This window comes from Robertkochia flava (assembly GCF_020166515.1).
Lineage (GTDB): Bacteria > Bacteroidota > Bacteroidia > Flavobacteriales > Flavobacteriaceae > Robertkochia > Robertkochia flava.
Window position 1 is genome coordinate 57,672 of record NZ_JAINZT010000007.1, and the last position, 57,671, is coordinate 115,342.

At 47.1% G+C, this 57,671-nt stretch carries 51 protein-coding genes (2 of these 51 cut by a window edge); 12 read left to right on the plus strand and 39 right to left on the minus strand.

The window, feature by feature from the left end:
• Nucleotides 1–687, plus strand: partial view of a glycoside hydrolase family 15 protein gene (locus K7R11_RS11455; protein WP_224490877.1) — the 3' portion only. The gene continues 1,119 nt to the left of window position 1, outside the view; only the last 687 of its 1,806 coding nucleotides appear in the window; the start codon falls outside the window, past its left edge; the stop codon is at nucleotides 685–687.
• A 76-nt stretch (nucleotides 688–763) separates the two neighbouring features.
• Here K7R11_RS11455 and K7R11_RS11460 read toward each other — a convergent pair whose 3' ends face one another.
• Both K7R11_RS11460 and K7R11_RS11465 read right to left on the minus strand, forming a co-directional pair.
• A complete protein-coding gene (locus tag K7R11_RS11460) occupies nucleotides 764–1,381 on the minus strand; it encodes a hypothetical protein (protein ID WP_224490878.1) in 618 nt (205 codons plus the stop codon).
• Between the two features lie 157 nt (nucleotides 1,382–1,538).
• Nucleotides 1,539–3,437, minus strand: a complete 1,899-nt coding sequence (locus K7R11_RS11465) for a helix-turn-helix domain-containing protein (RefSeq protein WP_224490879.1) — start codon at nucleotides 3,435–3,437, stop codon at nucleotides 1,539–1,541.
• A gap of 247 nt (nucleotides 3,438–3,684) precedes the next feature.
• On the opposite strand from K7R11_RS11465, the gene K7R11_RS11470 reads away from it, so the two are divergent.
• Genes K7R11_RS11470 through K7R11_RS11485 form a run of 4 tightly spaced genes read left to right on the plus strand, consistent with a single transcriptional unit; the run spans nucleotide 3,685 to nucleotide 11,783 of the window.
• Complete coding sequence (locus tag K7R11_RS11470; RefSeq protein ID WP_224490880.1) at nucleotides 3,685–6,087, plus strand: TonB-dependent receptor; 2,403 nt, start codon at nucleotides 3,685–3,687, stop codon at nucleotides 6,085–6,087.
• Nucleotides 6,088–6,094: 7 nt separating this feature from the next.
• Nucleotides 6,095–10,159, plus strand: a complete 4,065-nt coding sequence (locus K7R11_RS11475; RefSeq protein WP_224490881.1) for a fibronectin type III domain-containing protein — start codon at nucleotides 6,095–6,097, stop codon at nucleotides 10,157–10,159.
• 33 nt (nucleotides 10,160–10,192) lie between these two features.
• Entirely contained in the window at nucleotides 10,193–11,464 is a 1,272-nt protein-coding gene (locus K7R11_RS11480; RefSeq protein ID WP_224490882.1) for a hypothetical protein, read from the plus strand.
• Nucleotides 11,457–11,783: a hypothetical protein gene (locus tag K7R11_RS11485; protein ID WP_224490883.1), complete on the plus strand. Its 327-nt coding sequence runs from the start codon at nucleotides 11,457–11,459 to the stop codon at nucleotides 11,781–11,783. The genes K7R11_RS11480 and K7R11_RS11485 overlap by 8 nt, the downstream gene beginning before the upstream one ends.
• A 48-nt stretch (nucleotides 11,784–11,831) precedes the next feature.
• On the opposite strand, the gene K7R11_RS11490 is transcribed toward K7R11_RS11485, so the two are convergent.
• Nucleotides 11,832–12,014, minus strand: coding sequence for a hypothetical protein (locus K7R11_RS11490; RefSeq protein WP_224490884.1), 183 nt, complete (start codon nucleotides 12,012–12,014; stop codon nucleotides 11,832–11,834).
• A gap of 47 nt (nucleotides 12,015–12,061) precedes the next feature.
• Nucleotides 12,062–14,047, minus strand: a complete 1,986-nt coding sequence (locus tag K7R11_RS11495) for an amino acid permease (protein ID WP_224490885.1) — start codon at nucleotides 14,045–14,047, stop codon at nucleotides 12,062–12,064.
• Between the two features lie 542 nt (nucleotides 14,048–14,589).
• On the opposite strand from K7R11_RS11495, the gene K7R11_RS11500 reads away from it, so the two are divergent.
• Nucleotides 14,590–16,707: a DUF5916 domain-containing protein gene (locus K7R11_RS11500; protein ID WP_224490886.1), complete on the plus strand. Its 2,118-nt coding sequence runs from the start codon at nucleotides 14,590–14,592 to the stop codon at nucleotides 16,705–16,707.
• Here K7R11_RS11500 and K7R11_RS11505 read toward each other — a convergent pair whose 3' ends face one another.
• The 16 genes from K7R11_RS11505 to K7R11_RS11580 all read right to left on the minus strand — a co-directional run bounded on the left by K7R11_RS11505 (nucleotide 16,708) and on the right by K7R11_RS11580 (nucleotide 35,399).
• Nucleotides 16,708–18,108, minus strand: a complete 1,401-nt coding sequence (locus K7R11_RS11505; RefSeq protein ID WP_224490887.1) for an alpha-amylase family glycosyl hydrolase — start codon at nucleotides 18,106–18,108, stop codon at nucleotides 16,708–16,710.
• 24 nt (nucleotides 18,109–18,132) lie between these two features.
• Complete coding sequence (locus tag K7R11_RS11510; protein ID WP_224490888.1) at nucleotides 18,133–18,609, minus strand: DinB family protein; 477 nt, start codon at nucleotides 18,607–18,609, stop codon at nucleotides 18,133–18,135.
• A gap of 78 nt (nucleotides 18,610–18,687) precedes the next feature.
• Nucleotides 18,688–19,548 (minus strand): hypothetical protein, encoded by an 861-nt coding sequence (locus K7R11_RS11515; protein ID WP_224490889.1) that lies wholly within the window; start codon nucleotides 19,546–19,548, stop codon nucleotides 18,688–18,690.
• Nucleotides 19,549–19,603: 55 nt separating this feature from the next.
• Nucleotides 19,604–22,336 carry a formate dehydrogenase subunit alpha gene (gene fdhF, locus K7R11_RS11520; RefSeq protein WP_224490890.1) on the minus strand — a complete coding sequence of 911 codons (2,733 nt, stop codon included), beginning with the start codon at nucleotides 22,334–22,336 and terminating at the stop codon, nucleotides 19,604–19,606.
• 51 nt (nucleotides 22,337–22,387) lie between these two features.
• Nucleotides 22,388–24,040 (minus strand): NADH-ubiquinone oxidoreductase-F iron-sulfur binding region domain-containing protein, encoded by a 1,653-nt coding sequence (locus tag K7R11_RS11525; protein WP_224490891.1) that lies wholly within the window; start codon nucleotides 24,038–24,040, stop codon nucleotides 22,388–22,390.
• A 1-nt stretch (nucleotide 24,041) separates the two neighbouring features.
• Nucleotides 24,042–24,869, minus strand: coding sequence for a formate dehydrogenase accessory sulfurtransferase FdhD (fdhD, locus tag K7R11_RS11530; RefSeq protein WP_224490892.1), 828 nt, complete (start codon nucleotides 24,867–24,869; stop codon nucleotides 24,042–24,044).
• 148 nt (nucleotides 24,870–25,017) lie between these two features.
• Nucleotides 25,018–26,658, minus strand: coding sequence for an arylsulfatase (locus K7R11_RS11535; protein WP_224490893.1), 1,641 nt, complete (start codon nucleotides 26,656–26,658; stop codon nucleotides 25,018–25,020).
• A 31-nt stretch (nucleotides 26,659–26,689) separates the two neighbouring features.
• Nucleotides 26,690–27,178: a nuclear transport factor 2 family protein gene (locus K7R11_RS11540; protein ID WP_224490894.1), complete on the minus strand. Its 489-nt coding sequence runs from the start codon at nucleotides 27,176–27,178 to the stop codon at nucleotides 26,690–26,692.
• Between the two features lie 53 nt (nucleotides 27,179–27,231).
• The gene (locus tag K7R11_RS11545; protein ID WP_224490895.1) at nucleotides 27,232–27,864 is read right to left on the minus strand and encodes a hypothetical protein; all 633 of its coding nucleotides are present in this window, start codon (nucleotides 27,862–27,864) and stop codon (nucleotides 27,232–27,234) included.
• 174 nt (nucleotides 27,865–28,038) lie between these two features.
• Nucleotides 28,039–28,857: a hypothetical protein gene (locus tag K7R11_RS11550; protein WP_224490896.1), complete on the minus strand. Its 819-nt coding sequence runs from the start codon at nucleotides 28,855–28,857 to the stop codon at nucleotides 28,039–28,041.
• A gap of 74 nt (nucleotides 28,858–28,931) precedes the next feature.
• Nucleotides 28,932–29,654 (minus strand): class I SAM-dependent methyltransferase, encoded by a 723-nt coding sequence (locus K7R11_RS11555; protein ID WP_224490897.1) that lies wholly within the window; start codon nucleotides 29,652–29,654, stop codon nucleotides 28,932–28,934.
• A 94-nt stretch (nucleotides 29,655–29,748) separates the two neighbouring features.
• Complete coding sequence (locus tag K7R11_RS11560) at nucleotides 29,749–31,698, minus strand: S41 family peptidase (RefSeq protein ID WP_224490898.1); 1,950 nt, start codon at nucleotides 31,696–31,698, stop codon at nucleotides 29,749–29,751.
• A 50-nt stretch (nucleotides 31,699–31,748) separates the two neighbouring features.
• Nucleotides 31,749–32,978 carry a gluzincin family metallopeptidase gene (locus K7R11_RS11565; protein ID WP_224490899.1) on the minus strand — a complete coding sequence of 410 codons (1,230 nt, stop codon included), beginning with the start codon at nucleotides 32,976–32,978 and terminating at the stop codon, nucleotides 31,749–31,751.
• Between the two features lie 231 nt (nucleotides 32,979–33,209).
• A complete protein-coding gene (locus K7R11_RS11570; RefSeq protein WP_224490900.1) occupies nucleotides 33,210–33,773 on the minus strand; it encodes an OsmC family protein in 564 nt (187 codons plus the stop codon).
• A gap of 145 nt (nucleotides 33,774–33,918) precedes the next feature.
• Complete coding sequence (locus K7R11_RS11575) at nucleotides 33,919–34,788, minus strand: helix-turn-helix domain-containing protein (protein WP_224490901.1); 870 nt, start codon at nucleotides 34,786–34,788, stop codon at nucleotides 33,919–33,921.
• A gap of 122 nt (nucleotides 34,789–34,910) precedes the next feature.
• Nucleotides 34,911–35,399, minus strand: coding sequence for a hypothetical protein (locus K7R11_RS11580; RefSeq protein WP_224490902.1), 489 nt, complete (start codon nucleotides 35,397–35,399; stop codon nucleotides 34,911–34,913).
• 182 nt (nucleotides 35,400–35,581) lie between these two features.
• Between K7R11_RS11580 and K7R11_RS11585 the strand changes: the two genes are divergently transcribed.
• A complete protein-coding gene (locus tag K7R11_RS11585; protein ID WP_224490903.1) occupies nucleotides 35,582–35,818 on the plus strand; it encodes a hypothetical protein in 237 nt (78 codons plus the stop codon).
• A gap of 145 nt (nucleotides 35,819–35,963) precedes the next feature.
• On the opposite strand, the gene K7R11_RS11590 is transcribed toward K7R11_RS11585, so the two are convergent.
• From K7R11_RS11590 to K7R11_RS11615, 6 genes are all read right to left on the minus strand, one after another.
• A complete protein-coding gene (locus tag K7R11_RS11590; RefSeq protein ID WP_224490904.1) occupies nucleotides 35,964–37,430 on the minus strand; it encodes a M28 family peptidase in 1,467 nt (488 codons plus the stop codon).
• A 101-nt stretch (nucleotides 37,431–37,531) separates the two neighbouring features.
• Nucleotides 37,532–38,239 carry a DUF6090 family protein gene (locus K7R11_RS11595; protein WP_224490905.1) on the minus strand — a complete coding sequence of 236 codons (708 nt, stop codon included), beginning with the start codon at nucleotides 38,237–38,239 and terminating at the stop codon, nucleotides 37,532–37,534.
• Between the two features lie 83 nt (nucleotides 38,240–38,322).
• Nucleotides 38,323–39,045: a DUF6090 family protein gene (locus K7R11_RS11600; protein ID WP_224490906.1), complete on the minus strand. Its 723-nt coding sequence runs from the start codon at nucleotides 39,043–39,045 to the stop codon at nucleotides 38,323–38,325.
• Between the two features lie 64 nt (nucleotides 39,046–39,109).
• Nucleotides 39,110–39,877 (minus strand): DUF6090 family protein, encoded by a 768-nt coding sequence (locus K7R11_RS11605; protein ID WP_224490907.1) that lies wholly within the window; start codon nucleotides 39,875–39,877, stop codon nucleotides 39,110–39,112.
• Between the two features lie 195 nt (nucleotides 39,878–40,072).
• Entirely contained in the window at nucleotides 40,073–40,294 is a 222-nt protein-coding gene (locus K7R11_RS11610) for a PLDc N-terminal domain-containing protein (RefSeq protein WP_224490908.1), read from the minus strand.
• Nucleotides 40,295–40,416: 122 nt separating this feature from the next.
• Nucleotides 40,417–41,571, minus strand: coding sequence for a histidine decarboxylase (locus K7R11_RS11615; RefSeq protein WP_224490909.1), 1,155 nt, complete (start codon nucleotides 41,569–41,571; stop codon nucleotides 40,417–40,419).
• 169 nt (nucleotides 41,572–41,740) lie between these two features.
• Between K7R11_RS11615 and K7R11_RS11620 the strand changes: the two genes are divergently transcribed.
• Nucleotides 41,741–42,193, plus strand: a complete 453-nt coding sequence (locus K7R11_RS11620; RefSeq protein WP_224490910.1) for an Lrp/AsnC family transcriptional regulator — start codon at nucleotides 41,741–41,743, stop codon at nucleotides 42,191–42,193.
• Between the two features lie 112 nt (nucleotides 42,194–42,305).
• Here the strand turns inward: K7R11_RS11620 and K7R11_RS11625 are convergent, their stop codons facing one another.
• Entirely contained in the window at nucleotides 42,306–43,145 is an 840-nt protein-coding gene (locus K7R11_RS11625; protein ID WP_224490911.1) for a hypothetical protein, read from the minus strand.
• A gap of 141 nt (nucleotides 43,146–43,286) precedes the next feature.
• On the opposite strand from K7R11_RS11625, the gene K7R11_RS11630 reads away from it, so the two are divergent.
• The 3 genes from K7R11_RS11630 to K7R11_RS11640 all read left to right on the plus strand — a co-directional run bounded on the left by K7R11_RS11630 (nucleotide 43,287) and on the right by K7R11_RS11640 (nucleotide 45,454).
• Nucleotides 43,287–44,375 (plus strand): sensor histidine kinase, encoded by a 1,089-nt coding sequence (locus K7R11_RS11630; protein WP_224490912.1) that lies wholly within the window; start codon nucleotides 43,287–43,289, stop codon nucleotides 44,373–44,375.
• Entirely contained in the window at nucleotides 44,375–45,139 is a 765-nt protein-coding gene (locus tag K7R11_RS11635) for a LytR/AlgR family response regulator transcription factor (RefSeq protein WP_224490913.1), read from the plus strand. The genes K7R11_RS11630 and K7R11_RS11635 overlap by 1 nt, the downstream gene beginning before the upstream one ends.
• A 69-nt stretch (nucleotides 45,140–45,208) precedes the next feature.
• A complete protein-coding gene (locus tag K7R11_RS11640) occupies nucleotides 45,209–45,454 on the plus strand; it encodes an Lrp/AsnC family transcriptional regulator (protein WP_317196480.1) in 246 nt (81 codons plus the stop codon).
• Here K7R11_RS11640 and K7R11_RS11645 read toward each other — a convergent pair.
• Nucleotides 45,386–47,293, minus strand: a complete 1,908-nt coding sequence (locus K7R11_RS11645) for a sigma-54-dependent Fis family transcriptional regulator (RefSeq protein WP_224490914.1) — start codon at nucleotides 47,291–47,293, stop codon at nucleotides 45,386–45,388. The two genes, K7R11_RS11640 and K7R11_RS11645, sit on opposite strands and share 69 nt — an antisense overlap.
• A gap of 178 nt (nucleotides 47,294–47,471) precedes the next feature.
• Here K7R11_RS11645 and K7R11_RS11650 point away from each other — a divergent pair, with 178 nt between their 5' ends.
• A complete protein-coding gene (locus tag K7R11_RS11650) occupies nucleotides 47,472–48,032 on the plus strand; it encodes an OsmC family protein (RefSeq protein ID WP_224490915.1) in 561 nt (186 codons plus the stop codon).
• 57 nt (nucleotides 48,033–48,089) lie between these two features.
• Here the strand turns inward: K7R11_RS11650 and K7R11_RS11655 are convergent, their stop codons facing one another.
• From K7R11_RS11655 to K7R11_RS11705, 11 genes are all read right to left on the minus strand, one after another.
• Nucleotides 48,090–49,493, minus strand: coding sequence for a S41 family peptidase (locus tag K7R11_RS11655; RefSeq protein WP_224490916.1), 1,404 nt, complete (start codon nucleotides 49,491–49,493; stop codon nucleotides 48,090–48,092).
• A gap of 62 nt (nucleotides 49,494–49,555) precedes the next feature.
• Nucleotides 49,556–50,698, minus strand: a complete 1,143-nt coding sequence (locus K7R11_RS11660; protein WP_224490917.1) for a helix-turn-helix domain-containing protein — start codon at nucleotides 50,696–50,698, stop codon at nucleotides 49,556–49,558.
• Nucleotides 50,699–50,780: 82 nt separating this feature from the next.
• Nucleotides 50,781–51,482 carry an aspartate/glutamate racemase family protein gene (locus K7R11_RS11665; protein WP_224490918.1) on the minus strand — a complete coding sequence of 234 codons (702 nt, stop codon included), beginning with the start codon at nucleotides 51,480–51,482 and terminating at the stop codon, nucleotides 50,781–50,783.
• A 61-nt stretch (nucleotides 51,483–51,543) separates the two neighbouring features.
• Nucleotides 51,544–52,377 (minus strand): endonuclease/exonuclease/phosphatase family protein, encoded by an 834-nt coding sequence (locus K7R11_RS11670; RefSeq protein ID WP_224490919.1) that lies wholly within the window; start codon nucleotides 52,375–52,377, stop codon nucleotides 51,544–51,546.
• The gene (locus tag K7R11_RS11675) at nucleotides 52,374–54,143 is read right to left on the minus strand and encodes an amidohydrolase (protein WP_224490920.1); all 1,770 of its coding nucleotides are present in this window, start codon (nucleotides 54,141–54,143) and stop codon (nucleotides 52,374–52,376) included. The genes K7R11_RS11670 and K7R11_RS11675 overlap by 4 nt, the downstream gene beginning before the upstream one ends.
• 147 nt (nucleotides 54,144–54,290) lie before the next feature.
• Complete coding sequence (locus tag K7R11_RS11680) at nucleotides 54,291–54,440, minus strand: PspC domain-containing protein (RefSeq protein WP_224490921.1); 150 nt, start codon at nucleotides 54,438–54,440, stop codon at nucleotides 54,291–54,293.
• Nucleotides 54,441–54,667: 227 nt separating this feature from the next.
• Entirely contained in the window at nucleotides 54,668–55,033 is a 366-nt protein-coding gene (locus K7R11_RS11685) for a DUF2200 domain-containing protein (RefSeq protein ID WP_224490922.1), read from the minus strand.
• 73 nt (nucleotides 55,034–55,106) lie between these two features.
• Nucleotides 55,107–56,246 carry a hypothetical protein gene (locus tag K7R11_RS11690; RefSeq protein ID WP_224490923.1) on the minus strand — a complete coding sequence of 380 codons (1,140 nt, stop codon included), beginning with the start codon at nucleotides 56,244–56,246 and terminating at the stop codon, nucleotides 55,107–55,109.
• Between the two features lie 58 nt (nucleotides 56,247–56,304).
• Nucleotides 56,305–56,826 (minus strand): lipocalin-like domain-containing protein, encoded by a 522-nt coding sequence (locus K7R11_RS11695; protein WP_224490924.1) that lies wholly within the window; start codon nucleotides 56,824–56,826, stop codon nucleotides 56,305–56,307.
• Nucleotides 56,827–56,855: 29 nt separating this feature from the next.
• Complete coding sequence (locus K7R11_RS11700) at nucleotides 56,856–57,386, minus strand: RidA family protein (protein WP_224490925.1); 531 nt, start codon at nucleotides 57,384–57,386, stop codon at nucleotides 56,856–56,858.
• A gap of 84 nt (nucleotides 57,387–57,470) precedes the next feature.
• Nucleotides 57,471–57,671: the end of a DUF6090 family protein gene (locus K7R11_RS11705; protein WP_224490926.1), read on the minus strand. It continues 507 nt past the right edge of the window; only the last 201 of its 708 coding nucleotides appear in the window; its start codon lies beyond the right edge, outside the window; the stop codon is at nucleotides 57,471–57,473.

Sequence of the window (57,671 nt, forward strand, 5' to 3'; positions counted from 1 at the left end):
ACCAAGGGTATCGTCTGGGTGGTGAACAGGCACTGGAAGGAACCGGATAAGGGAATCTGGGAATTTCGTACTGAAGAAAGGCATTTTACGTTTTCAAAGGTGCTTTGCTGGGTGGCGGTAGACAAGGCTCTTAAGGTAGCTGATCTGTTAGGGAAATACAGGAGAAGAGGTCGGTGGCTTCAACTGGCAGAGACCATTAAGGAGGATATCCTTAAAAATGCGTGGAATGAGGAAGCCGGAGCTTTTACGCAAAGCTATGGATCTGAAGACCTCGATGCCTCGGTATTGCTTATGGAACCCTATGGATTTATCGATGCGATGGACCCTAAATACGTAGACACCGTTCACGCCATAGAAAGAGAACTGAGTTTTGACGGATTGCTGTACAGGTACAAGAATAAGGACGATTTCGGTTTGCCCTCTTCTTCTTTTACCATATGTACTTTCTGGTTTATCAATGCCCTGAATAAGATCGGGGAGACTGACAGGGCGGTAGCGTATTTTGAGAAGTTACTCTCTTACAGCAACCACCTGGGGCTTTTTAGTGAGGATATCGATTTTAAGACCAAACGCCTTCTCGGTAATTTTCCGCAAGCGTATTCTCACCTGGCTCTTATTGAAACTGCGGTAAATCTCAACAATTCCATCTCCCACCAGGATACGGTCATGGGAAAAATGCACCGTTAATACATACTGATCACAGAAAACCGGGCCCCCATAGAGGGGTACCCGGTTTTCAAGATCTAACCAACCACGATCTGTTTTATATTCCGGAAATTATTCCGTTCAGTGAAAAGCGCGTCATGGAAGCCCCTGCCTGAAAGCCGGTGCCCAGCCTGGTGGTGAATGACCCTTCGGCACTGCTGTATTGCCCGGTACCTCCTGTAATCTCCAGCTGAAGCAGGTCGTTGTCTTCGTTTAAGACGCCGTTTCCGGGGAAGTTGGTATCGGTGACTCCCGAGTTATTAACGAACGAATTTCCCTCATTATCATTAGAAGCGTTCTCATCTTTTTCCCGCAGGAATAGCTGGTTTCCGCTGGCATCCTCTATAATGATCTCGATCCCTGAGATTCCCGCTGTTTGTGGCACCCCGCAGTAGGAGATATCTACCGAATAATTTCCAAGGACCGCACTGGAGCCTTGTCCACTGTGCTGGAAGAGAAAATTGCCTCCCCCGCACCCCTGATCCTGGGAAAGGGAGTTCAGGTTTGCTGTAAAACTCAGGTCTACCGGGGTAGGAGCATCATTTAAGGGCTCATTAAGATTACGGGGAGTAGGTGGAGTTCCGGTTAAATCGTCTACGTCGTCATTGCTGCAGGAAAGCAGCAGTCCTGCGATACACAACAGTGTGAACAGGCGGTTTAAATTAAAAGTTTTCATGATGGTGATTTTTGATTAATGAATGTTTTTTGTGATCGTGGAATTGATCCTTACGAAGATGCGAAAAGGAAGCAGGGGACAATAAGCAGCTATGTGGTAAAAGGTTGCAATCACGGGGTGTACCTATGTTGCACACTGCAATTATGTTGTATGGAAATCAGGGTTGGAGTGTGGAAGGAGGAAGTTGGAGGTCGCGAAGGATATTGCGGAAATCGGTTCTGTTTTTGTATGCACTGAAATGGTAATTGCCGGCCAGGTCCGGAGGAAGCACTCCTGTTTCGAGACCGGTTTGCAGCAGGTTCAACGCTTTATCATCTTGTGAAAGCATCGCGTAACACTCTGCCTGTTCGATGATGTTCTGACAGCGTTTTATACGCAGTTGCAACAAGCCGTTGGTACCGGCGGCGGCAAAGGCCGAATCGGCTTTCACGGGATGGAATTCCCCACTTAGCTCCCCGAAAGTCTTAAAGGATCGAAGTGCTTCCTGCTGGCGATGTTCCAGGGTATGTACCTTAAAACTCAGCCAGTGACTCCATCCGTGTTCCGGGAGGATTTCCCTGCACCTTTCACTTTCCTGAAGGGCAAGGTCCATTTGTCCGTTCTGAAAATACAACCTGGCACTATGGTACCTAACAGTATAGGAAAGGGGGTCCAGCTCTAAGGCTTTGTTCATCTGTTGCCTTGCCTTAAGGGTGTCCCCAAGGATCCATTTCAGGTTGGCGTGATACATATAACTTTGGGATAGGTTGGGGTTGATGCGGATGCTTTCTTCAAAGGTGCGGTCGGCCAGGGTCCAGTTCTTATCCATAAAACCATAAATGGCAGCCAGCAGGGTTTTTGCCTCGGCAAGCCCGGGATCACTTTCCAGGGCTTTTTCAGCCAGGGATACGGCGAGGTTCCTGGCCCGCTCGTTTTCGATCTCGTTCTCCAGTCCCATCAGGAAATAGGTTTCCGCCAGCCCGGTATAGGCCTTTCCATAGGTGGGATCCTCATTTATGGCCTCCTGAAAATAATTGAGGGCCCGCACGTATCCCGCACCGGTTCGTTTTTTGAGTTCAAAGGTTCCTAATGAATACATTTCAAAGGCCTTCAGGTTTTCGGTTTGCTGCCCCTGCAAAGAAGCTGCCTGGACGTCGGTAAGCAGCTGGTGCACTTCTGTAGCAATATTCAGGGCGATCTCGCTCTGTACGGCAAACAGGTCGGTGATGCGCCGGTCGTAATTCCTGCTCCAGATGGTCTGGTCTTTGGAAGCGTCTATTAGTTTGATGTTGATACGGGCCTGATTGTCGTAGCGCTGTACGCTGCCCTCCACGATGTACTGTACCCCAAGTTCATCGGCGATCTCACTCAGGGAATGGTCCCCCCGGTTCCTGTAAACCTCCGACGAGGTCCGGGAGATCACCCGGATGTCGCTTACTTTGGAAAGGCGATGCAAGAGGTCGTCCATCATACCGTCTGCAAAAAAACGGGTGTTTTCATTATTGCCCATATTGGAAAAAGGGAGTACGGCTATGGATGGTTGCCCGGGAAGTGCTGCTTCCTGCAAAGGGGAAAGCCTGAAAATGACCAGGCCGATAATCACCGCTGCCGCCACAGCAATCCATGTCGCAGGCCGTAACAAGAATTTAGGAACCTCCCGGTTTTTAGAAGATCCTGTGGGTTTGACCCTTATACCTTCCGAATTCGGAAGCGTCATATCGGGATTGCTGAGGTAGCTTTCCTTAAATGCCCCGGGGGTCATACCGTAATAACGATGGAAACATCGGTGGAAGTAAGAAGGGCTGTGAAACCCTACGCGGTAAGCGATCTCAGAGGTAGTGGCTTCGTCGTGCTTCAGCATCTCCAAAGCTTCAGTTAACCGAACTCTTCTTATGAAAACACTGGCCGAATGGCCCAACAGCGATTTTACCTTCCGGTGTAATTGTGAACGGCTGTACCCTGCAGCCCCGGCGAGTTCATTAACTCCGAAGTCTTCTTCTTCAAGATGTGCTTTAACCAGCTGTTCCAGCCTGTGAAGAAACTGTTCGTCTTTGCTTTCCCTGATGGGCGTACCCATGTAGCGGAGGGTTTGATTGGTTTTGATTGATATTTTAAAGCTACTAAATATTACAGTTTAAAACTGTTAAGGAGTTCTTATTGTTACTCCTACAGGTCTGATTGTTTATCCGGGGGTTATTTGCTGATTATGACATGATATTATGTTAATCACCCGATAATCAGCAAAATAAATAAGGGTTTTACAATAATAATATAGAATATTTTCTATATTTAAGGTAATTCTCCATACCCCGGGGAATTCCCATATGAAGCGAATACTGATTCTAAATGTGGTTCTTCTGAGCTTTCATCAGGGTATATCCGGGCAGCATTTCCGGCTCGAGGATTTTGGTAAGGATCGCTGGCTGCGCTACCAGGGTAGGGTAAGTGCTATGGGGCTGTGGTACGACGGGGGAGCACCCCGTGATCCCTTTTCATATATGATCACCGGAAGTCTTAATTTTACTTTTGCAGGTATTTACCACCTTCCTCTGGCCTTTGCGTATAGCGATCAGGAATTCCGGATGCCCTCTCCCGTTAAGCTTAACCGTTTCAGTTTACATCCTTCCTATAAGGGCCTGAGGCTCCATCTTGGCGATGCGGCTATGAGCTTTACCCCCTATACCCTCAACGGACATCAGTTTACGGGGGCAGGGCTGGAGTGGCAAACAGAAAAGCACTGGAGTATTGCCTTAATGTACGGAAGGTTGCTTAAGTCAAAGGCCTATAATGCGGAGGAGCCCTCCGGGGTACCTGTCCTCAAGCGAAAAGGGTATGGTTTGCAGCTGGGCTATGACCGGGGAACCTGGCAGCTCAAAGGAAATGTCTTTTCAGCAGCCGATCTGTTGCCCAAAGGGATTTCCGGCGATCTGCTTAATTACCCCTTTCCCGAACACAACCTTGTGATCGGGTTACAGGGCCGATTCCCGACACCTGGCAAGGGAACACTCATGTTTGATCTGGCAAACTCTCAGATAACCGTGAAGTCCGATGAGCTCAAGAAGTATGGTATATCCCAGGAAAATGACAGTCTCTCTTTAGCAGCTCCTTCCGGTTTTAAGGCTATGAAGTTCAACCTGGCTTATCCTGCATTTCATGGGAATCTCTCCTTGATTTATGAGCGCATTGACCCCGGATACCGGACGTTCGGGGCCTACTATTTCAATGCCGACCTGGAAAATATCAGTGCCTCTGTGACACAATCCCTTTTTAGCGGGAAGGTGCATCTCAGCCTACGGTCGGGAATACAAAGGGATAACCTGGATAAGGCAAAGAAACAGGAGTTACAACGTCATGTGCATGCCGTTTCCCTTCAGGTTAATGCGGGCAAGCGTCTTTCCATGCAGGGGGCGTATTCTAATTTCAGGAGTTTCACCAATTCCAGGAATCAATTTGATAAGATCAACCAGGTAAATGAACTTGAAATGCCGGACACCCTGAATTACCGTCAACTTTCGGCTCAGGCTTCGCTTTCAATGAACTACAGGTTGGAAGGTGATGAGGGGAATACCAGGTCTGTTTCCTTTTACTCGGGCTACCAGGAGAACCGAAATGAAGGCGGTACCGGAGCAATACCCGAAGACAGGAATCAATTCCTTCAGGGAAACCTCTCCTATCATTCCCGGCTGGCATCTTCCGGATGGAGTTATACAGTAAACTGTAATAGCGCTTTGAATCTGAGCTCACAGGACACCTATTTTATATGGGGCCCGGGCCTGGACCTGGGGAAACATTTCTTTTCTGAAAAACTCCGTACCGCGGTTTCATTTTCCTATAACAGCAGCAAAAGCAGGTCTGAAACAAATACCAGGGTCTTTAATACCCGTATCAATGGCACCTACCAGATACATCCTGATCATGCCTTCAGAATTTCAGGGCTTTTTCAACACCGCGATCCGGGGGCGATGAGGTCTCATGACCTGACCCTGCAAATATATTACCAGTACACCTTTGACAACCTGAGGATTCATCTGGATCCTAAATCCGGGGTACGGGACCAAACCCCGGTAAGGGTGAGTTTCAGGTATCGCAATGTATCCTATTCGGGTACCCTGCCGGAGGTGAACCGGCAGATCGCCCTGGTAAGCCAAATGCCACAGTTTAAAAAACTGCCTCCTACGGTTCAGCACGATCTGGAGGTATTGCGCCAACGGTACCTGGAGCAGGAGAAAAGAGCGGGGTATAAAATACACGCCCTGAATTACCTGAAGGTACTCTATGACTATGGCGATATACTGATGGATTACTACACCTATGCCGATAAGACCATCAGAAAGATCATCCACGATATGAAAAGGACCGATCGTGAACTGGAACGCCGTTATGTGACCAGCTATCACGCCTTTCATGACCGGGAAGAAGAAAGGGAATGGGTACACGATCCGAAAGCGGTTCTTGAAGAATGCACCCGAAGGCTCAAAGCACACCGTTGGCTGGAGCGGGAATTCAATACCTACACAGGTATTGGGTTGGATCGAAAGAACCCACCCATGATTCGCACGTATATGGATGCCCATCTTGGGCGGTATTTTAAAACCATCAGTAAGAACACTTCCCCCGAAAACATCATGGAAGTCATGGAAACCAGCCTGATCGATCACTTCTACCGGTGGTCTCTGAAATACACCCCTGACCAAAAAGTTGAATTGCGTTATCCCCCGGAAAATTAAGTGGCTTATGAAAAAAGTATGTTTTTTAATTTTATTCATCCTGTTGGCGGTTGCAGTCCGTGCCCAGGTATTTCCCGTCACAGCAGACCTCAGGGTACAACCGGTTCATCTGCAAAGACTGAGCGACCTCGGAGGATTTGGATCTTCGCCTTATCCTGTTCAGGTTCATCTGTTACTCAACGACCTCAGTATAGACCAAAGAAGCGTTACTTTAAGCTATTCTCTGAGGGGGGAGGGCATTTTTGTGGAAACCAGGCCACAATTGACTACCAGGTCGCTGACCCTGGAAAGTGGTATCCTTTTTACGGTTCCAGAGGCCTTGATATCCTCCGGATTTACCCCGGGGAATCTATCGGGAAATAACCAGGTGGGATATACCGACCTGCTTCCGGAAGGGACTTATGAGATCTGTGTGGAAGTTATTGATGTTTTGAGTCAGCGCAAGCTCTCCAACACGGTATGCAAACAGGTCTACCTAACCCGCAATGAACCTCCCTTGCTGATCTTTCCGGAAAAGGGGGCTGCCATCACTTCCGTTTTACCGCAATCCCTGATGTTTCAATGGGCTCCCAGGCATAGCAATGGGGGGATGTTTTCCTATCATTTTTCCCTGGTTGAGGTTTGGGATGTTCACCAGGATCCCCAGGCAGCATTTATGGCATCGCCCCCCATATTTGAAACTACCACAACGCATACCCAGTTGCGATATGACCATCAGGCCACTCCACTTATCCCGAACCGGAGGTATGCCTGGCAGGTACGTGTGCTGCCCGATAATGATAATTTTACGGGAGGTAGTTATACCAATAACGGGCGCAGCGAGATCTTTTGGTTTGATTATGTGGAAACCTGTAAAATGCCACTTGCGATCTCCCATGAGGTGAAGGGAAAAAACCAGGCAAATATTTCATGGTCGGATGCTTCCTTTGATCTGGCGTACTACGTTATACGCTACCGGAAAAGCGGGGAGGATAACCAATGGTTTTACAGCAGGACCACCCTTAATCAGCTTACCCTGTGGGGGCTTGAGGCAGCAACGGAATACGAATACCAGGTCTTAAAGCAATGTGAATTACAGGAATCCGCATACAGCGCTTCCGGGTTTCTTACTACCGGGAGTTCGAACCAGTTAAGCGACCTGTATGACTGTGGTATTGCACCGGAGATGAACGTAAAGGCACAGTTTCCCCTGCCCAGGCTGGCCGTTGGGGAGCAGTTCAGGGCCGGTGATTTTCTGATCACCGTAACCGAGGTAAAGGGTGCAGACGGCAGGTTCTCCGGTAAGGGGGTGGTGGGTATTCCTTACCTGGCCAACATCAGGGTAGGGGTGCGTTTCACGAATGTTTACATCAACAGGGACCGGCAACTCGCTTCCGGGGAGGTCAGGACGGAGTACGACAGGAACTGGAGAAACATGCTGGATATCGATCAGGCGGCCGATGTGGCGGAAGACATTGCTGATGCGATTTTCGGGGATGATGATCACCTGTTAGCCCCCCTGGATTTTGAGATCACCGCGGAGGCCATCAGTGTTGAGGATGGCAGGATTCTCATAACGGCTCCGGATGGCAGTATCACCGAGATAGATCATGACCAGGGAGATACGGTACTCATTACCGATGCATCTGGAGATCAGTGGCAGGTGGATGCCAACGGGGAGGTCCTGCAGGTGGGAGAGGGAGCACCGGGAGGTCCGGTGACTGCTGTTAATACGGAGGGGGTGATCTACAACTCTCAGGGGCAAGCAGAGGTAACAACCCTTGCCCCGGAGGGGATAAATGCCAGGTTTTATCTCGGGCCTGAAAGCCGGTACGCCATGGATGAGGTCAACCGGGAGTGGAAAAAGGCCGTATACCCCGGGATTTCTGATACCCGGGGAGAAGACTATTTCCCGGTACACAAGGCGGTGATCTCAGGCAGGGAAGAGGTTTTTTACGCAGCATTGGAGGTTAAGCGGTCTTCGTTTCATGCAGACAGCCTGGTGGTTAAGACCATGGAAGGGCGAAAGATCGCTTTTTCCTTTTTAGAAGACGGACAGATCCTGACCATCCGGCTCCGGGGATTGGCCGATACCCTGGAAGAACAGGTTTTGCTATGCTATCCGATGAAAGAGGAGGAAAAATATGAGGTTATCGGGATGTTCTACCTCCACCATTTGCAGGCCCACCGGGAAATAGGCTTAAGTGTCACCGGAGCAGGCCATGGGGCCGTACCGGAGCACCTGGAATCCATGCTGAAGTCGGTTTACGGCCCAATCGGGATCGACTTCAGGCTGCATGATTCGGGGACTTTTGTGCCGGATCCCGCCTTGTGGGATAGCCAGGAACGCAATGGACTTTTGGATTATCCCGGGAGTGGCCTGCTGGCCGATTATCCCCCTGAATTCCGTGATTTTCAGCGGCATTTTATGGTGTCCGGACTTTTTTCAGAGCCTGAAGACTACCACCTCTTTTTCCTCCAGGGAGCCATCTCCACTACAGCAGGTATTGCCGGGTTCATGCCTCCGGGCCGGCAGTGGGGGTATGTATTCGCCCGGGGAGACTCCGAACATAAGCCGGATGCGGCAACCATAGCCCTCCATGAGATCGGACACGGGATCTTTGGCCTGCAACACCCCGAAGACCCGGGAGCCACCGGATTGCTCATGAACCAGGGGCCAGGGGTGGAACTCACCTACCGCGATTGGAAGGTGATCAATGACAATGGCTTAACCCTGCATTGGTTTGACCGGGACGATACCAGGGAAATAGGAGGGAAGACCTGGTTCACTCCCGACTGGAAACCCTTCCGGATTCCGGAAACCAGGGTCATCAGCAGCGACCGGGTAGAAGGGGTGGTTGAAGGTGCCGTTCCCGGGTTTAAAGTGAACGGAACCTATTACCATGCCCGAATGGGCGGATCGGGTTTCGAGGGGTATTTCGACGGGTCTGGAGCAGCGTATCCGGTAACAACGGTAAGGGATATTGAAGATGATGCTGAGGTCTACCTTTTTCAGTATAGCGGAGGATGTGGCTATAACAGGTATTTCAAGGCACCGTATTACCGGGTGAAAACCGGCCTGGAAGGAATGGAGCTTGACTCGGACCCGGGGATTGAATTCGTTGCCCGTATTCCCTGTGATGGAGCGGTGCAGGCAGAGAACCTGTTTTTAAAAGCCGTTTGTGAGGCTTCAGAAGACCTGGAACCGACTCCTGAAGAGATCGAACAGCTAAAGCATCTGCTCCAGGCGGCCCATCGGCGTAGAGCAACCCTGGGAGAACGGACAGGAATGCCCAAAGGAGAATTTTACCACCTGATCAATTTTGAGGAAGAAACCCTGGGAGAACAGGAACAGGTGCTGGAAGACAAGTTATTCCTGCTTACATCGCTTACCGGTATAAACTTCTATGTGATGGCCCACCCCAGGGATGGCCCGGAAAGGATGGCTGATGTGAAGCAGTTGGCCCGCCTCCTGATGGAAGGTGTGCCGGAACTGCAACAGGGAAGATCGGTACTCATCCTGGCGGCTTATAATACATTAAGTACCCCTGGCGGTGAGGTATCCTGTGTTTACAGTGGCATGTCGCTTTCCAGATCTGACCTGATCCCTGCGCAAAGCCTGGAATCAACAAATTTCAAGAGCCTCTCCGACCTGGTGATATCCACATTTTCGGCTTTAGAGAAACCCTTTGGTATCAGCCGGTTCTACATCAGGGGCAATAAGGAGATCCTGAAGACCGAATCTAGGAATGCGCAGGGACAATTTGTTCGCGGATTACCCTTCATCTATAAAGCCGAGTTTTATGAAAGTCCTTACCTGCAAAGGGTAGAGGAATTGCAGCAGTCTATAGGGGCATTAAGGGAGATGGAGGCGGAATATGCCGCCAGTGAGGTGGCTGCGGAGCGGTATATGAAACTGCGGGAAGAGAGCGTTTCGGAGCTCAACCATACCATTAATACCGCGCTTCAAGAAGAGCACCGGGCCTTGCAGGAGAATAACAGGGAATTTTGGGAGTTCAGGAATTCGGGCCTTGGGAACCTGAGGGAAGGACTGCTGGCAGATAAGGAGAAATTACACGCCTGGTTTGGGTAAGGGAAAGAGGGAGAATACTTCGAACGATGGAAGATGCTGTTCGGTACATCGCCCCTTGGCGAAGCCGACTTTTACGATTTTGATCCCTATATCCTGACCGACGATGTGGTGTATACCTCCCTGGATGTGCTGGCCCTGGTGCCTGACCCGAGATGGGAGGCGGCAATGGAATTTACCGGCCTGGTGTATGCCACTCTGCGCAATGATATGGATGCCGCGGTAATGTATAACGCGGCTCTAGCCATTCCCTTTTCTTCTGCCAGGATCTTCCGGGAAAGTCTTCCTGATGGCTTTGCCACAGTGGCCCGGCTGGAAGGTGAAGACCTCTTGTTTTCGACCAAGCCCGTGGATCAGATCGAATCCGGGGAACTGCAGCTCACCCCGGTACTTACCGGGAATGAAAAAGTGGCCCGGCGCATTGAGGAGGTGGGGTATTCCCATTTCCGCGATACCGAGGCCATTAAGCGCCTGTTAAATCAGCCGCTCATCAAAAGACAATGGAACAATCTTTTGGAGGTACCCTGGGAAAGCCTTCCGGATTGTTACCGCTGCGAGAGGGATGCCCTGGAGTTTTGGGAAGATGTAACGGAGGAGGCCGTGCATTACCGCTCAGGAGATTATTATATAAAACACCTGGAAGCTACCGGGGAGATCCTGGTAGGGGACGTCAGAAAAAAAGAGGTGGTGGCTTTTTTCAGGGGTGTGGAAAACACCGGGGTGCTGGAACAACATTCTTATGCGGATATTCTAAGAACGGTAAAGCGGTATTTCGGGATCTCAGAAATGCCTTCAGGGGTCACCTTTAATTTTTCGAACGGACTCTCGCTTGCGTCTTCCCCCGAAAAATGCACTACGGTAATTGGGAACTATGCCACAAACGGTCGGGGAAGCGGGGGAGATATGAAAGGCTTTATTCAGGAAATTCTCTTAAATTTAAAACACCAGGATTTCGAAGGCCGGAAGAACGGGTTTAATGTGCTGAATGTGAGTGATGCAGCATTTATGGATGCCCGCGATTTCTGGGAAGACATCAATAAACCCTGGCTGCTGCGCGCTATTGAAAGGGGAGATGCCATCTATGCCGGGACGGACCCTATGGATTTGAGTAAGGTATTTAGAATTTTAGATGAGTTTAATTCTCCAGTCATAAGAACTGCAGCAGAATTAGAGAAAAATTTAAAATCAATAATGATTAATTCTAATGAATATGAAAACCTAACGGGCTTAGGGAAAGAATTAAAGCTGTTATTTGAAAATGGTTATTCTTTAGAATTAGAAAAATACATCTTTATTAAAAATGATTAAAAAGAATGGATATTATTATTCAATGCCTTTGGAGTTTGAAGAAGAGCATGCTGGTGTTGTTATTAAAAAGAAATATTTTCGATTCTTCGTTTTTGATGAAAACGGACATATTTATTCAAATATAATTTGGGAGAATAATAAATTAATAAAAGAAGATATTCTATACAAATTGGGAAATAGTAATGTTGTTTACCAGTTAAACAATAATGTTGTTGAAATTATTTCAGAATTTAGTGAAAGAAAAGAATTGAATATTGTTACTCCGGATTATTTCTATGATTGTGATTTAATCGAATACCATTTCCACCCCTGGGAGTAGCGTCTGCTTAGGCGGCGGGTGAAATGACGTTCTAAAAAGGAAAACCGATCATTCGATCAGTTTTTGGGTAAAGGAGTTTACAAACAGGATACTTCCCAGGTCGCCGTATCCCTCAAAGGCATTCACCCCCAAATGGCGGAGGCTGTCTTCGTGGAATCCAATGATGGTTAAACCGGCATTGGCAGAGTTGGAATTGATTATGGATTTATAGGATTTCCCTTCCTCCTCCACCAGGATTTTAATATTCTGCCAGGTGATGGGCAGTCGGCCCTTCTGGATCAGGTCTTCATTTGCCTTTTTACCTCTCCAATTTCATCCTGTTTACAGATATCGAAGATTCGGATGTCCGAGTTTTTCCAGTCCGGGTGCCCAAGGAGGATAAAACTTAAAATGATCATGAGGTTCGCATTGGCGGCATCGGTGGTTTTGATCCAAATGTGGATCCCGTTTTTGTAAATAACGGGTTTGCGACTCGAGGCGAGAATACAAACATCAAAATTCCCCGAATTGATCAGCTTAAAGTTATCAATGATATCATTTAATTCTGCAGGGTTTTCCTTGTCGTATTCCAGTATCAGCATATTATTTTCCATTCCCGAAATACTGGGTATCTGAATAGCGTGGGCTATGGCAGAGGTGTAGGATGGAGAAATGATGGTGTCTATATACACATGGCCTTCATCTCCGTAATTATGAATCAAACGCCTTAATTCCTCGTGGGATCTCTCAAACGTATTCTTGGAGCAGTATTCCTCTATCCTGTGCAAATAGGTGCCGAAGCCGTATTTATAGGAGATCCAGTTGGTTAATTTAAATGCGTTATCGCGCTGAAAGGAGTTTTTAGATAAACAGATCACACTCGGCCGCCAGTCGGTGGTCGATCTTACCACCTTTCTTTTCTGGAGGTAGAGCTGAAGGTTTCTGTTGATCTGAAAGATGGTATTGGTAAAAATAGAGGAGATGCCCTTTCTGCTTCTGTGGATGTGATTTATGTACAGGTACAGGAGGATCATTACGGCAAAAGCCAGAAGGCTGTATGCCGGACTTATCTTGAACATCACCCACACCGAGGTTATTGCCCCTGCCAGGGAAATATACCATTTCGATTTAAAGGAGGGGCGGTAGGATGGGGACGAGCCAAAGTGATTGAGGAAGGAGATCAGGCAGAGGGAACCATAAGTGATCATGAAGAACATCGAAATGATCTGGGCCACGATATCCACATTTCCCAGGGCTACAAAAACCAGTGCGATCATACAGGTTACCAGGGAGGCATTCACCGGTTCGGCGTCCTTTTTCCGGGATTGACTCAGCCAGTGGTTAAAACTTTTAAAGGGTAAGGACTTATCGTTTGCCAGGGCCTGGAGGGTGCGGGGTGCCACCATCACCGACCCCAGGGCAGAGGAAATGGTGGATGCGGCGAGCCCCAGGGGGATAAACAACCACCCCCACAGGGCGATATCGCTCATCACAAACTGGTTCCCGGCTAATACTTCCGGGGCTGCGGAATTGGCAAGTTTTAAGGAAATAAAAAAGTAAATGATCATTCCCAGGATCGTGGCTGTTACCGTACCAAAAGGAATGGACCTTGCCGGATTGATCAGGTCGCCAGACAGTCCAACCCCGGCGGTCATTCCGGTAAAGGCCGGGAAAATAATGGCAAAAACCAGGTAGAACTGCTCCGGGTTTCTGAATTCTGCATTGGCAAGGTTAAATCCCACCTCATTGCTGCTTTCGGGGCTTCCCAGGAAAAAAAGTACGATGGAGGTGGCCAGTATGGCTACTACAAAATAAATGGCCTTTACCCCCAGGTTAGCACCCTTTCGGAGAATCAATACAGATAAAAGAAGCATCATTGGAATGCTTATCACCTGCCTTGGTAGTGTAAAATGATACGCTTGCAGGATGTAGTCGAAAAGGAACTGAAAGGTTTCGGTAAAGGCGATCACATAAAAGGCCACGCTTATGGCCTGCGACAGATACAGGGCGATCCCGATGGTGGCTCCGATGTTCAAACCAAAGGATCTGGAAATGATAAAATACTCACCACCACCTTCAACCCTTTTATTGGTGGCGAGTTCCGAAATGGCCAGGGAGGTTGGAATGGTCACCAAATGACCCAAAATCAATATGAAGATCACTCCGATAAAACCTACCGTACCCACTGCAAATCCAAAACGCAGAAAGAGGATGGCTCCCAAAATGGTAGACATTGCCGTGAAAAATACCGGTGCTGTACCAAATTTTTTAACCGTCTGACCCATAATATTTTTTTGCCTGATGCTATTACCCGATTCCGGATGCTTAATTATCCAGAGTGCTGCTGCTGTTCATTTCATTACGGCGAGGAGAAAAGGTTTTCTTTTCACCCGAATTGTAATCTGCTCTTTATAAGAGTGTTGCTTTTGCAATTTACTACAATGTAGCTAAAAACCGACAATTAACATGGATTAGTTAAGGATAACCTAAGGGACTCTTAAAGATAAAGAAAGCCCGGGCGATTACAGGTGTTTTTTGGAGAAGGCCTTCCTTCTTGTATTGGCCCCATGATTTGTTTTCTGAGAAAAATCCTCTTTTCGTTTCTCATTCAAAGCATATTTGAGAGCGCCTATCGGGGATTCCAACACAGGAAGGAAAGGACGGATCAGAACTTTTAGCATTTCTTTAACGACATAATCCGTTAACTTTGAGCGACCCTGAAACCACCTTAATTACTTGTAACTGATCAATGAAGCATTTCTACTCCCTATTCCTGTTCCTTTTTGTGTTTGGTGTAAACGCCCAGCAAGGCGCTAAATCTTTTACTGTGAAATATACCCAGGCTGCCTTTAAGATCGATGGTATTCTGGATGAAAAGGAATGGGAATCGGCCGACAGCGCTCATGATTTTATGCAGTACTTCCCAACCGATAGTGTTTTGGCAAAGCGGCAGACCGATATTAAAATGCTTTTCGATGATACAACCCTTTACCTGGGGCTTACCATGCAGACCCCGGGCGATAATTATATAATTCCGTCCCTGCAGCGTGATTTCCGGGCCGGAGGGAATGATAATATCAGTCTGATCTTCGATACTTTTAATGACGGTACCAATGCCTTTCTCTTTGGGATCAATCCCCTGGGAGTACGACGGGAGGCCCTGATCTCCAATGGGGGTTCGGACCTGAACGGTTTCACCACCACATGGGATATCAAATGGCAGGGAGAAACCCGCGTGTATAAAAACTATTATACGGCCGAGATCGCCATTCCGTTGAGTTCCCTGAAATTTAAAAATGGAGAGACCACCTGGCGTTTTAATAGCTATCGTTTCGATATGCAGGAAAATGAGCAGAGTACGTGGTACCGAATTCCACAGAATCAGCTCATTTTTAACCTGGCCTTTATGGGGGACATGCATTTTGAAAAGCCGCTGAAGCGTTCCAGAACTCCGATCGCCCTGATCCCCTATGTAAATACCCGTTTTAGTAAGGATTATGAAACGAATTCGAGTTTTGAGGATTTTAAATTCGGGGGAGATGCCAAGATCGCCGTGGGCGGGGGGATGAACCTGGACCTGACCATAAATCCGGACTTTTCCAATGTTGAGGTCGATAATGTGGTTGTTAACCTGTCGCGATTTGAGGTGTCACTTCCGGAGCGCCGGCAGTTCTTTATCGACAACAGCGACCTGTTTGGTACCTTTGGAGATGAAAGGGATATGAACCCGTTCTTCTCACGCCGTATCGGGATTGCAACCAATGCTGATGGAGAAACCATTGAGAATCCGATCGTTGCCGGGGTGCGTCTTAGCGGGAAGATCAATGAAGACTGGCGAATGGGGGTCATGAACGTGCTTACGGAAGACGATGTGGAGAATGAGATCGCTTCCAATAACAATACGGTTATTGCCCTGCAAAAGAAAATGTTTTCACGGTCCAACCTGAGTTTCCTTTTTGTAAACCGGCAGACCTTCGAAGAGTATGATTTCCTGCAACCTGAAGAGCGCTACAATCGTGTGGTGGGGCTGGATTACAACCTGGCTTCTGCCGATAACAGCTGGGTGGGGAAATTCTTTGCCCATAAATCCTTTGCCACCGATATTGGTGATGAGAGCTACTCGGCCGGGGTAAACCTCCGGCATAACTCCACGAACTTTGCCTATGGTTTAAGGGGAAATTATGTAGGAGACGACTTTCGTTCGGATCTCGGATTCATCCGTCGAACCGATATCGTTTCGGCCCGGCCTTTTGCGGAATACACCATTTGGAAACGCGGGGAAAAGGTGAATAATTACAAGTTCAGGGTAAATCCCAATGTGATCTGGAGACCGGGGCTGGATTTCCAGAATACCGATTACGCCATTTTCAGTACCTGGGATGTGGAATTTACCAACCAGTCCAGCTTTTCAGCGCGGCTTGCCAATCGATATACCTTTCTTACCGAACCCTTTGACCCCACCGGAACAGACGGGGCCGAGGAATTACCAGGGGATGTGGGGTATTATTACAATAACCTGGGAGTGGAATACCGCTCAGACCGGCGTAAAATATTTTCTTATAACATCGAACCCAGCTATGGGAGTTTCTACAATGGAGATCAGCTGAGCCTGAGAGGGGGACTAAACCTTCGTTTACAACCCAGGATGTTCTTTTCGGTGGATGTTAACTACAACCATATCGAGCTGCCTGATCCCTATCCGGATGCAGACATCTGGCTTATCGTACCCCGGGTGAATGTGACCTTTAGCAAATCGGTATTCTGGTCGACCCTTTTTCAGTACAGCAACCAGCTGGACAACCTGGGGATCAATTCCCGTTTGCAATGGCGTTTTGCGCCCCTGTCAGATCTTTTCCTGGTGTATAACGACAATTATTTCGTAAATACCATAATGCCCAAAAACCGTTCGATCAACCTCAAGGTGAGCTATTGGCTGAATATCTGATCATTCCGCCACAAACACCCTGTAGCCCCAGGCGGAAAGGTTTAAGACAGTGGTTTCATCAAAACGAACTGCTTCCCCGTTGAAATAGTCTGTATAGGTGCCGTGGTATAGTGGTTCCCGGAAGGTTACCTCTCTTGAAGTTCCTGAAAAATTGAAAACGGCGAATACTTTGTCTTTCTCATTTTGGCGTACAAAACTCAGCACTTCTTTCTCTGAAGAGTTGGGTCCCCTGATCATGGTACCTCCCCATTTGCCATGCCAAAGGGCAGGGTTCTTTTTCATGAGGGCGAACAGGTCTTTATACAATAGCCCGATCCGGTGTTCCTGCCATTTAACAGGGTCGCGTTCAAAGAACTTGAGCCGTTTGGAATTTCCCGCTTCCTGTCCGTTATAGATCAGGGGCATCCCATCTCCCACGACCGATAGCACAATAGCTGCTTCGAGACCATCACCAAATTGTTCCCACATGGTACCCTCCCACGCATTTTTATCGTGGTTGCTTACGAAGGTCATGCGATATGCATTTTCGGGAAATGCACTTTCGTTCCATGAATAGTAAATAAAGAGGCTGTTCACATCGGCCTGTCCCATGCAGATCTTATGCACAGTTTCATTCCAGCTCCAGGCATAGGTCATATCAAAGGCCTGGGCATGCAGGTCACGGGATTCCCATTCGGCAAGCATGAAAACCGGCTTGACAGCATCCAGTTCCTTCCTCAGTCCATTCCAGAAATCTACCGGGACAAATCCGGCGACATCACATCGGTAACCGTCAATATCGACTTCCTGTACCCAGTATTTCATGGCTTCTGTCATGTATTCCCTAACCCCGGGTTCACTGAAATCGAGGTCGATGATATCCGACCAGTCCCACCAGGGGGTAGGCATGAAATCGCCTTTGTAATCCCGTTCGTACCATTCGGGATGTTCTTTTACCAGGATATTGTCCCAGGCGGTATGGTTGGCTACCCAATCGAGGATCACATACATGCCAAGATCGTGGGCAGCTTTTACAAAACTCCTGAGATCTTCCAGGGTTCCGAATTCAGGGTTAACGCTGTAATAATCTTTAACCGAATAGGGACTGCCCAGCGATCCTTTCCTGTTTTTCACTCCGATCTCATGAATGGGCATCAGCCATATAATATCGACCCCTAATTCCTTTAGCCTCGGTAATTGGCCGGCTGCAGCATTAAAAGTACCCTCCTCAGAGAACTGACGGGTGTTGAGCTGATAGATGGCCGCATTCCTGCTCCATTCAGGGTGTTTGATCTTTACATAAGGCTTCGGTGCGTATTTATTTTGGTTCATATTTTTCTGCGGTGCGTTTCCGGGTTCTTGCTGTCGGCATCCGGTAAGGATAATCGTGAGTACCAGGAATAGTAAAGGGATTGGTCTCATATCAAAATATCTGTTTTATCATGGTTAATGCGAGGGGGTAATCATTTTCCGGATCAGGGTGATCTGTCCCAGGTGGTAATAACTGTGCTCCAGGACCCCTTCAATATTTCGGAGGTAATCGCCGTATTTCTCGTCTACAAAAGGTTCCGACCATTGCGATTCCGGGATGTTCCCAACCTGTTCTGCAAATGTTCCGGCATTAGAGAGGAAGGTGTTCACCAATTGCCTCCACTGCGCATCCGAGGTTAACCGGGGCAGGTCAAAGCTGTATTGGTCTTTTATGGTCAATTCGCCTCCTTCAAAAACCTCCATGATCCCTTCCAGGTAATAATTGATATGGTACACCAGGGCCGCGATAGAGTTGAGGTCTCCGATCTTACGGGTGGCCTGTTCCCACGACAGGCCTTCCAGTTGTTCTTTGTAATTGGTGTTGGCGATCCAACGCCCATCGAGATAGACCTCGCGTAATCTTGCAGCTAAATAGGAGTTCGTGCTATTCATTTTTATACGATTAGTTTCCTCGTGTTTTTCAGGTATCTAAAGTTATGAAACAGATACTTAATTTAATTCCCCGGACTTTTAGCGGATCCTGTAATGCGCAATAATGCTGTCCTTTTTTTTATGGAACTGCATAAAATTCCGGTACCTTACCGGGATACTGGTACCTTCTATACAGACCGGGTCCCAGGTTTCGATTTTTTTTAATTCCCGGATCACATCCCTGCCGAATTCCGTACGGGGTTCTTTTTCCTCAATGGGATGATATCTGTTAAGGCCGTATAACAGATCCAGGTTAAGCTGTGGGCTTTTATCCTGGGGATCCCAGTAAGTGATTCCCAGTACAGTACCGGTCGTGTCGATATCGGCCACCACATAGGCTATATTTTCCGCATAGCTTTCCCCATAATTTTTTTGGTAGTAGGTGCTCAAAAGGGAATCGATATCCATTTCAGGTTGTGAAGGCTCAAAACGCCCGTCCAAAGGGGCACTCAATATAAAATCGGAAAGGTCAAAATTTTCAAAACCGGCTGTTAAGCGATCTTCCTCAAGGTGCCCCGTGATGTCCCCGATCGGTCTTGAATTGGAACAGTTGTAGCCAAACCTAAGCGCTTCTTCACGGAAATAGGTATAGATCACCCAAACTTCACCTACCTCAACATTCCAGTCACAGCTGTCGAAAGCTCCGGTATATTCTCCTTCAGAGGCCAGGGTGAACTCGTAATATTTTTTATGGGGTTCTTTTTTAAAGTGCCTGATAACTTCAAACCTGATCGTATACTGTTGTTTGTCTTCAGTATAATTTTTGCTTACGGCTTTGGCAAGGAACACGTCCGGGGCCATGATAAATTCCAGTGCTTTTTTCGGAACATCGCATTGACAGGCCCGGACCTCGTGTTGCGATAGAATTAACAGGAGGCAGATGAGCAAAAGGTGTTTCATGGATGGAATGATTTGATTACTTTAAATCAATGATTATGCCATGATCCTCCTAAACTTATCGCTGTATGGCTTCTCGTTTATACTTGCCTTTACTTTTACTGATCCGTACCGCTACCACCTTATATTCCGGGCACATGGCCTCTGAATCGTGGACGTCGCCGGTGATGTTGTTGATCATGATCTCCGGGAAGTGGAAGGTGGTACTTACGATCCCCGGCTTGACCTCATCGGTGATCCGTGCCTTTACATCCACCTTGCCTCTGGGAGACTCCAGGCATACATAATCGCCTTCACTGATGAAGTGTTTCATGGCATCGTCCGGGTGTATCATCAGGTAATCGCTCTGCAGCAACTCCTCGTTGGCGGTTCTTCGGGTCATGGCCCCGCAGTTGTAATGCTCCAGTTCGCGGTTGGTGGTCAGGATATAAGGGTATTCTTTGGCATGGCTCGTCAGTTCTTCAGTCTCTCTCCATCCGTTAAACTCGAAGTACCCCTTACCGCGTTTGAATTCCTTGCTGTGCAGGATCTTAGTATCGGTACCATCCGGCGCCACCGGCCATTGCAGTCCGTTTTTGCCCAGTCGGTCCCAGCGGATACCTGCAAAGAAGGGTACGATCTGAGCGATCTCTTCGAGCATGCCCCCGGGGGTGTATTCCGGTTGCGGATAGCCCATGCGGTTCATGAGCTCGACGATGATCTGTCCGTCAGGTTTTGAACCGGGATAGGGAGGCACCACCTGGCGTACGGCCTGCACCCGGCGTTCGCCATTGGTAAAGGTACCGCTCTTTTCCAGGAAGGAAGCCCCGGGCAGGATCACATCGGCCTGTTTTGCTGTCTCTGTCATAAAGAGCTCCTGTACGATCACCAGGTCGGTTGCCTGCAGGGCTTTGATCACCTTCTGGGTATTGGGGTCGGTTTGTACCACATCTTCCCCGATGATCCAGAGGGCCTTAAGTTTTCCTTCCAGGGCGGCATCGAACATTTCCGGGATTTTAAACCCGATATGTTTGGGGACTTCGACCCCGTAGAATTCGTTATATTTCTTATTAACCTCCTCATTGGTCACGTCAAGATATCCTGCGCCCTGGTGGGGTTGTACCCCCATATCGGCAGAGCCCTGCACATTGTTCTGTCCGCGAAGCGGATTCACCCCAACCCCTCTGCGGCCGATGTTTCCGGTCATCATGGCCAGGTCGGCGATCTGCATGACGGTAAAGGTGCCCTGGGAATGTTCGGTAACGCCCAGCCCGTGGAACGACATAGCATTGGGTGCCGAGGCATAGGCTATGGCCGCTTCCCGAACCAGGTTACGGTCTACCCCAGAAACCGCTTCCATCTTATCGATATCCAGGTCCATTAGCGCCGTCCTGAAATCTTCATATCCCTCGGTGCGGTTAGCCACAAAGCTTTCGTCTACGAGGCCTTCCTTCACGATATAGTGCATCATCATATTCAGTACGGCCACATTGGTACCGGGCCGCAATGGCAGGTGGTACGTGGCATAGCGCGCCAGTTCGGTGCGCCTGGGATCCAGAACGATGGAAACGTTTCCTGATTTCATGGCAAACTGCTTGAGTTTGGCCCCGGTTACCGGATGCGCATCGGTGGGGTTGGCCCCGATCACCAGGATACAATTGGTGTCCTTAAGATCGTCTATGGAATTGGTGGCTGCCCCGGTACCGAAGGTGCGCTGCATCCCCAGTGCCGTAGGGGAGTGGCATACCCGGGCACATCCGTCAATATTATTGGTCTGGATCACGGCCCGGAAGAATTTTTGCATCAGGTAGTTCTCCTCATTGGTACATCTGGAGGAGGAGATCCCGGCCAGGGAATCCGGCCCGTAGGTATTTTTATAATGGGTGAATTTATCCGTTATATAATCGTATACCTCATCCCAGGATACCTTTTCGAATTGTCCGTTTCGTTTGATCATTGGAGCATCCAACCGGTCGGGATGGTCGTAGAACTTAAAGGCGTACCGGCCTTTCAGGCAGGTATGGCCCTGGTTCACCTCGGCATCATAGGGAGCGCGAATGCTCAGGATCTCCCCGTTGGTGGAAGCGACCTCCAGATTACAGCCCACCCCGCAATAGGTACAAATGGTTCTTGTTTTTTCTGTAGCGTGGATGGCTTTAGACTGAAAGATATCGGATATGGCCGAAGTGGGACACGCCTGGGAACAGGCCCCGCAACTCACACAATCGGAATCCAGGAAACTTTGGTCCAGGCTTTTTACGATATGGGCATCAAATCCCCTGCCGGCCATGCTCAGCACGAATTCTCCCTGCACTTCATCGCAGGCCCTCACGCATCTGTAGCAGTTAATGCATTTGGAGAAATCGGAGGTCATATAGGGGTGACTCAGGTCTTTCTTCTTATCCAGATGGTTGGCCCCTTCCGGGTACCGCACTTCCCGGATCCCTACCCGTGCGGCAACATCCTGTAATTCGCAATTCCCGTTCACCTCACAGGTCAGGCAGTCCAGGGGGTGGTCGGTGAGCACCAATTCTATAATATTCTTTCGCAGTTCTTTTACGGAGGGGGTGCTGGTAAAGATATATTGTCCCTCAGCCACAGGGCTGTGGCAGGAAGCCAGGGTTTTGGTTGGGCCACCTTTTGCATTGGCGACTTCCACGCTGCAAACCCGGCAGGAGCCAAAGGGTTCCAGATTGGGTGCATCGCAAAGGGTGGGAACCAATTGTGTTCCCTTATGACGTCGGATAAAGTCCAGCATGGTCTCTCCCTCGATAATCTCAAATTCCCGGTTGTCTATAAACGCTGTTTTCATGGTGCCAAAATTTTGTTGATCCTTTTGCTGGTCTGCTTTCATTCAGCGGGATCATTTAAAATAGGGTTTTAATTCCTGCTCAAAATACTCCAGGGCATTCCTGACCGGCAGGGGGATACCTCCCCCATGTGCACACAAGGAGCCTTCTTCCAGGGTGGTGAGCAGGTCGGTGAAAAGTTTCCTGTCGATCTTATAATCGTCATTAAAGGCTTTCTGCGCCAGTTCATGTCCTCTTTTGGTGCCCAGGCGGCAGGGGAAACATTTACCACAGCTTTCATAAGCGGCGAAATCGAATAGATGTTCAATGTACCGGATCATGGGGAAGTCTTCCGGGATGCAGATCACTGAAGCGTGCCCCAACAAAAAACCACCTTTGGAAAACGACTCGAAATCCAGGGTTAATTCATCAATTTTGGCTACCGGAACAATGCCTCCCAGGGGGCCACCGATCTGCATGGCTTTTACCGGACGTTTAAACCCGCCACCCAGTTGATATACCACTTCCGAAAGTGGAGTGCCCATTTCTACCTCGTAAAGTCCGGGGGAATTGAATAAACTGTCAAGGGAAACCAGCTTGGTTCCGGAGGAGCGCGCTGTGCCCATGGCCTTCCAGGCGTCTCCTCCCTTGGAAATAATGTAGTGCAAAGCCGCCAGGGTTTCTACGTTGTTAACTGTTGTAGGTTTGTTAAAAAGCCCTTTTTGGGCCGGGAAGGGTGGTCGCACCCTTACTTCGGGGCGCTGCCCTTCGATCGAATTTATCAACGCCGTTTCTTCCCCGCAGATATAAGAGCCCTGAGCCTGGATGATCTTAAAGTGAAAGGAGAATCCGGAGCCTTTTATATTTTCGCCAGCCAGGCCTTTTTCCAATAGCTCGTCTATGGCCTGCTGTACAATGGTGACCGCCTCCGGGTATTCTGCCCTGATATATAGAATGCCATGGGTAGCCCTGGTAACATAACCGGCAATTAACATCCCGAATAAGACGGAATGTGGCCTTTCTTCAAGAAGGTAGCGATCGGAATATGCTCCGGGGTCGCCTTCATCTGCATTGCAGATAATAAACTTGACCTCGTTGGCTTCTTTCCGGCAAAACTCCAGTTTTAATCCCATGGGGAATCCCGCCCCTCCGCGACCGCGAAGCCCGGAAGTTTTGATATCTTCCAATACGGCTGCCGAATCTTTTTTCAGGGCATCCAGAAAGGGCTGGTAATATTGCATTGTATCCGGTATAGGAGCCGTAAGGATGGCCCTGGCTGATGCCTTAACAGTGTAACGGTCTTTGTTGAGGCCTGAGCCAGAATTTACTACAGCGCCTATTTGGCTGATAGCATCACCCGAATAGTTTTTCCCTTGGTAATGGAAGGCTGCATTTTCATGGCAACGCCCAAGGCAGGTCATATGCCCGATCTCATCTTCGCTGAATTTTGTTTTCAGGGAGTTCAGCACATCTTCCTGGGTACCTGCGCATAAGCATGCAGTGCCGTTACAGACGTAGACTTTTTTACCCTTGTTTTCAGGTTTCATAAAGTCATAGAAGGAGGCAGTGCCAAAGGTATTGGCTTTCCCGATCAGAAACTCCTCAGCCAGGTTTGCCAGGGTTTCTTCATCGGGTGTTCCCTGGGGCCGGGCAAGTTTTCCCATTTTATCAAAAAGGTTTTCTTCTACACCTTTTCTTCCCAACAATTCACTTAGGTTTTCAGACATGTTAACTCGCTTTGGTGTTATTACTGGCCGGTAATCCGGTACGTTCCGGATGGGCATAGCAGGTGGTTCTTCCGTTCCGACTAAAGGCAAACAGGGTAATACCGAGCTCCTTGGCATAATCTACCGCTAGGGAGGAGGGGGCCGATACCGCGGCAAGAAAGGGAATACCTGCTTTAAAACATTTAATAACGATCTCATAGGAGATGCGTCCGCTTACGGTCATTATTCTTGCCTCCCGAAGCCTTCTTTCCAGAATAAGCCGACCAACAACCTTGTCTACGGCATTATGCCTCCCGATATCTTCCATGGTGCATAGGAGTTCGCCCTCCAGGGTAAATGCTGTGGCTGCGTGGGTGCCTCCTGATCTGTTAAAATCTTCCTGATTTTTTCGCATGCTGTCAAACAGACCGGGGATCAGGCCGGCCTCGAGTTGTTGGCGGGGGTCGAGGATCGCTCCGCTAAAGGCGAGATCGCTTAACTCGGTCTTCCCGCAGATTCCGCAGGAGGATACAGAAAGCAGGGAACGACTGTTGTTATACCCCTGTCCCAGTTCTTTTTCAGGAATATTAATATTGACAATGGTAACGATTCCCTTTTCATTCTCCTTTTTAATGTGGATCTCCGGACAAAAGGAAACATCCCTGATGATATCCTCAGCATGCAGCATTCCCCTTACCAGGGAAGGATCTTCCCCGGGGGTGCGCATGGAAACCGTAAAGGGTTCATTGTTAATATTGATCTGCAGGGCTTCCTCCACCGTCAGGGCATCAAGTACCTTGCTTGCTCCGTCGGTGTCAAACTTTATGCCTTGGTAGGGTCGGGTTGCCATAAGATCGTTTTGGATATGCCTTATAAAGTTAAGCAAATTAAATTTTTGAAGCCCATCCTCTTTTTATACCTGGAGATCAATAATATCCGGGTTGAAACGGGTGTCTTAAGCACCGGCATGGTTGGGCATACCCTGGGGGCAGTTCCATTTATTTTGATTTTTTAAAGGGAGGTGGACTCTGCAATTTGATCTCTTCCGCGAACGTATTCCAGTGGGCCAGGAGCTCCCGGTATTTATCAGGGGCTGCATCCTTCAGGTTGTGCTTCTCCTGCAGGTCTTCCGCTAAATTGTAGAGTTCAAAATTCTTTATATCCAGGGGTCGCTGCACATTGACGATCTTCCAGTTTCCCTTTCTGAGCATGGCATGTCCGATGTGTTCCATGGCAAATACATCGTCTTGCCGATGAATGGTTTCTGAATTTCCTGAGAGGAATGGCAGGAGGGATGTACCCCTTAGGGGATAGACTGGGTTCCCGTTATACCTTTCCGGGTAAGTGATCCCGGCCAGGTCGTAAAAGGTGGGGGCCAGGTCCTGCAGGGTGAGGAAGCCATGGAGGACTTCCTTCTCTATCCTTACCCCGGGTCCGCTTAGGATCAAGGTGGTATTGATACCGCCCTCGGTAGCATAATCCTTGAAATACCTGAAAGGGGAAGACCCGGCTTCGGCCCAGGCCGGGCCATAGGATATATAGGAATCGGCCTTTCCCATGTTCTCGTAATCGTCGTTGTAGTAATCCTTCAGGAAGGTGTAGTTCTCGTGGTGGAGAAAATCCCGGTGGGCAGCGCCGTTATCTGACATAAAAACGAAAAGGGTATTTTCAAACTGCCCGGTTTCTTTCAGGTAAGTTAGCAGCCGTCCAATATTGTGGTCGAGGTTATCGACCATGCCCGCATAGAGTTCCATTTTTCGGGCTTCCTTCTTTTGCTGTTGAGGTGATAAAGAATCCCAGGGTATGATTCGATTGGCAAAGGCGGGATGAATTTCCGGGAGCACGGCATCTTCCGGAATGATCCCGGCAGCCTTTAGTGAGTGAAGCCGGTCTGCCCTTAATTTTTCATAGCCTGTATCATAACGGCCTTCGTATTTTTTCCAGTATTTTTCATCGACCTGTAATGGCCAGTGGGGAGAGGTATAGGCGGCGAACACAAAAAACGGTCGGTTGTCGTTTCTGTTGCTGTCGATATATTCGATAAGCCTGTCGGTATAGACATCGGTGGAATACTTCCCCTCAGGCCAATTCACGGGGTTGCCATCTTCGGTATAGGGGGAGAGGCCCGGTTCGAGGGCACTTTGGTTTCGGTAGTGGTTGCCGGCCCCTTCGAGGAGCACAAAGGAGCGTTCAAACCCCTTTTGGTGCGGATTGGCTTCCGGGGTGAGTCCCAGGTGCCACTTCCCCGCCATGTAGGTATGGTAGCCTGCATCCCAGAGGAGCTGAGGGATGGTAACTACGCGTTCGGTTAACTGTCCTTCGTAGCCAAAATGGTCTGACGTAAAATCCTGGATTCCCATGCCGGCAATGTGGTTGTCGTTTCCGGTAAGCAGCATGGCCCGGGTAGGGGCACACATAGGCGCGGTATGAAAACTACTGAAACGTATGCCATTCCTGGCAAGGGCGTCAATATTCGGGGTTTCAATATCGCCTCCATAGCATCCAATATCGCCAAAGCCCAGGTCGTCGGCAACGATAAGGACCATGTTGGGTCGGTTGGATTGTTGTGCAGGGGCTTGCTGACAGGCTAGCAGGACTAGTGCAAACCACCCCGGTAACCAATGTAAAATACTTTTCATAATTACTTTTTTTAAGTTATTCATCGGGGGGTCACTTATTTTCCACACGGGTTGAGTGCAGAATGTGCACTTTCCATTGGCCATCGATCTTTTTCAGCGTTCCGCTTTCCAGCCATTGGTAACGGGTTAGTGCCCCATCCCTGATAACCTCTGCAAACAGATCCCAAACCACAAAGGCCGTATCGTTACAGACCTCTATGATCTTATAATCTAAAGAATCTTTTCTGGAATACCCTTCAGGCTTTTTTTGACCAACCAGGTTTAAGGTGTACTCCAGGTCCCAGTACACACCCTGTTCCAGCACATAATATCCGGGGGCGGTAAGGGCACCATAGGCTTGTGCATCTCTTTCGGCCAGGGCGTGGTAAAGACCTTCCAGGGTCTGCTTTATCCCGCGGATATCTTCCGGGGAAGCATGGATCACAGGGTCCGACTTAAATCCTGTAGTTTGAGCAGGGACGGCAGTACTGGTCAGGGTAGCTGCCAGGAGCAAAAGAAAAAATATCGGAGTGGTTTTCATTGTAGTGGATTTAAAGTTCAGGTTGTTTTTATGTGTTTCAGGTGTTACCTTTTTTAATTTTCAGGCTCGGTCATGAGGTATTGAACAAGTATATAGTGAGCAGAGGTTTCCAGCAATCGCTCCTGGTCTGATGGATGATCTTTCGGGTTTTCTGTACGATAAGAACCGAAGATCAAGACGGGGGTTTTTCGGTTTAATATCCAGGGAGTATTTCCAAAAGGAAAGAGGTAGAAATGCTCTTCAGGTTTTTCAGGTTCCAGGATCAGGTCCTTATGGATATTCATGGCAAGGGTTCTGATCTCTAAAGCACAATGGTTTTCTGCTTTTAAGGTGAAGAACTTCAGGTCGTTAATAAAACCGTTTCGCTGCTTTCCCTCAAGAAAATAGGAATAGGTGTTAAGCGTATTCATCAGGGTATCTGAAGCAACCAGAACCCCGTTGTGGTATTCTTCTGTGAACACCTTTAGCCTGTATTTGTGATGTTTACTGTCGAGGTTCACCCGAAATAGCGCTATGGAAGCCATCTCAGGGTTTGCATTGTGGTCGAGGGTCACAAACCCCTGGTTGCGTAAAATGAGGTAGGGAATCTCATCTCCCGGAGGATTCGGGATATCCGGAAGATCGATGCCCTGGGCAAAAACCGTACAGGGAAGCAGTGAAAACAGGTATGGAATCAGCCTTTTCATGCCAAGGGTGCATATTTTTAAAAATAAGGCTCACGGACTGATCGAAATGGGAGGTTATTTAAAGATAATGGATATTTATTTAATTGACGGAGACAAGCATTTTAAAGAAAGCAGATCCTGATTTTGGTGTAGATCACAAAGGCGAGCAGCAGGTAAGTTCTGTCTTTACCGGAGTTATCCTGCCTTTTCATCTTCAGTATACCCCAAAAGATAGTAACCCGCACTTTTCCCGTTCTTCTTCCGGGCTTCCTTCATCACCCAGGTATAGCCTTCAGCGTCATGCCCTTCGAGAAGCAATTCCAGGTCTTTAAACGTATAGGTTCGCACCAGGGAGGCCTGTCCGTCCCAGGCATAAACCAGGGGGATCACAGGGATGAGGTAGGTGAACAAAATTTGTTTAAAGGTCAGGGGTCTGATAAAGGGTGTCATAAACCAGGTCATCAGGAATAGAATACAGAGGGAAAGGGGTAGCAGGAGCCACCAAAGGAAGGTCGGGATACTGTTTTGCGCCAGTTCGTAAATAAACAGTGGCTGCTTATTTCTTGCCGCAGCATGCAGAATATCCCTGGCCGTTGCAGGTTCCATATGGTGAAAACTGGCGATCATGGTTTTGAGTCCTTCCGGGGCTTTGTCCATTTCCCTGGCATCCATGGAGGTTGCCCGGTATCGGATATACGGCGAGGGGCCATCGTTATATTTGGCGAGGGTTTCCGGGTCGGGATACTTATCGGTAAGGATCAGCGTTACCGGGTTTTCGGGGGTGGCTGCATTTATCTTATTAACCGTCTCTGGCATTGCCCCACCTGACCCACTGCCGAGATCAACGATCTGTTCGAAAGGGGTGGTTTGCCGGATGTCCAGCAGAAGATCTGCCAGCACTGATGAGGTGCCCATCATCCGGTGAAATACGGATAGGAGGCGTGTAACCCCGGAACGTATAGATTTCGGAAGCCAGGGAAAGTCTTCAAATTCAAATAAGGAGAGTCGTTTCATGGGGTGCTACTGTACTAAAATAGTAATATCAATTTATTTTGGAATGGAAACAGGACTAAACACAGCGAGGGCATTTATTTTTCACCAAAAACCATAAAGTGTTGCAACGGGAGGTTGCTCTTATTTTCCAGGAGTTTGAATCCGGCAGCTTCCAATTCGCGTACTGCCTGGTCCAGGGTCATTTTGTGCACTCTTTTTATGGGTACATTCGGGTCTTCTCCCCGGTATTCTACAAGGTAGATCCTGCCGTTGGCTTTCAGGGCATTTTTAATTGAAGCCATCATCTCTGCAGGGTACTCAAATTCGTGGTACACATCCACCATGAGTATCTTATCTAACGAGTTTTCCGGAAGTCCCGTATACTGAGGGGAGCCTTCTATGGTTTTTACGTTATTAATACCTTGATCCTTTAATTTGTCATTGATGGCATCCAGCATTTCTTCCTGAATGTCCACAGCGTACACCAGTCCCTGTGAAACCTTCGGGGCTATTTTCATGACGTGGTAACCCGAACCGGCTCCAATATCGGCGATGACCTCCCCGGGGTTAAGGTTCATATTGGCGAGGAGTAATGCTGTATTCTCTTCCGTTGGCCTGCTATCGCGCTCAAGCCACCCCATGCCACGATAACTCATCACCGCTGCGATCTCGCGTCCCATATACCATTTTCCGATCCCGTTCGGGTCTCCTTTTTTAAAGGTGTATTGGGGGTTAACAGCCTTTTCCTGGGCAATTATGGTTTCTCCACCCGAATACAGGAGAATGATGAATAGTATAAAAAACACTCTTGAGCTCATTTCAAATCAATTTCCGATTACACTATTAAAATACGAATTGTTATGCTATGTTCCGGGAGGGATTACTCTTGAATATCCCTGATGTGCCATTCAGTTATCTTCCAATAAAAGCATTGTATTGATCGTTCATTACCTTTTCGGTGGTGATCACGGAATAGTACCGGGTTAAGAGCTTGCCGATAACCGGGAAGAGGGTTGTAAATTGCCTGAACGGTTTTTGATCGTATTGATACAATTCATAATCGACAATGGAAAGTACCGGATCATCCGGGTAATAAAGCTTCACCAGGGTATTGAGCCCATATGCTTCGGGGAATCCATGCTCGTCTAAGGCCTGGTAGATTTTTGCCTGAAAGTAGGGCCTGCTGAGGTAGTAGGGCAGGGCCTCCTGGTCGTTTAATTCGTCCAGGATTGCTCTTGATTGACTTAGGTTATTGCTGCTGATGGCATTTTCAAGACTTTGCACATCCCCCTGAATTCTTTCCAGCTCCAATGTGGAATTATGGAGCTGAAATCTCAGTTTTTGTCCCAGGGTATCCAAGGGAGTCAGGGTGATATTATATTTCCGGGTGTAGAAGACGGAATCTTTCCTTAGAAGCGGGGCCTCTATTAATCCGTCGATGATCAGGGTCCATGTAGAATCCTTTTGCTGCAATTCCAGGTTCCTTAAGGGAGAAAAGGTGTATTGTCCGGCAAAGTGACCAGGCAAACCGGTATGAACATTATGTTCCGGGTTGGTGAGTTTCATCTTTTTTACAGAATCGAGCACCCGATCTGTAAAATAGGTGGTGGCAGAAAGATCTTGCGCAATGGCAATTTGAGGAATAACTGCATCGCGTTTATCATGGATATGGGTGTGCAACGAATACAGGCTGGGGATTACCGTGGTTATTTCGGAATGAGGCAATGTAAAATAGGTGGGGTCGGAGGTGGTGTTAGGTGCATCCATGGTTTTCTCACCCACCAAGACACTTTCAGTGAGGCGTTCCATATCGGCAGCAAAGTCCACGGCAGCCGATCCTGTGCCCCGGTCGATCAGGGTGAATAGTTTTCCATATTGGTTGACCAGGGTATCTTTTTGCAACCTGCTTAGAAAATAGGTGTGATTTTTCGTATCGCCCCCTGGGTTGCTGCGGACATCCACTACCATTTTCTCCGGATGGAGATCAGCAATCTTTTCCAGGACCTCATTCCAGAAGTTAGTAATATGGCCCTGGTCGATACATTGGCTGTACCGTACATATAGAAGTTTTTCATCTTCCAGCCACTGGTACCAGTAGTTCATTTCAGAATTTTTCAGGTAGAGAGGTACTTCGGCATCCGGGGTCAGATCTTTCATGGAATTATACCCCGGAAGTTCGGTTAAGGAAGCGGTGTTTAAGGCTTTAAGGTCGAGTCTAAGGCTATCGCCATCTCTTACCAGGAGAAGGCTCAGCTTATTTCTATCAGAAATGATCCCCTCCCGGAGAAGGGCTTCTGCAGATCTGACGATCGGCAACATAAAATATGCCGATCCGGCTTCGTTAGGGGCGTTTGTATAGGCCCGTAGTTTGTGAAATACTTCCTCAGCCGGAGTATTGCTGAACTTTAAAACCTTTGCTCCCAGCCATTCTTTGGGGACCTGACCGGCAGTTATGTGGAAGTTTCCGTCATTCCAGGTTAAAGTGTAAGGAAACCTGGTAGGGAGCAGGTTGCTTTTATCTGCAACATTGGTGTGTGGATCCTTAAAGGCAGCTACGAGTTTAATGATTTCCAGGTTGAAGGTCTCATCGGGGATGTCCTGGCCTCCGGCTATTTTATTTTTAAGGATGGTGAGATTTTTCTCAAAGGTTTCTTTTCCGGGAAGCACCTGGTACCCGGCAAATTCATTTTGAAACACATACTCCAGGCGTTCGAGATCTTCCATTCTTTTTTCCTGTGGTGAAAGAAAGGAAGCCCGGATACTTTCGTAGCCCCTGTACATCCCTATGGGGACAAGGATGCAAAGAAATATGGCGAGGAGAAAAAGGAGGATCTTTTTCAGGTATTTAAAGAACGTTCTCATATTAGTGTTTTATTTCTCAGGTGGATGTTGTTTGATGTGGTATTCAATTTTTAGCGATCGAGAAGCGCTTCAAAGTAGATGCGTTGTTCTGATCCTGCCAATTCTTCGAGTTCATTAAGAAACCCCTCCGTGGTGCTTACTCTTTTATCCACGCAGGTGGTGAGGAGCTGTTGCATGGCCTGTTCTCCTATTTCACCTTCCAGGGCGAGTAAATGCAGAGCCCCTTTGTGGTAGTAGGAGGGGAAGGCATCGGGTGCGTACTGGGAAGCTTCGCTCACCGGAATGGTGTTTTCGGTGAGCTTTCGGGTGCGTTTTAATATTTTTTCCAAACCCTCCGGATCAAAATGGGCCAGAACCTTATACGTACTGTAATTGGCAAAGGATTCGTTCATCCAGGGTTCTACCAAAAAAGAAGCCTTGTTCCACCAGTAATGGGCGATCTCATGAGCCAGGTTCCCGTGATCATTAAAATCGGTTCCCGTAACGATAAGGCTGCCCCGGTTAAACTGAAACCCGATCTCTTTACGGCTGGTATTTCGTAAGACCACCCTGAAATCTTCTATAGGGTCTGATCCGCCGTGAAAGTCATTTAAAAAATCGATGCTTTCCCTGACTTTTTCTCCAATGGATTGGATCACCGAATCCGGGGTTTGAGAACCGGCAGTAATAGTGATCTTCTCGTCGTAGCTCGAATCCTTCATATCTTCTCCTGCGAGCAACAACACTTCATACCAGGGTTTGGTTCTGCTCATATGGATCTTACCGTCGGTCCTGTTGATATTAGTATCCGGATAGGTTATCAGGGTATACCGGGAGGGGAAACTATCTATATGTACCGCTGCGGTGAATTTATTATCGAGATCTCCCCGGTTGGGGAACCAAAGCTTATCGGCATTCAACTCGATCCATTGGGATCGCATATGATTTTGAGCTGCCAGGTCGATTCGGTAACTAAAACGTATCTCCAGAAGCTGATTAGCCGGTAACGCCTCCTGTAATGTTAACAAACGCATGGGAAAAGGGCGATCGGCCTTTTGAACCAACTCGTAAGAAGTTAACCCGGGGGCTACAATGGTATCCATCCGAAACCCCGGATTGAGGATAAACCATAGCGAATCGGAAGGCTGTTTCAGCCGGGTCTGGTAGGTAGCCTGCACATGGAGTACAGAGTCCTCAAATTTAAGATCCAGATCCAGGTGGTCGGTATGCTGGGCATGGAGATAACTGGCAGCAAAAAAGAACAGGGCTACGCAGATTACTTTGAAAATTGATGTTTTCATGATGGTTGGTTTTCCCGATCGGAATACTTCCCTGGATCAGGTCGGTGTTTGGTCATGCTTCTGTTAGAGAGACGATTAACGGCAGGGATTGTTACAGCGATCTGTCCTTTACAGGGTCTGCAGGTATTAAAATTGGGCGCAAAGCAGAAAAGGTTTGCAAGTCCATGCAAACCTTTTTTTCCGGGAATCCTGTGCAGTCTGGATGTATCGAAAGATCCATCTTCAAAACTCTCATGACTCCTGCTTGAGTGATACCTGAACATCAACAGGGTTCAGCAAGGAGTGCAGCACCGGCGACTGTTTTGCCAATGACAGGAGTTCCTCCTTTTGTTCGGAGGTGCCTCCCTGGATATCAAAGGTTACCCGGATCTGTCTGAAGCCTTTGACCCCTGAAGGATCAAGCCCGAGAAAGGCTCTCAGATCGATATCTCCCTCAATGCTGGACCGCACCCCTTCTACAGGAATGCCCCTTGCAGCAGCCAGGAGTACCATGGCGGAGGTCATACATCCCAGCAAGCCATAGAGAATCACCTCTCCGGGGTTGGCACCCTTGTTGGAACCGAGCAGTACCGGAGGTTCATCACTGTCGTATACAAAAGGTTCGGTTCTGCTGGTATCCTCCTGGCAGGCTCCGTAGAATCCCTGAATATAGGATCTGTTATGGCCTCCGTCGATCCACTCGTTATGAGCCCTTAATTCAAATTTGGCAATATCAGGATTGTTCTGAATAGCGGTTACAATTCCTGCGATGGCATTTTGGTCAAAGCCGTTTACTGTTTTGGTTAAAGTTTCCATGACTGAATAATTTAAATGTTATGAATTGATTACCTGACAAAGGTATGGCTGCTAACCGCCTGGCAGATAGGCTGAAAAGTTCAATCAATAGACAATTTGGTCCAGATGCAAAGAATTGGATCTTACTCTACGGGATGGATGCCGATCATAGGATGGCCGCTTCCCGGTATTGCAGGGGGGTGGTAGAAAAGTGGTTTTTGAAGGCCCTGATAAAACTGGAGGGTTCCTCGAACCCGCATTCAAACCCGATGACGTTCACCGGTTTAGCGGTGGTTTTTAATAAGTGGGAGGCGAGGGTAAGTCTTTTTTGTGAGATCCATTTTCCCGGGGTGGTCTTGTAGATTTCCTTAAAGTTTCGCTTGAAAGAACTCAGGCTCATATGGCAAAGCGCAGCATATTGGTCGAGGTTCAGGTTGTAGGCAAAATTGGCTTCCATGATCTGTTGCAATTGCACATTTTGCTCATTATTGATGGAGAGCAGGTAACCGGCCAGTCCCTGGTGAAGGGGATTGGTGAAAATATTTAGCAGTAATTCCTCAAATTTAAGCCGGAGCAGGTTGCTGTCAGGGATTTCCGGGGCACTTAAAAATACAGCCAGCGAATTGATGTACCCCTCCAGGAAGGTGTCCAGCTGGATCCTGATCACAGGTTCATCAAATTGAGTTACTCCGGCATGGTTCCCGGAAACCACTGCACTGAAACGCTGCATAAAGGTTTTAATAAAATCATCGGGGATAAATACCATCAGGGCACAATAATCTTCATCAAAATACTGATGCACCAGGTTGGCCCCTTTACGTACAAAAAGTGAATCCCCGGATTCAACCACATAGTTCCTGCCGATGCTTCGCCACATCTTTTTCCCTGAGGTAACAAAAACAAAGTAATTGGCATCCGACCAGATGCCGGCTTTGACCTCCTCCACCAGGCACTGGTATTTTATAAACAGCAGGTCGTCGATCTGAAGTTTTTTGAATTCATTACTCGATTTCAGGTATGTGTGAAGATCCAGCATGTGGTGAAAGGTGTGATGTGTTGGGATTTAAAGATTTAAGTTAAATAATTTATGCGATTTCTATTATGGGCTGTATATCCTGATCGCCTTCGGTATAACCCTGGTCCCGGCCGGAGGCTGACTCATGGAATCTCCTGCAGTCGATCCCAGAAGTCGGTTTCCGGAACATCTTTCATCATACCTTCTGCCATTTTTACAAAATCCTGATTAAAATAGGGGCTGCAGAGCTTCCATAACGCTCTTGCCCTTTTGGTGCCCAGTAAAAAATAGATCACCCCCCGATACCCCATCCAGGTTTCTTCATCCAGGGCACCGTTCTTGTATTGCAGCCATTCGTGTTCCCGGGCCCTCATTTGGCCGATCATCCAGAAAATGAGTTTGACTTTTTCTTCAAATTCCGGGGTTTCTTCCTGAGAAAAGATCCGGCCGATCTCCGGATATTCCACGAATTTATACACCCCGTTCTGGTCGTTAGTCACCTGGCCCTGCCTGGAATCCGATCGCAGTAGCTCCTTTCCCTGTTTTACCTGTACCGAAAGGTAGATCAGGGTAATGATCACAACAAGCAGGCCGATGATCTGGGTGATGTAAGAGATATCTTCGAGCGTCATGATTTTATATTTCCCGATTTAACGGAGTACGTAATTATCCTCTAAGCTAGGAAATATATCTTTTTATTGAGTGGTTTATGTGCTTCATTTTGAACGGGTTAGGTGTTTTCGAAAAAAAAGGATAATTCAAGTCGCTCTGTCCCGGATGATCAATCCGGTATGAACTATTCCGCATCCCGGAAATGGATGACTATTTCTTCTGTCTTGGTCAGGGTATAGAGATTAAGCTTAGGACCCTGGATGAAAGGGAAGGCGACATTCGTCATGGGCAGGTACACATTGAAGCCCCCTTGTTGGTACATCAGGTAACAGAGCAGCGAATACAGGGATGTCAGGAACAGCCAGATCCCTTGATGCGGACTGGAGTTTGCTTTGGCCTTTTTACACCCAGGATAAGGGTGGTAAAGAACCAGGCCTGAATGGTCGGTTGCAGTATTTCCAGATTCAGAATAAAACCTGGATATTTTTCAGCCTTATTTTATCCGGATGGTAGTTGGCGGTTCTGCCGGTTCTGCCGGTTTTGATGGCTTCTACTCTAAAAAAAGATTCCCAAGGGTACCTTATTTAATCTATGCCGTACAGTTCCTTACCTGCTTTTTCATATTTGTCCCCGGCCTTCCAGAAGAGCTTATCGGGGGTATTGGCAATAAGCCTTCCTGAATACACATACCCCCGGTAGAATTTGAGGAGGTAGTCGTAATCCAGGGTCTCGGCCTCGTCGTCTGCCTGGTGATAGTACTTCAGGATCTCATCATCAAAGCTGTTAAACCCCGTGGAATAGGTAGGAGCAGGAATCCCTTTTTGAGCAAAACTCACATTATCGCTTCGGTCAAACAACCCCTGCTCGGGAGCGGGGTCTCCGGTAGCCTTCAGTCCGAATGCTGCGGCTCCTTTTTCGATAAGCGGTTGGGCCGTGGTACGCTCCAGGCCAATGATGGTAGCCAGGGTGGTATCGTTATAGCCTCCGCCATCGGTATTAAAACAATAGCTTATTTGCTCAAGGGGAACCACCGGGTGTTCTACATAATACGAGCTGCCCAGGAGTCCTTTTTCTTCGGCCGTGAATAAGATAAAGAGGGCAGAGCGTTTGGTGGGATACTGCCCCAGGTTCTCGGCCATGGAAAGTACGGCGGCAACCCCGATATTGTTGTCACGGGCCCCGTTGTATATGGAATCGCCTTCGGCATTCGGCCTTCCGATACCTACATGGTCGTAATGGGCAGAGTAGATTACATATTCATCTTTAAGGGTGGGGTCTGTACCTTCAATGATGCCTACCACATTCTGGGTTTTCTGGGTGGTATGGGCCTGCCCGTCCGAGCTCAGGCTATAGGCAATGGGGCGATCTGCAGAAAAACCGGGATCCTTGTCCTTGATATTGCTCCATATATGGAAAGTATTGCTCTCTTCAGGGGCGCTTTCATCCTTCACTTCTGTGCGTGCTCCCAAATAGTTCTTCAGCCGACTCCACATAGCATCATCAAATTGGGTGAGCTCTATGAGTCCGGTAGCACCCATGGCTTTTGCTATTGCGATCTTATCCCTGCCGGCGGTAATTACGGTGCGCGCATCCTGTTTACCTTCGTACCCGGCCCAGACGACTACAACTTGTCCGCTAAGGTCCTTCCCCTTAAAATCTTCTTCGGTGCCGTAGCCTAAAAAAGCGGCTTTTCCGGATGTCTCAATAGCCGGTAATTCCAGGGCCAGGTTCAGAGGAAAAGCATTCCCGTCCAGGTCGAGCTTCAGGAAGCCCGGAGGAATGGTGTACGACAGATTGAACTCCTGGTAATAGGAATCGGTACCGGGGACAGGAAGGGCTCCGAAACTGAGCAATTGGTTCGCGATATAACTCGCAGCGATCTTGTTTCCCCTGGTTCCGGCTTCCCTGCCTTCCAGCAGGTCGTCTGATAAAAAGGAAATATGGCTTTTAATGGTATTTTTCTCAACGGTTTTGGCCGCTAGTTCCTGGTCGGATTGGGCCATGGCTGCCTGCAGAAAAAGCAGGATAAAAAAGGTGTGGATCGTTCTCATAAAAACTAAGATACAAAGGATGTAGTAATTACCTGATATTTTAAGGGATATTTAATAACCGGTGTTGAGGAGTTAAATGGGCTGCCACGGTAGCAGGGATTTTACAAAGAAGAATGGTAGGCATTAATTTCTGAGATCAATGCAGCGCATTCATCAGCAACCCTTTGGTAAATATTACGCCTTGTAAAAGCCCCGTTAAGTTGAATGGCATTCAGGGCATAGGTTTCAGTCCGCAGGGCCAAAATATCCTCCTTGGTATAATCAGACATATCCGGAATATTTTTGGAGATGAGGTCCATGACATGGGTGGTTGCGGTTTGGGTCATGAAATCTTCCTGCTTTTCCAGAACTTCATAGGTGTTGTACATCCTGATAATGCGTTCTCTTAACATAGTGTTTTGAATAACTTTTAAGTGTGAATTATTCAGCATCTCGGTGTAGGTAGATTTCAGGGGTATGTAAGGGGAGATGGGTTGCCACTGATAGTTGAAGTAGGTTAGCAGGGAGTCGCCGCTGTTATTGTTTTTGACCATGTTCAAAAAGAGTTCTTTGGTCCTTGCCTGGTCTTTTAGCTTTTTGAGGTTGTTACCGAGGCCGATGGCATCCTGCTTAAGTTCAGTGACCAGATTACTGAGGTATTTTTTTTCGAGTTCTTTCTCGTGGTTCCTCTGGTTCCATCCATTGATCTGAATGGCGATAAGAATACCCATCACGACCAGGAAGATCTCTCCTGTAGCGTAGAAAAGGTACTTTCTGAATTTGCCCTTGTTAACCAGTTGATGCCTGATGTTCCTGAAAAGTTTTAACATGTTGGGATATCTTTATTTTGATAGAAATTTTGCGGATCTTGTTGTTGTCGGGAATAGTATGCTAGCTGTCATTTCTCAGGAATTTACTGTGCTCTGATCTCTTTTTCGATTTCTTCCAGCATGAGGCTGATCTCCGTATCAAGGTATTTGTAATTTTCGATAATATACCTGGCCGCTTTAGTCATGTACATTACGATATTTTCAAACTTCCGGTTTTCAAGAAGTGCAGAGCTTTGATTTCCTAACCTGGACTCCGGGTTGTAGTTGATGGCTTCAAGGCGTATCGGGTTAAGCTCACGGTCACCAAAATTGATGAGTCTTTTTTCGTCCTCCTTGACATCATCCAGCTCCCCGAACCATCGGGATAAATGCATTCTAAGGGTATCATTGGTAACCAGGTTCAGTTTTCCGGAACTGATCAGGTCGTTCAGGGCGCCGTTGGAAGGGTCAAAGGTAGCGTAGGCGCTGAGACGCATGGTCAGGCGCATAATATCCCCGGGGTTCACCAAAGAAGCGTCCTTACCGAAGAGTACCTTCAGGCTGTCCCCGGTTTTTACCAGGCGGGTGGCCTTTTCAATATTGCGTTTCAATTCCACCTGGTTGTAGCGAAAATCAGATCTTAGTTCCCGGAGCATCTTTTGTTCCAGGATCCGCTCCTTGCGATGTTCATTCCAGGTGTTGATTTGCAGGGCGATCAGAATACCGGCAACCACCAGGATGATCTCGCCAATGGCATACTTAAGATACCCGGACATTTTTTGCTTTGCGAGAAACTGACGTCTTGTTTTTCTTAAAAAAGCTATCATGAAGGTGTGTTTTTGAACAGATATTATGGTCTTCGGAATCCTTGGCTTCAAATTGATTACCAGTTCATTCCGATAATTCATTGTTGATCTCCCTTATGATCTCCTTTCTAAGGGTACGCACGATTTCAAGTCCACCCAGACGGTCTTTATGAATGTCTATTACATCGAATAATTTAGGGTTCAGGCTGCGGTTCTCTCTAAAGGCCTTCAGATCATAATTGGCCGTAAAATGTTCTTCGGCAGCCCCTAAAAAGTCGGAGATTGTTCGGTCTTCTGAATCTTCTGCAGGAATCACCTCATAATAAAAAGCCAGTTCCTCTATAAGGTTGTTAGTGATCTGGTAGTTCTGCTCGGAATACCTGTTCAGGAAGTTTATCTGACTGTAGTATTTATGTATGTACCCTTTAAGTGTTTCTGACCTGATCTTGCTGAAAAGATCGGAGGAGATAAGTTCGGTATACGCATTTTCTGTATAACGTATCACTGGGGTAAAGCAGGCAAACCGGAAGGCTCGTTGCAGTTTTTTATTGTTTACAGCGGGTGCGCCGGAATGTACCTCGAACAACAATTGGGCAGAGGGAAGAAAAAGGTCCTTTTCTACCTGGAAAACATTATTCAGATAAAGACTGTCCTGGTGTAATTCTTCCAACAGGTTGTTTAGCAGTTTATGTGCCCGGTGTTTTTCTTTAAGATTCTCATTATGGTTGTTAATGGCAAGGGCGATCAAAATACCCAGAACCACCAGGAAGATCTCTCCTGAGGCATATTTGAGGTATTGAGCAGGTTTCTTTGTTTGGAAAAGGCGGAGCCTCATTTTACCAAAAAATTTCATATCACTTGTTTTGGGCCGGGTGGAAGGGGAAACACTTGTAAGTTTATATTAATCTAATATACAAAGTGTTGTGGGAAATATCGCATTATATCTTAAAATGGTCTTATGCGCCGGCGATGCTAATAAGGTTTACCTGTAGCTCATGATCCAGGGTATTGCGAACAGGGTAAATTCACCCATGGGCCAAAGGCCGGATCAGGGGGTATTGCTCTTGTTATTTCGTCCCATAAAAATATAAAGAACAGATCCCAGTAAAGGGAGCAGGAGCACAACCAGGGTCCAGCGCATTTTATCGGATTTTCCGAGAGGAGCTTTTAAAACATTTGCCAGGCAATAGACCCAAAGGAAGAAGGATGTCAATAGGATCAGCTGCCACGCAAAAAGCCCCCATGAAAAGACAGGGTTGTAGTGTTCCATTGTTTGATTTTACAGTTAATATAGTGATTATATCCTATACTTGCTGCGTCTTGTACATTCAAACTGTGGCGTTTGCATCCTTATCACATGAAAATTTACTTTTCAGGCAAGGGGTATTATGTCTAATAAAAGGCTTCTTCGAGTTCGGGTTCCGGTTGCTTTTGCAATTCCTCCTTATAGTCTGCAATAAAAGCATCAATATGGGCCTTGGTCACATTTGGCATACAGATAATATGGGTTACGTCCTCCGTAGCCAGCTGATACTTTCTTTTTAAACTTTCAGGAGTTTTCGGAAATACCACGGTGATGGCCCCTTCATTAGACCAGGCCTCCACACCGAGCTTTTGCAGTTCCTGTCTGCAATATGCTGCGGTTTCCAGGCTGTGCAGGTACCGCTTGCGCAGACCTTCCTCGCCCATGGTTTTAATGGCATACCAGAGGAACAGGGCGCTGTGGCCGTTTCGCGATCCTGTAATAGTGGTGTCCAGGGAACCGATATAAGACACGCCTTTGGCAATGCGATCCCTAAGGCTGCGTTTGGTAACCAGGACCCCGCAGGGAATGGGAGAACCGATAAATTTGTGTCCGCTGATGGAAATGCTGTCGGCTCCATCTCGAAAATCAAAAGCAGCACGGGGCTCCATAAAGGCACCATAGGAACCGGACAGGGCTGCATCACAATGAATATAATGATCCTGAATAGCCAGCTGACGCAGAATACCTTTGATCCTGGAAACGTCATCTTTGGCCTCTTTCATGGTCGTTCCGAAGGTGGTCAGGATAATGGCCGGTTTGTGGCGGTTAAACTGCAGGGTTCTTTCCAGGTCTTCATAATCCATCTCTCCATTTTCCTGGGAGCGAATAACGATACCGGGGATATTGAGCAGATGGATGTTCTTCTTTACACTATAATGTGTCGATTCTGAGTAATACACCATAGCCTTGGGATAGAGCTCCCTGGCAATATACAGACCGTAGAGATTACTTTCGGATCCTCCGTTGGTAACATACCCCCAATAGTCTTTTGGATTGGCCCGGAATAACCTGGCAAAAAAGGCTACCACCTCCCGCTCCAGTTCGTGGGTTTGTACCTTATAGGTGCTGTCTTCAAAGGGATCTCCAAGATTATTCACAGGATATTGGAGAAATTCAAACAAAGGGCTGTAATCAAAATCCTTTGATACCGGATATCCCAGGAAAAGGGAACTGGCTTCCCTGATCTTTTCTTTAAGAATTTCAAGTCGTTCCTGTGCTGAGATCTGTGGTTTGAAGTTCATACCTGTACCCTTATTTAAGTTGCCTGGTTTTTCGCAAAACTACGTTTTTGAAGAAATAATTTCTGCATAACATAACATTTCAGGAAATAAATCTTCATACATGATGTTTGAAGTATATTTGTACTGATGTCAGACAGAATGCATATGGACGACAGAAAAAAAATCTCTTATGGACAGTACAGACAGAAAAATTCTGATGGAATTGCAACACTCAAGGCAGAACACCAAGGAGGTTGCCGCAAAGGTAGGACTTAGTGTGACCCCTACCTATGAGCGTATCAAAAAACTGGAACAGCAGGGAATTATCAGGGGGTATGTGGCTTTACTGGATCGGGAAAAGATCGGGAAAAGGGTAGTGGCCTATTGCCAGGTATCCCTGTTAAAGCATCAAAAGGAATTAATAAGCCGGTTTGAACAGGAGATAGGTGCTTTTCCGGAGATCATGGAATGCCATCACGTATCCGGGAATTTTGATTTTTTACTGAAGATCGCTGTGGGAGACATCCCTGAATTTCACCGATTCATCAATGAGAAGCTGTCTGTGGTCGAAGGCATTTCGAATATTCACAGTGCCTTTGTTATGAATTCGGTAAAGGAAAGTTCAGTGTATGAGTTGGGTTAGCTTTTAAGACCGCCACCACAAAAAGTTCATAGATAAGGCACAGCCTTATCTATGAACAAAGGAGGTATTACAGTACGCAAATCACCAATTAAAACGTTACTGCATCATTGCATCACTTTCCCGTACTGCTCCTCTTGTCTTTTGACCGGTCTACGACAGCATTTTCAGGTTTATTCATTCGGGTTTCATCAAAAGTCCCGTTTAATTTATAGTTGTAAATGGCATGATCTCCGTACTGTTGCTTCAGGTCGGTGCTATGGGTAGTCATCAGCATCGGAAACTTCAATCCATCCACATCCCCCGTATAGGTGTTGATTCTTAATACCGGGCCAAAAACGGTGCTGTCTTCGGGGAGTTTAAGAACATCGAGTAAGGGGCCATAGCCAACGGTGTATTCATAGCCGTTAAGCAGGAAGGATTTACTATCGATAAAGAGGGTATAACTGTCATTTTTTGATTTGCCTAAAATGGGAGATTCAGTAAAGGTCATCTTAATGCTGTACACTTCGTTCTCAAAGGCGGGATGTTTGATCTTCGAAACCTCCCCGAGAACGGTATGATCTTCCTGGGTAAGCCATGGCAGATTTACGTAGTAATAATATACCGAATGCTGATGATTGGGAGGATTGGAAATGCGCCAGTTAGTGGCCCATGCTTCTTTTCCATCATAGGTTAGGGTAGAACCGAATAAAGGCCAATCCTGATAGGAACGCCGGGTTTTCATATGAATGGTCTGACTTTTGATCCAGAAGCGCACAAACCCCAGGGAGCTGCTGTGCATGGCAGAGGTAAAACTCTGGGTTTCCAGATTTTTCCAGGCATCATAACCTCCATGGGCATCGATCATCTTGTGAACGATCTCCTCAGCCTCCGGAGAAGCGTATCGGGGTTGGGCAATGCCATTCCCTGCATAGAGAAGAGCAGTAACAAAAAGTAAGATAAATGATCTCATAACGTGTTGGTTTTATTGATTACAGATCAAAATTACGCGGAGGTTACGGGAGGTAAGGCAAATGTGTTGCGATTGGCAATTAAAGATGTAAATGACAAAATGAAGCGCGGAGGAGCGTTAAATTAATTGCTAAATTGCCTTATGACTCTTTTACGAAAATACAGACCGAATATAGACAGGAAATACATTTTTCTGGTAGCCTTTCTCTTCAGTCTTGTCGTGGTCTTGCAGATCAGTAATACCAGTGAAGAAAATTCCCTGAAAATAATGTCAGGGCATTTGGTGTTGTTCGTGGCAAATTACCTGACCTGGGCATTTTTTATCGATTATATCTACGGGGCCCTGAGGAATTTCGAGACTGCGACCCATCACAAGGGAAGGGCCCTGGCAGAAAGTTCAGTATCCCTGTTATTGCTTACTCTTATTCACCTGGTATTTACCAATGTAATCTACTATTCGTATTTATGTTTAACCACCTCTCTAAAGGTGGAAGAAGTGCTCCCGGAATTTGCTCCATATGTGGTGCCTTCATTTTTCAGCAGGGTTATGGATGTGATTATCATCATTTTTATACTCAAGGTTGTGGATACCTACCAGGCTGTTCAAAAACAAAAATTACAATTGATCTCTCTCGAAAATCAATTGCATTTATCCGAATTAAAGGCCCTGAGATCACAACTGGATCCGCATTTTCTGTTCAATACCCTGCACACGCTAAACACCCTGATCGGATATGATGAGCAAAAGGCCAGGTCTATGATTTTGAAGGTAACCGGGTTACTGCGTAAAATGCTGGAACAGCGCGAGAAGCACAGGATAACATTTGAAGAGGAATTAGCCTATTTCAAGGATTATCTCGATATAGAGCAAGAACGCTTTTTTGACCGGCTTGAAGTTCAGTTCGCAGTGGAAGAAGCTACCAAGCCGGTGATGGTGCCCACCTTAATGTTGCAGCCACTTATTGAAAACGCATTTAAACATGGGATATCCTGTTTAGAGGGCGATGGTTTTATCCGGTTCACAGCCGCCCTGGAAGATGACTGGCTGAACATCGAACTTCTGAATTCAGTACCCGGAAAAGAGAGGGCTGGTACAGGCGTCTCTACAAAGGTCGGGTTGAGAAATCTTAAAGAGAGGCTGGATCAGATGTTTGGAGGGGGCTATGAGTTTTCAACTTCAAGAACAGCCGATATCTTTTCGGTGGTATTAAAAATAAAAACCGAGGTATAATGGCGAGATTATCTGTATTAACGGCTGATGATGAGCCTCATGCCCGCCGTTATATCAAGGCGCTGCTTTCGGAAGACAAGGATGTTGAAGTGGTTTATGAATGCAGGAACGGTCAGGAAGTCTTAAATTTTCTAAAGAACAAAGCGCCGGATATTATATTCCTTGATATCAATATGCCTGGGATTTCCGGGGTAGAGGTGGCTGCAAAGCTCAAAGACACAGCTTCTCTGATCATATTTTCAACTGCATACGACGAATACGCCCTGAAAGCCTTCGAGCTCCAGGCTTTCGATTACCTTTTAAAACCCTTTGATAAGATAAGGTTCCAGGAAGTGTTGAACAGGGCAAAAAGTACTGTGGAAAAAAATAAGCAGGCAGCTTTCAGTCAAAAGTTTGCGGCCTTATACGAGGACTACAGCCAATCTATTTCCCCTTACTTAACGCAATTCAGAATCAATGATAAAGGCTTTGAGCGTACCATTCGTATCCAGGAGGTCCTGTATATCGAAGCGAGCTCTGTTTATGCCGTATTGCACCTCGAAAAAGAACGGGTCTTGTACAGGGTTTCCCTCCAGCTTCTGGAGCAACAGTTACCCGATAATTTTTTACGTGTACATCGTTCGTTTATTATTAATACGGATGCCACTGACACGGTAAAATATTTAAATAACAATACCTACATGATCAGGATGAAAAATGAAGAAGTCATTATTTCCAGCAGGAAATACAAATCCTCTGTTATGGACTGGTTGTCAACTTCCTGAATGCTACCCCCCATGGCAAAAGTCGGGTCTGTCTAAGAACATTTTTTACCACAGCAGGAAAAATCTCTTATGGACAGCACAGACAGAAAAATTCTGATGGAATTGCAACACTCAAGGCAGAACACTAAAGAAATTGCTTCAAAGATCGGTCTCAGTGTTACCCCTACTTATGAGCGTATCAAAAAACTGGAGCAGCAGGGAATTATCAGGGGGTATGTGGCTTTACTGGACCGGGAAAGCACAGGATTAAATGGCGACACGCTTTATATTGTATTTTTTGATTTTAGAAGTCAGTGTGGTTCTGGGTATCTGTAATAATTCAGAAGCCCCGCCAGGACCTGAGATCTTCCATTGCGTTTGGTTCAGCGCCTTAATGATATTTTCTTTTTCCAGATCAGCAATCTCTACCGAGGTAAGAATGGCCCCGGGATCATAACGCTCGCCTTTTTGCCGTTCCTTCCCGGAAAGGGGAGGTAAATCCAGGTTGGGTTTTCCATCTTTACTGGTGATGATGCTCCTTTCTACAACGTTCTGTAATTCCCTAACATTACCCGGCCAATCGTACATTTCCAGCTGAAGCAGGTCGGAGGCAGCAAGTGGTTCCATATGAAGGGCATGATTCTTCGAAAGTTTTTCAAAGAAGGCTTTTGCTAACAGGGGAATATCTTCTGCACGTTCCCTAAGTGGAGGTATTTGTATTGGGAAAACATTGAGACGGTAAAACAGATCTTCTCTAAAGGCCCCTTTTTTAGTGAGCTGTTTCAGGTTTCTATGGGTGGCAGCAATGATCCGAACATCCACCTGTTGTGTCCTGGAACTGCCCAGGGGTTCAAAAGTACCTTCTTGTATTACCCGGAGCAGTTTGGCCTGGAGTCCGAGAGGAAGTTCAGCAATTTCATCTAAAAACAGGGTACTGTGGTTTGCCATGGAAAATCGACCTTCCCGGTTGGTCAAGGCCCCGGTAAAGGCTCCTTTTACGTGACCGAAGAGTTCGCTTTCGATTAACTCTGAGGGCAGGGCAGCACAATTCAGGGTAATCATGGTACGATCGTGACGGTGGCTGACCTGGTGTACGGCCTTAGCGAATAATTCCTTTCCCGTACCCGTCTCCCCCAGGATCAGTACATTGGCATCTGTGGGAGCCACCTGGGATACCTGTTCCAGGCATCGGCTGATCGACTCGCTCTTCCCTATAATAAAATTGAATTGGTGGGAGTCAACCTTTTCCTTTAGCAGAGTGGCTTCCATACTCAGGGTTTTAATCCTGTTTTTATCTGATACCTGGTCAAGGATATTTTTGATGTAGAGCAAATAGTATTGTACACCTTCGTACCTATAGGTGGATAATGTTGCCGAAGCCGGGAACGTTTCGTTCTGAAGGGTGGTACAGGTAAACGAATCCCCTAAGGGTACAGCGCCATGCTGATTGCTCAGGGTAGCATGTTTGGGGACTATTGACATGATCTTGTTCATGGAGGGGGTGCTAAAGAGCCCGGATAATCGCAGCGGATGGAATTCTCCCGGTGGTAAATGAAACATTTGAGCTGCCGCTGCATTCACCTGGGTAATGATATAGTCGGTATTGAATTCAATAATGGCATCCGGAGTACCATTTACAAGTCTTTCCAATTTTGATTCCCGGTCTTTGATCTTGCCCTGATCAATCTCCCGACGAAGTTCGGCTGCTGCCCTGGAAGCGAAAATTTTGAAAATAGTAAAGACCTCCGGTATTTGTGGCATGGGTTTATTGTCAAGCAGTGCGAGGTGGCCAATTACCTTATTCTCTGCATCGCGAAGAGAGATCCCCATATAGCTTACTGCACCAAGAGGCTTCAGGTCAGGGTCGTCAGGATACAAGTCAACCACATTTTTAGGAATATGGCATATGTCGTGTGCCTCTAAGACAGGTTCACATGGGGTATTGGCTACCGTGTAAGTGTATTTGTCCACGTATTTCCCATCCAGATAGAAAGCCAGGGCATTCAGGGTGTTGGTCTCCGACCGGAATTCGGTGATCCAAACCCCATGTACCTCCAGGATCTCTGCCAGATGTTTTACCAGTGCCTTAAAAAATTCCTTGCCGGTAAAGGAGGAGGTCGCTTCTATAATTTGCTTTAAGGCAATAAGTTTTGGGATCTTTCTTTTTTCGTTCATAACTCCTGATAATCAATAGGATGATGATATTAAGGTACCCAAAAATTCAATAATGTCGAAATATCGTCATTATTAAATTAATAAATCCTCCGGGAAAGCCCGTAAATGCTGAATTTCAGGAAATTGGCATATGCATTGCCATATATAAAGCATGTGTAACCAATAATATTTAGAAATCATGGAATTAGTAGTAAAAACAGTAAACGGGTTCAAGTCTCAGGACATTATGGATACCATTCATGCCATCCAATCAAATCCGAAGATCGCGGAATTCAGGTTTCGCGTAAAAAATCGATGGATCACCGGGGGACATAACCGAAGTACGATCCAGGGCTTTTACGGGGGATGTGCGGAAGATCAGTCACGGGCAGAAGCCTTTGTTTACGATAATGGGGAACCGCCAATATTACTGGGCAACAATGAAGGTGCCAATCCCGTTGAATACATCCTTCATGGCCTGGCCGGGTGTATGACCACCACCATGGTGCTCCACGCTGCTGCAAACGGCATCGCAGTGGACCGCATTGAATCCCGCCTGGAAGGAGATATTGACGTACAAGGGTTCCTCGGTCTGGATGAGACCGTAAGAAATGGATACCAGAATATCAGGGTAAAGTTCAAAATTGAGGGCGACCTTACCGCGGAAGAGAAGGAAAAGTTGCTCTCCTTTGCTTACAGTTCTCCGGTATTTGATATTGTAACCAATAAAGTTCCCGTGGCCCTGAGTCTTTCAGAATAAGGAAGCCCTGAATGGAAGGTGCCGGTTGAAGTCCAAGACTCCGGCCGGTACCTTTAACTATCGGATCTCTTGTAACAGGTGCATCAGGATTTCATCCTCCTCATCCAGCAGATGGTCTCTGACAGGGATATCCGGCACCACACCTTCTTCTTTAGTACTTCCGTTAACACGTATGATACGGCCTTTTGAAACGTTCACGGGAATGCCGGTATTAGGAAGGGTATAGGAATAGATAGAGGCATAAAGACTTGGATAGTCGCCGGTTTCCTCCCCTGCAAGGGTAGCGAAGCCGTAGTCCTGTATCTGGGCTGCTGCTACGGCCGACTGGGAATGGGTTTGCCGGTTAATAAGGACATAGACCTTCCCCTCAAATCGCTTTTCCCGGGGCTGTGGCATGTGCGCTTCAAAATCGTAATCATAGATTTCCCCGTTCTCATGTTTCAGGGCCGACCTCCAGAAGGCATTGGTGGTGTCTCTTTCCTTGCGTACGTGTTCCTTAAGAAATTTGCTGGTCTTAAGGGAAAAGTCACCGTACCATTTAAAAGGTTTATCGGCAATATAGGAAACCAGGTAATCGCTGAAGGAATCATCGCCCCCGGCGTTGTTTCTGAAATCAAGGACCAGGTTCCTGCTTTTTTTCTCTTTAACAGCTACAAAGGAAGAGTCTATGAATTTGCGGTATGCGGCCTCATCCCCGGAAAAATTTCCCGGTTTGAGATAGGCGGTCTCCCCGAAATAATTCAGCTCTCGCGAGCCGGTGATAATATCAACGCGCTTCATTTCATAATCATCCAGGGCTTTTATCGCTTTCAGGTTATATATTTTTTCGGAACCATTCGCACGTATCTCCACCGCGAACTCCGCCTGTTCGCCAAATACCTGCCAGTAATACCTGGGGAAGGTGAGGAGCTCTAATTTTGCTTTTTTGAAATAAGGCCGCTCTGCCGAGATGTGGGGATAAATTTTAGAAAGGAGGGTATCTACGGGTACGCCATTGATGCTTATTAATTCGGAATCTGTTGTTATGGATTCATTACCGGACCAGTTCTTTCGCACCAGCGCCCTGCCGTTTTCAAAGGCGAGTTCCAGGGGGAATACCTTACCGCCGGCATAGGCGTATTTAACATATAAAGGGATAGGGAATTCGATGGCGGTATGCCCGTTGTTGATGGCCGAGGTGAGGGGCTGAAAGGCATTGGTGATCTCCAGCAGGTTCATGGAGTCCTTTTGAATCGTATTTTTAATGGAGGTATATACCGAATCGAATTCGGCCTTTGGGGTATAGGCAAAAGCATTGTAATGTGCTGCCTGTAAGGATTCATAGAGGTAGTCAAGGTCTTCCAGGACCTCCTTTCTGGAAAATAATTCCTGGGCCTGTAAAGGCAAAGTTAAGATCATAGTGATAACCAACACCAGGATCCTGTTTTGTGAAAGGCAGGGCAACGGTAAGAATTTCATCATTCTGTTTTTTGAATTCGGGTGCAAATGTAGGATCTGTAGCGGGTCCAAACGACCGAATGCTTCTATTCGGACTTCTTTTTTTGTTGCCTGGTGTATTCACTGGGGGTTTTTCCTGTCATTTTTTTAAAAACGTGATTAAAGGTCGACTTCGACTTAAACCCGCACTCATAGGCATGCCCGAGCAAGGTAAGACTTTCCCATCCGGGCTCCCGCATTCTTTTTTTAAAGGCTTCCACCCGGTACCCGTTTACAAATTCATAGAAGTTCTTTTCAAAACTTTGGTTGATGGCATTGGATACCTGCTTCTGGGTGGCGTTTACTTTCTGTGAAAGGGTTGGAAGATCGAGTTCGGGATCGAGGTAGGATTTTTCATTTTCCATGAGTTCATGAAGTTGCCGGGCCAGAACGGGGTCTTTAGGTTTTTCTTCCTTACGGGAGCTGTCTTCTGAGCGGTTTACCTGGGGGGAAATGGGCGTTACCTGAGCCATGGACATCAGGTATCCTTTAAATCCTAACCAGCAGGTTACTATGGCCAGCCCGGTAAAGGCCGGCAGAAAGTAACTCTCTTTCAGGGTACGGTCAAACATGAACCGGTCTACTTCGGTAAGCAGGGTCCAGCCGATCCAGAATCCTGCATAAATGATGACCGGGACCTTTAGCCAGTTCAGGGATCGTTCGTCCAAATTGGAATAGTGTTCCCTAAGCCTGACCTGGTAGCTGAAGAGGAGGCGTAATGCCAGGATGGTGTATACCGAGATGGAAAGAATACCCAGCCATTGTTCCGCGAGGTAAACGGGGGTGTACGGATGAGGTGGGTCCTGGTACATACCCGAGGCCCCCAACCGGTAAAATGCCGTACGGTAGAAAATAAATTCCACTACGACCGGAATAAAATGAAGGAGGTCTTTTCTGGTAAAGACGAATCCCGGGTTGGTAATACTCTTTGTATAGAAATAAAGGGCAGGCCCGATCCCGAACAAAAGTTCGAGCTGCACGTACCTGAATACATGCATCAGGTCGTACGCGGCCAAGACGTTTACCAGGGCTATGTTGAGGGCCATCAGGGCAAAGAAAAGGATCAGTAAGGCCAAAAAGATCCTCGGTTGGGTTCTTGGCCGTTTTACCAGTAACAGGGTGCTGAAAAGAACGGCCTGAAGACCGAAGACAAAAATGATGGTGGTTAAAATGGGATTCGGCTCTGACATGGATTAAGGCGTCTTATCGTTGAAATGCGCTGCCGGGGAGCTCAACCAGGCCTCCTGCGGCAGGATATTACCGGCGACTAATCTATGCATTATTTTCCAAAGCGAGGGCAACGGCAGCTTCGGCGTGTATGCGGGTGGTGTCGTATACGGGAAGGGTTACATCGTCCTGCCGAATGAGCAGTGGAATTTCTGTACACCCTAAAATGACTCCAGCTGCACCACTTTCCATTCCCCGGTTAATGATCTCAATGTATATTTTTCTGGAGGACCCTGTGATGATGCCGTGAACGAGCTCCTCGTAAATGATTTGGTGAACCGTAGCCCGATCCTGCTCTAAGGGAATGATGGTTTCAATCCCGAACTCCTCGGCTAACCTGCTTTTATAGAGGTCGCTCTCCATGGTGAATTTAGTACCCAGCAGGAGTACCTTATCCACCTTATCGGTCTTTATTTTCTCTCCGGTAGCCCGGGCGATATGCAGGAAGGGAATATTGATATGGCTGGTAATAGTATCACTGCATAAATGCATGGTATTGGTGCAGAGCACCACCACATCGGCTCCGGCCTTTTCCAGGTTCATGGCCGCCTGTGCCATTAGGGTATTCAGGGCTTCCCAGTTGTTGCGGTGCTGCAGGTGTTCGATCTCCGCAAAATCAACAGACTCCATGAGCGAACGGCAGGAATGAAATCCACCTAATTGCCTGCGAACCTCTTCGTTAATGATACGGTAATACATCAGGGACGACTCCCAGCTCATGCCTCCAATAAGGCCGATTTTTTTCATAAGAATGGAACTTAAACTGGAAGATATTACTTTTTTCAAGAGCGTAAAACACCGGATGCCATCAGAAGCTAATGATAATGGGAAAATGGTCTGAAGGATATAAACCGTTCTTCCTTTTGCTATCGATGCATTGATACGTCTTAACGCTAAGGTTCTTCACAAAAATGTAGTCGATCCTCTTGTCAGGATCCTTATCCGTATCAAAGCCGTTAAAGGTCGCTTCCGGACCGGATGCCGGTTGCTGAACCACCTCCCTGGCATCAAAAAGGAGTTTTTTAAGCGTTCCTAACGAGGACGCTTCGGGGATGGCGTTAAAATCTCCCATAAGGACGATCTGCTGGCCTTCCAATTCCTTTTTTCGTATAAAATCGAGAAGGAGTTCGGCCGATCTTCGACGGGCAGTTTCCCCACGATGATCCAAATGGGTATTGAGAATATGGAGTAAGACTCCCGTTTCCATGTTCCTGAATTTCCCGTAGAGGGCAATACGGTTCAAAGCGGCGTCCCAACCTTTTGAAATTTCTTCGGGGGTTTCTGAGAGCCAGAAGAGCTTTTGATCCAAAAGTTCAAATTTATGGTTGTTGTAGAAGATCGGGGTGGCTTCGCTGTTGGTGTTGACCCCATCTCTGCCGTGCCCTATAAAGCTGTACCCGTCGAGGTGTTCATGGATATAGCTTACTTGGTTGGGCAAGGCCTCCTGTAGTCCGATAATGTCAGGAGCATGGGTTGCTATTAATTTGACCACTTCCGTTTTGCGGTTGCTCCAGGCATTTTTACCGTCATCCGGGTTGTCATAGCGGATGTTGAAGGTCATGGTTGTGGTTTGCCCAATGGCCGGGACGATCGCAAAACAAACAAGGAAAAGGGAGGTCAGAAACCGTATGAGACTCATCATTTTTTCGATAATTGTTGTATTTGGTTGCCATTCACATAGGTTGCCAGGCATTTAATATGTTCCAGGTCTTTGCTTGGGATCTTTCGCGGGTCGTTGTCCAGAATAATGAAATCGGCATATTTCCCCGTTTCCAGAGATCCTATTTTATTTTCCATACCGAGTTGCCAGGCGGCATCGATAGTGAGCATTCGAATGGCTTCCATAATTCCGACCTTTTGATCTTCCCCGAGTACCCTTCCCTTTTTGGTTTGCCTTTCTACCGCTGTTTGGATAAGCCTGAACGGCTTGCTTTCGAACATGGGTTGGTCGGCATGCAGACTCACCTTCAGGCCTTTCTCAACCGCCGAACGCAGCGGGAGGATCTTTTCGGTACGTTGCGGTCCTAAAATTTCACTATTCAGGGCATCTCCATAATAATAAAGATGATTGATATGAAAACTAGGGCTCAGGTGAAGTTCGGTTAGTCTTTCAAGGTCTTCTCCGGGTATTAGGAGACAATGCTCCAGCCGGTGTCTTGAGGTACTAAGATCCAGCTCCCTGTCCAGGTCGCTAAATACATCGGTTACTTCTTTTATGGCGGCATCTCCCTGGGTGTGAATGGCAATTTGCCATCCTGCCGAATGAAATTTTTTAATAAACGCCCTCAAGTTTTCCTGGCCTGCCAAAGCTTCTCCTTTAGAATCTTTAGGGATCCCGAGTTTATCGGTGGTCAGTACCGTTTCCAAATAGGGTTCTTCGAGATACATAGACCCTATATAAGGGGAGCCGTCATACCAGTGTTTTACCCCGATGACCCCGTAAAAGTCATTGGCTTCCGGGGTTTTTGGTAACAGGTGGGCCCTGTCATGACGCATGTATATAAAGTGCCGGGGAAAGGGCTGCCTTGCAGGCAGTTGACCGATCTTACCGAGAAAGCCGCCCAGAAGGGAAGGAGTGTTATCCGAGAGGTGTTGCATTAAAATAAGGGGTTTACCATCGCTAATGGTCAAACCGGTGGAGGCAATGGTGGTATTGCCGTTCTGTGCATATTGTCGCATGACCCTTTCTGAAGCCTTGCTCAGTAACCCGGGAGTGACCACCTCTTCCTGGAGGAGCTTCATAAAGGGTTTAAAGGCTTCCTGCTCCACGATGGACCCTGTTAATTTTCCGGAGGAGTCTTTTTGGTAATAGCTGTGCTCTGAAGGATCCGGAGTACTGGCTGAAATTCCTGCACGTTCAAAGGCTTGGGAATTGGCGTAGTAATTATGCAGGTTTTGGGTGATAATGATAACGGGATTATTCGGAGCTATGCGATCCAGGTAGCCCATGGTTGGCATTTCCAGGTCCATGATCAAAACCGGATCAAGTCCCTTAAAGACCAGCCATTCATTTTCAGAAGCGCTTTTGACCACCGCCTCGAAATGTTCCCAAACTTCACGGTTATTGGCATGTGTAAATCCTGAAAGGTCGTGTAAAGTCGACAAAAACATGGACAGGGCAAAATGGGTATGCGGATCGATGAATCCCGGCATTACCGTACGACCTTTAAGATCCACTTTTTTAAGACCGGAAATATCATTGGACTCAATAGCAGAGAGATCTCCTATTGCTTTTATCTTTCCATCTATAACCAGCATGGCATTGGCCTCAGGTTGTTGTTCATTTACCGTGATCAGATTTCCGTTAAAATAGAGGGTAGGAGACGCTTTTTTATAATCACTTTTTGAATACAAAATAACACCTGTAATCAGGAGTATCAGTATCGCGGGAATCAATTTTCTTTTCATGATTTGCGAATTACAGGGCTTAGTCGGCCCCTCAGCAACGATTGGGAGATTTTGTGAAATGGGATATAACCAGACATGTAAAGGTTAGGCAATTACTCTGGTCATCCGGAGGTGTTATTCAGTTATTGAACAGGATGGTAGGCGGTCTTATTTGGAGAACATCTTTACGATCCAAAGGATCAGGTAGAGGCCGAGGCCGGTACCGAAGAACAAAAACGAAATCACAAACGCGACCCGGATATATTTTACATTCCATCCCAGTTTTTCACTGAGCCATTCAGAAACTCCTAATATCATAAGTTGGTGTTTTTTTTAAGTTCCGTTCGAAGATAGGTATATTTTCTATTTTTTATGGGAATCACTCTGGTTGTTCATTATTTTTCATAATATCAACTCCTTCCGTCTTCAGCAGCGCTGAAGACACCTTCCCCTGTCCAAGGGAAGGAGCCTGTTCTTGTTGAATTATCAAATCCCGGATTCGTGTAAATAGTGTCGGGTAACCTACTGTATAATTTAAGAAAATGCTAGGATTGTCTCAGGATCTTCTCCATCTTTTTTCCTTTGGCCAGTTCATCCACCAGCTTATCCAGGTAGCGTACCTGTTGGGTCAGCGGATTGGTAATTTCCTCCACCCGGTAGCCGCAGATCACTCCCTTGATGAGCCCGGTATTGGGGTTCAGGTTGGCATCTGAAAAGAAAGTTTCAAAAGTTGACTTGTTGTCAATATGCTCCTGCAGTCGGGTCTCATCATACCCGGTGAGCCATTCGATGACCTCCAGCAATTCTTCTTTGGTACGCCCTTTCTTTTCAACTTTGTTTATATAGTGGGGATATACCGATGCAAAGGTCATTTTAGCGATGCGCTCGTCGTGATGGCTGGTGTCTTTCATTTTTGATGCGAATTAATTCTGATAGGGTTCATGAAGATACTAAAATACCGGAAATTCAGAGTAGGCCAAACTGTTATTGGCTACCTGCCTGAGTCGCAGAGTCCAGGTAGGTTTTGAGGTACTGGTGTAGCGGAACCTCAGGATGGTGTAGCAGATTTTGCCTGTAATCGATGTTTAACGCGTCCAATACCCGCATCAGATTAAATCCTATGGCATAGTGATACGTATAGGGATCTGCATAGGTAAGGTAGCTGAATTCCTCACGGGTAAGATCTACTTCCCTGAATTCTTCAAAACCTCTGAAAAGGGTGTCGTTTTCAAGGATGGGTTCCGGTTGGTTCCGGTACATATCCTCCATGGCTTTCATGGCCTGGTATTCTAAGTAGCGCGCTCCGCCTTCCTGGATCACATAATAATTTTCCACCTGTTCCAGGAATTCCCTGTCTTTTCCATATTTGGAAATTCGCTTTTCCCGATTGGAGAGGTATTCCCTGAGGAGTGCGATTTTCTGATCATCATTATTTTCTGCAAGGGCCCCCAGAAGCAGATCATTTTCCTTCCGGATCATCTCCAGAAAAGTGGTATCCGTCTGGCATAATTCGATCAGGTTTCTAATGTCAATGGGTAAGTTACCGATGACAGATCTGGCATACGCTCCAAAAGCAGGGGTATTGTATTGATAGTGATGAAACATTTCATGGATTACCATGGTGGTCCACCATTCGGTACTGGTCACGGAAGGGATGAATTGCCGGGTTTCTTCCACACTTAGGAATTGCTGAACAGGATGCTCGTAATAGTATTTTGCAGAATCGGCCGGGTCAAAGCTTATCATCAATTCAAAATGGTATGGAATCGTATCTGTTCTGGGGCTTAAGACATAATCTTCACTGTATTTTTTAAAAGTATCCAGTTTTGCCAGGGTCAGGGAATCCGGAAAGAAGATCTCTGAATGTGTTCCGTTAAAATAATTAAAGGTGCCCTCCACCCGTTTTTTATTAAAACCTTCCCATGCGTTCGCTCCAAGGGTATCTCTTAGCGCCAGGACCAGGGTGAGTCTTCTGGCTGAAAGGCTGTCGGGAAGGTTAAAGGTGTTTTTCATTTCCTGCCCGGAATCCTCCTTTTTGGTTGTACGGGTCTCGCAGGAGATCAGGAATATACAAAGTGTGCTTACGAAGTATATAAAAGAAGTCTTAAGGCTGTGATGAGGCATGGTACTGAAGATTTTCTGAGATTAATTTAAAAGGATCTTGTTTATATGATAAGGCCGGTCAGGGCATATCCTCTAAGCGCACCCAATGAAGTCGCATTTTGGGGTAGCGGTCGGTAATGGGACTTAGGGTAAGGGTATCTCCATGAAACGAATAGGCTCTCCCGGCAATGGTACCCCACATGTAAGGCAGGCTGGAAGATTCTATGTAGTGTTCAATTCTTTGGAGGGAATCATTTACCCGGTATTTTCCAAAATAAACAAAGTTTCCCGCCAGATGCCTGAGGTCTTTTGTTGTGAGACTATCCAGGCCTCCCTTGCCTTCCAGGGTATAGCTTTCATAGGCTTCCGGTACATGATGTACCCCCATGCCTCCCTTACCATCGTAAAGGATATATCCCTGCCGGTTTTTATAGGAACCCTCTGCGGGTTGCCAGGGAGAGAGAGAGTCGGACTTTCGTTCTACCAAATGCAGGGCCCATCGGCCGGTAAACTTATCAAAATCCTTTGCTTTTTCATCCGGGCTGCAGGCTATTAAGAAGATACCTGCAACGCCAAGTAGGATAAGGTTCAGGTTTTTCATGGGATATTTTTCAAATTAATCCTAGATAATTATTGTTCCGCTTTGTGCACTTCCATTTCAATTTCGATCATAAACTCCGGAAGGGCCAGTTCTTTGACGCCCAGCCATGAGCCTGTGGGAAAGTGTTTGGTGTAGATGGTGTTGCGGTAGCCCGATACTTCCAGCATGAGTGGCATATTGGTAGTGAATATATTTTCCACCACCACATCGTCGAAGGTACAGCCAAAGTGGGTGAGTATCTTTTCCAGGTCGGCATAACAATTCTTCATCTGCTGTTCCAGATCGCCAGCTGCGGTTGGGTTGCCCTCCTCGTCCATACTTACGGCCCCGGAGATCTTTATGTCATTTCCTATTTTTACCGCATGGGTATAGCCGTATGCCTTTTCAACTTCAGGTCGCAACTGGAAATATTCGGGAGTTTCAATTTTTACAACAGGTTCCTGGTCGGAGGAATCTGCCGGATCCTGTTTGATCTGTAAACACCCCTGTAGCAGCAGTACTGTAAAGAAGGTGAGGGCGAGTAAAAGACGGTTTTTGGTGAAAGTAATTCTTGTTTTCATAAAACTAGGTTTTTGTTGCCCGAATTATCCGGTTCGGGTCGTTCCGTTCTGCATTTTGCAATTTGTTTTCCCCGACGTTCAGGGCTAGGTCTTAAGTCTGTTTTCGATACGGTTCATTACCTTGCGTATTTCCTGCCGGGTCCTGGTGGCCAGTTTTACATAGGTGGTATTGTCGTATATCAAAATAGTAATCAGGTTAAGGAATTCGCTGTCATCGATGACCTCCGGACCTGTTAATTTCAGGTTGATCTTATCAAAGAATTTCCCCCGTTGAAAGGCCACCTG

Excerpts from the sequence above, each read along its gene's own strand:
- K7R11_RS11680 (WP_224490921.1), bottom strand. The coding sequence starts at position 54,440 with ATGATATTAGGAGTTTCTGAATGGCTCAGTGAAAAACTGGGATGGAAT.
- K7R11_RS11660 (WP_224490917.1), bottom strand. The coding sequence starts at position 50,698 with ATGTCAGAGCCGAATCCCATTTTAACCACCATCATTTTTGTCTTCGGT.
- K7R11_RS11495 (WP_224490885.1), bottom strand. The coding sequence starts at position 14,047 with ATGGGTCAGACGGTTAAAAAATTTGGTACAGCACCGGTATTTTTCACG.
- K7R11_RS11470 (WP_224490880.1), top strand. The coding sequence starts at position 3,685 with ATGAAGCGAATACTGATTCTAAATGTGGTTCTTCTGAGCTTTCATCAG.
- K7R11_RS11630 (WP_224490912.1), top strand. The coding sequence starts at position 43,287 with ATGACTCTTTTACGAAAATACAGACCGAATATAGACAGGAAATACATT.
- K7R11_RS11535 (WP_224490893.1), bottom strand. The coding sequence starts at position 26,658 with ATGAAAAGTATTTTACATTGGTTACCGGGGTGGTTTGCACTAGTCCTG.
- K7R11_RS11485 (WP_224490883.1), top strand. The coding sequence starts at position 11,457 with ATGATTAAAAAGAATGGATATTATTATTCAATGCCTTTGGAGTTTGAA.
- K7R11_RS11655 (WP_224490916.1), bottom strand. The coding sequence starts at position 49,493 with ATGATGAAATTCTTACCGTTGCCCTGCCTTTCACAAAACAGGATCCTG.
- K7R11_RS11695 (WP_224490924.1), bottom strand. The coding sequence starts at position 56,826 with ATGAAAAACCTGAACCTTATCCTACTTGGCGTTGCAGGTATCTTCTTA.
- K7R11_RS11600 (WP_224490906.1), bottom strand. The coding sequence starts at position 39,045 with ATGATAGCTTTTTTAAGAAAAACAAGACGTCAGTTTCTCGCAAAGCAA.
- K7R11_RS11560 (WP_224490898.1), bottom strand. The coding sequence starts at position 31,698 with ATGAGAACGTTCTTTAAATACCTGAAAAAGATCCTCCTTTTTCTCCTC.
- K7R11_RS11640 (WP_317196480.1), top strand. The coding sequence starts at position 45,209 with ATGGACAGCACAGACAGAAAAATTCTGATGGAATTGCAACACTCAAGG.
- K7R11_RS11465 (WP_224490879.1), bottom strand. The coding sequence starts at position 3,437 with ATGGGTACGCCCATCAGGGAAAGCAAAGACGAACAGTTTCTTCACAGG.
- K7R11_RS11480 (WP_224490882.1), top strand. The coding sequence starts at position 10,193 with ATGCTGTTCGGTACATCGCCCCTTGGCGAAGCCGACTTTTACGATTTT.
- K7R11_RS11645 (WP_224490914.1), bottom strand. The coding sequence starts at position 47,293 with ATGAACGAAAAAAGAAAGATCCCAAAACTTATTGCCTTAAAGCAAATT.
- K7R11_RS11545 (WP_224490895.1), bottom strand. The coding sequence starts at position 27,864 with ATGAAAAGGCTGATTCCATACCTGTTTTCACTGCTTCCCTGTACGGTT.
- K7R11_RS11625 (WP_224490911.1), bottom strand. The coding sequence starts at position 43,145 with ATGAGATCATTTATCTTACTTTTTGTTACTGCTCTTCTCTATGCAGGG.
- K7R11_RS11510 (WP_224490888.1), bottom strand. The coding sequence starts at position 18,609 with ATGAATAGCACGAACTCCTATTTAGCTGCAAGATTACGCGAGGTCTAT.
- K7R11_RS11475 (WP_224490881.1), top strand. The coding sequence starts at position 6,095 with ATGAAAAAAGTATGTTTTTTAATTTTATTCATCCTGTTGGCGGTTGCA.
- K7R11_RS11585 (WP_224490903.1), top strand. The coding sequence starts at position 35,582 with ATGGATGACTATTTCTTCTGTCTTGGTCAGGGTATAGAGATTAAGCTT.
- K7R11_RS11550 (WP_224490896.1), bottom strand. The coding sequence starts at position 28,857 with ATGAAACGACTCTCCTTATTTGAATTTGAAGACTTTCCCTGGCTTCCG.
- K7R11_RS11635 (WP_224490913.1), top strand. The coding sequence starts at position 44,375 with ATGGCGAGATTATCTGTATTAACGGCTGATGATGAGCCTCATGCCCGC.
- K7R11_RS11575 (WP_224490901.1), bottom strand. The coding sequence starts at position 34,788 with ATGCTGGATCTTCACACATACCTGAAATCGAGTAATGAATTCAAAAAA.
- K7R11_RS11610 (WP_224490908.1), bottom strand. The coding sequence starts at position 40,294 with ATGGAACACTACAACCCTGTCTTTTCATGGGGGCTTTTTGCGTGGCAG.
- K7R11_RS11565 (WP_224490899.1), bottom strand. The coding sequence starts at position 32,978 with ATGAAAACATCAATTTTCAAAGTAATCTGCGTAGCCCTGTTCTTTTTT.
- K7R11_RS11555 (WP_224490897.1), bottom strand. The coding sequence starts at position 29,654 with ATGAGCTCAAGAGTGTTTTTTATACTATTCATCATTCTCCTGTATTCG.
- fdhF (WP_224490890.1), bottom strand. The coding sequence starts at position 22,336 with ATGAAAACAGCGTTTATAGACAACCGGGAATTTGAGATTATCGAGGGA.
- K7R11_RS11675 (WP_224490920.1), bottom strand. The coding sequence starts at position 54,143 with ATGAAAAGAAAATTGATTCCCGCGATACTGATACTCCTGATTACAGGT.
- K7R11_RS11690 (WP_224490923.1), bottom strand. The coding sequence starts at position 56,246 with ATGCCTCATCACAGCCTTAAGACTTCTTTTATATACTTCGTAAGCACA.
- K7R11_RS11460 (WP_224490878.1), bottom strand. The coding sequence starts at position 1,381 with ATGAAAACTTTTAATTTAAACCGCCTGTTCACACTGTTGTGTATCGCA.
- K7R11_RS11700 (WP_224490925.1), bottom strand. The coding sequence starts at position 57,386 with ATGAAAACAAGAATTACTTTCACCAAAAACCGTCTTTTACTCGCCCTC.
- K7R11_RS11650 (WP_224490915.1), top strand. The coding sequence starts at position 47,472 with ATGGAATTAGTAGTAAAAACAGTAAACGGGTTCAAGTCTCAGGACATT.
- K7R11_RS11590 (WP_224490904.1), bottom strand. The coding sequence starts at position 37,430 with ATGAGAACGATCCACACCTTTTTTATCCTGCTTTTTCTGCAGGCAGCC.
- K7R11_RS11665 (WP_224490918.1), bottom strand. The coding sequence starts at position 51,482 with ATGAAAAAAATCGGCCTTATTGGAGGCATGAGCTGGGAGTCGTCCCTG.
- K7R11_RS11570 (WP_224490900.1), bottom strand. The coding sequence starts at position 33,773 with ATGGAAACTTTAACCAAAACAGTAAACGGCTTTGACCAAAATGCCATC.
- K7R11_RS11605 (WP_224490907.1), bottom strand. The coding sequence starts at position 39,877 with ATGAAATTTTTTGGTAAAATGAGGCTCCGCCTTTTCCAAACAAAGAAA.
- K7R11_RS11685 (WP_224490922.1), bottom strand. The coding sequence starts at position 55,033 with ATGAAAGACACCAGCCATCACGACGAGCGCATCGCTAAAATGACCTTT.
- K7R11_RS11615 (WP_224490909.1), bottom strand. The coding sequence starts at position 41,571 with ATGAACTTCAAACCACAGATCTCAGCACAGGAACGACTTGAAATTCTT.
- K7R11_RS11525 (WP_224490891.1), bottom strand. The coding sequence starts at position 24,040 with ATGTCTGAAAACCTAAGTGAATTGTTGGGAAGAAAAGGTGTAGAAGAA.
- K7R11_RS11580 (WP_224490902.1), bottom strand. The coding sequence starts at position 35,399 with ATGACGCTCGAAGATATCTCTTACATCACCCAGATCATCGGCCTGCTT.
- K7R11_RS11620 (WP_224490910.1), top strand. The coding sequence starts at position 41,741 with ATGGACAGTACAGACAGAAAAATTCTGATGGAATTGCAACACTCAAGG.
- K7R11_RS11670 (WP_224490919.1), bottom strand. The coding sequence starts at position 52,377 with ATGATGAGTCTCATACGGTTTCTGACCTCCCTTTTCCTTGTTTGTTTT.
- K7R11_RS11505 (WP_224490887.1), bottom strand. The coding sequence starts at position 18,108 with ATGAGACCAATCCCTTTACTATTCCTGGTACTCACGATTATCCTTACC.
- K7R11_RS11595 (WP_224490905.1), bottom strand. The coding sequence starts at position 38,239 with ATGTTAAAACTTTTCAGGAACATCAGGCATCAACTGGTTAACAAGGGC.
- fdhD (WP_224490892.1), bottom strand. The coding sequence starts at position 24,869 with ATGGCAACCCGACCCTACCAAGGCATAAAGTTTGACACCGACGGAGCA.
- K7R11_RS11515 (WP_224490889.1), bottom strand. The coding sequence starts at position 19,548 with ATGAAACACCTTTTGCTCATCTGCCTCCTGTTAATTCTATCGCAACAC.
- K7R11_RS11540 (WP_224490894.1), bottom strand. The coding sequence starts at position 27,178 with ATGAAAACCACTCCGATATTTTTTCTTTTGCTCCTGGCAGCTACCCTG.